Genomic DNA, 56798 nt, shown 5'->3' with positions numbered 1-56798 from the left:
GAAGCCGAACGGTCCCTCGTAGAAGCGCTGGGCGTCCGAGCGGATCCGCAGGCTGCCGTCGGGCTCGGCGCGGACCTCGAGGTCGACGGCGAGGTGCTGGTGGGTGCCGAGGTAGTCCACGACGTGGCCGTCGCGGGCGCGGATCATGGTGGCGTCGAAGCGGCGGGTGCGCCCGCGCAGCTCGTACTCGCGGACGAAGGTGACCGCCTCGCGGCCGAGCGGGTCGCGGTAGGGGTAGTTGTGGATGGTGAACGGCACCTCGGTGCCGGTGTCGGGCACCAGGATGTTGCGCATCCTGCCGATCTGGAGGAACGGCACCGTCCACCAGGGCCCGCGGCGGATCCGGTGCATGGTGCCGTGGCCCACGCAGGCGTAGCCCGCGTCCAGGCCGACGCCGAAGCGCCGCTGGAGCATGGGGTGCAGGCGCTCGAACTCCGCGCCCATGGCCTGGGCGAAGACGCTGCTGCTCCTCACGGCGCGGCCAGCCCGTCCAGGGTGGCGGGCGCCGCCTCCATCACCCGACCGTCGTGCGCTCGCCGCCGGCACCGCGCGGCTCGCGGCCGCTCGGGGCGCCACACCCACAGCACCGAGCGCAGCGGCCACCGCTCGGGCTCCTCGCCGCGCTCGGCCCAGATCCGCAGCCGGTCGAAGCTCCATGCGGTGAGCCAGCCGACGGCGCGACGAAGGACGATCCGGTCGGCCAGGCCGCCCCAGCCGGGCCGGTAGTCGTAGCCGGTGGTGAACCGCACCCCGCTCGCGGTGGGCTCGTAGCGCCAGTAGCCCCGGCCGTCGCCGAGCGGCGAGAGCCGGTCGGGTGTGGTGAAGCGCAGGGCCGAGGTGCGCGTGCCGTCCGGGCGCCACTTCTCGCCGAGCGTCGTCCCGGTGCCCGCGAGCACACGGCCCGGGAGCCGCAGCTCGTAGCGGAACCGCTGGCCGCCGCCCGGGAGGTCGGCGACCGGCTCGATGGCGCTGAAGCGCGCGTCCCAGCGCGGGTGCAGGTCGGTGTCCTGGGTCAGTCGCCACACCTCGTCGACGGGCGCGGCGATGTCGACCGAGACGTAGATCGGCGGGCCGCCGCGGTGAGCCACGGGGTCAGTGTGCCGTGCTCGCGTGCCCTTCGAGGTACGCCGCGACCAGGCCGCCGAGCGTGGGCAGGTGGTAGCCGCCCTCCTGGACCGCGACCGCCGGGAGCCCGGTGGCGCCGAGCAGCCGGCCGGCTTCGCGGTAGCCGGCCTCGGTGACCTGGAGCGGGCTCTCCGGGTCGTCGGCGGCGGCGTCCACGCCGAGGGAGACGACCAGCGCGTCGCAGTCGCCGACCCAGGAGGCCAGGTCGGCCACGGCGCTGAGCCACGCGTCGTCGCCGGTGCCCTCGGGCAGGGGGTGGTTGCGGGTGGCGCCGGCTCCGTCGCCGGCGCCGGTCTCGTCGGCGTACCCGCAGACGTGGGGGAACCAGCCCGCACCCGGGTCCACGTGGACCGAGCCGTAGCGGACGTCGGCGCGGGCCCAGAAGATCGCTGCCGTGCCGTTGCCCTGGTGGGCGTCGACGTCGACGATGCCGACGCGCTCGGCTCCGCGTGCGCGGAGGACCGTGGCGGCGACCGCGGCGTTGTTGAGGTAGCAGGAGCCGCCGTAGCCGGCCGGCGTCGCGTGGTGGCCGGGCGGTCGGCACAGCGCGTAGGCCAACCGCTCGCCGCCGCTGACCATGGTGGCCGCCTGGACCGCGCAGTCCACCGCGGTGCGGGCGGCCTCCCACGTGCCGGGGCCGACCAGCGTCATCGTGTCGTAGGCGAACCGGCCGGCGTCGGCGTGGATGGCCACCGCGGGCCTCGTGGGGAGCCCGGCGGTCATCGCGGGCGTGGGGAACAGGTAGGGCACCACCCTGCGCTGGCCGACCAGGGCCTCGTACGGTCCCGCGGCCCAGCGGTCGGCGGCGGTGCGCAGGAAGTCGACCAGCTCTGCGTCGTGCACCGCGAGGAGCGCGTCGTCGGGCTGCGGTGTCGCCTCGACCCGCGGGTGGTCGGCGAGGGCCGCGAGGATGGCGTCGACGCGGTCGGCGCGCTCGGTCCCGTCCGTGGGTACGCCGACCCAGACCTCGTGCTGCGGGTCGTGGTCGCGGGTCCGGGGCGACCAGACGACAGGTGCGGCGTACTGACTCATGGGTCAGTATGAGCACATGCCACGCGCTCGTGACCTGGGGATCGCGATCGGCACGCTGCCGACCGGCCCCACGAACTCCGTGCTGGACGTCGAGGGCGTGGGGCTCGGCCACGCGACGCTGACCGACGGCACGGCGCGGACCGGGGTGAGCTGCCTGCACCTCGCGGACGACGCCTACCCGCGTCCGCTGGTCGGCGGCGGCGCCGTGCTCAACGGGCTGGGGGACTGCACCGGGTTCCTGTCGCTGGAGGAGTCCGGCCTGCTCGAGTCGCCGGTCTGGCTGACCGCGACCAGCCAGGTCGGTGCGGTGTACGACGCGGCGTTCCGCCTCGAGCTCGAGCGGCATCCGGCGATCGTGGACGACGTGTTCGTGCCGGTCGTGGCCGAGTGCGACGACTCGCACCTGCACGACGTGCGGGGACCGGGCGTGACGCCGGCCGACGTGCGATCCGCGCGGGAGGCCGCGCTGGCCTCGCGCGGCTCCTCGTCGCCGCCCGGGGAGGGCTCGGTCGGGGGCGGTACCGGGATGTCGTGCCTGGGCTTCAAGGGCGGCATCGGCACGGCGTCACGGGTGGTGCCGTCGGGCCAGACGGTGGCGGTGGTGCTGATGACCAACTTCGGGCAGCGCTCCCGGCTCACCGTGGACGGCGTACCGGTGGGGCGGCTGGTGCCGCCGCCTCCCGCCGACCCGCCGCGGCCGGCGGGCTCGTGCATCGGGGTCGTCGTCACCGACGCCCCCGTCGACCCGCTGGGCTGCGAGCGGCTCGCGCGGCGGGTCGGGCTCGGGCTGGCCCGGACCGGCTCCACGGCGCACCACGGCAGCGGCGAGATCTTCCTGGCCGCCTCGACCACCGCGCGCACCGACCGCGACGGGGCCGACGTCGGCGCGACGCCGCGGCTGGCCATGCGGGCGCTGGACGACCTGTTCGAGGCCGTCGTGGACTGCGCGGAGGAGGCGGTGCTCAACTCGCTGCTGGCCTCGCCCACGATGACCGGGCGCCACGGCCACGTCTCGGAGGGGCTCGACCCCGACACCGTCGTCCGCCTGCTGGGGGAGCACGGCCGTGCCGGGCACTGAGCGCACCGTCCGCCTGCCCATGGCGGACGGCGTCGAGCTGGCCCTCTCCCTGTTCCTCCCCGAGGGCGGGCCGCAGCCGTGCCTGCTCGAGGCGCTGCCCTACCGCAAGGACGACCTCACCTCGTCCTACGCCGAGCACTACCGCAAGCTGCGCGACACCTACGCCTACGCCGTGTGCCGGGTCGACCTGCGTGGGACCGGGTCGTCGGGCGGGGACGCGACCGACGAGTACCCCGCCACCGAGCTGACCGACCTCGGTGCGGTCATCGCGTGGCTGGCCCAGCAGGAGTGGTGCGACGGGAACGTCGGGATGTTCGGCACGTCGTACAGCGGCTTCAACTCGCTGCAGGTCGCGGCCGAGCGGCCGCCGGCGCTCAAGGCGATCGTGGCCATCTACAGCAGCGACGACCGGTGGGCCGACGACGTGCACTGGCGCGGCGGCGCGCTCAAGCTGACCGACCTCGTGGACTACTGCCACTACATGACGCCGATGTGCCTGCTCCCGCCCGTGCCGTCCGAGTGGCCCGGGGACTGGCGCGCGGAGTGGCGGCGTCGGTGGGAGACCAACGAGCCGTGGCTGCTGACCTGGCTGCGCGAGAACCGGGACGGGCCGTACTGGCAGGCCGGGTCGCTGCGCCACCTCGGCTACGACCGGATCGAGTGCCCCACGATGATCGTGGCGGGGTGGGCCGACGGCTACCGCAACAACACCTTCCGGACCGTCGAGGGGCTCGGTGCGGCCGGTACGCCGTGGCGGCTGCTGGCCGGGCCGTGGGCGCACGCCGCGCCGGAGACGGCCATGCCGGGCCCGCGGCTCGACCTCGACGCCGAGATGGCCGCGTGGTGGGACCGGTGGCTGCGCTCGTCCGGTGAGGGGGAGTGGACCAACCGGGCCGACGTCTTCGTGCGGACCTCGACCGTGCCCGAGCCGGACCTCGACCTCCACGCGGGCTACTGGGTGTCCGGGCCGTGGCCGCCGCAGCCCTCGACCCAGACCCTCGAGCTCTGGGGCGAGCGGTCGCTGGTCGTGGAGCCGGACGTCGGCACCGCGGCGTGGATCGACTGCGCCGGCCACCTGCCCTGGGGCCAGTCCGGCGACCAGCGCGAGGACGACGCCCGCTCGCTGACGTGGGACTTCCCGCTCCAGCCGGTGATCGTCGGCCAGCCGCGCTTGGTCCTGCACGTCACCGCCTCCGAGCCGCTGGCCTCGCTGTCGGTCAAGCTCTGCGACGTCTTCCCCGACGGCACCTCCGCGCTCATCACCCGCGGGACCGTGGACCTGGCCAACACCTCGTCGCCGGTCGACCTGCTGCTGGACGCGTGCGCCTACGAGCTCGACCCCGGTCACGTGCTCCGGCTCTCGGTGGCCGGCGCCGACTGGCCCAACACCATCGCCCCGCCCGCGCCGCTCACCCTCACCGTCAGCGGCGGCAGCCTCGACCTCCCGCTGTGGACCGACTCCGGCGTCGCACCGCCCGACTTCGTGCCCGGCGCCGAGCACTCCGGCGAGGACGGCTCCGACGTCACCTGGGCCATCACCCGCGACGTGCTGCGCCGCACCACGACCGCCACCACGCACGTCGTGTCGTCGTACGAGACCCCGGGCGGCGGCACCGCCCTCGAGGACTACCGCGGCGAGGTCGGCGTCGACCGGCGCACCTTCGCGCAGTGGGCCGACGCGAACACGACGTACGCCCTCACCTGGCCCGGCGCCGACGTCCGCGTCGTGTCCACGCTGCGCGTCGACATCGGCGCCGACGGCTACGACGTGGTCATCGTCGCCGACGCGTGGGACGGCGGCGAGCCGTTCGGGCACCGGGAGTGGCGCGAGCACGTGCCGCGCTGACGGTTGGCCCGGCCCCGTCCGGGTAGGGCTCGGTCGTGCCGACGACCTGTCGCGCTTCGCCCGCACGTCGGTGTTCCTGCAGATGCTCGGACCCGGCTTCCCGGTCGGCGTGCTCCTGGGGGCGCTGCTCGTCCCGCCCGACGGCGACGTCGGCGCCAGCGCGGTGCTGAGCCGGTCGTGCGCGGCCGGCGCAAGCGGCGGCTCCCGGCGTACCTCATGACGCAGGGGCGGCGGCCCGGACCGGCCCAGGCCGTGGCCGCGACGGTGGTCGGGGACGGGCCGGCGCGGCGCGTAGGGCTGCTGGCGCCCGAGTCGGCCGTGCTGCCTGCCGGGGCGCCGCTGCTGGCGGCCATGGCCGCGGGGCTGGTGGTCGGTGTGGTCCTGGGCTTCTGGGCGGGGCACCTGCTCCCCTGACCTGCTGAAACGCCGTGAAAGCGGTGCGAAACCGGGGTGAAAGCGGCGGCGCCCACGCTGAGGTCATGAGCACCACCGCCGCGGCCCCGACCGCCTCCCACACCTACCCGTCGCTGCGCGCAGCGTGGATCCCGCTGGCCGCGCTGTGCCTGGCCTTCTTCGTCGAGATGGTCGACAACACGTTGCTGTCCATCGCGCTGCCGACCATCGGCCGCGACCTGGGCAGCGGGACGACGGCGCTGCAGTGGGTGACGGGCGCGTACTCGCTCACCTTCGGCGGCCTGCTCCTCACCGCCGGCTCGGTGGCCGACCGGCTCGGGCGGCGGCGGGTGCTGCTCGTCGGGCTCTCGGTCTTCGGGCTGCTCAGCCTGGCCGTCGTGGCGGTGAGCAACGCGGGCGAGCTGATCGCGCTCCGGGCCGGGCTGGGCGTCGCCGCGGCGATGATGGCGCCGATCACCAACTCGCTGGTCTTCCGGCTCTTCGACGACCAGGCCCTGCGGATGCGGGCCATGACGGTGATGATCGTGGTCGGCATGTCCGGCTTCGTGCTGGGCCCGGTCCTCGGCGGTACGGCGCTCACCCACGTCTCGTGGCAGTGGCTGCTGCTGGTCAACGCGCCGGTCGCACTGATCGCCTGCATCGGCGTGCGCTTCGGCGTGCCGGCCGACCGCCGCGAGGACCTCACCGACGACGTCCTCGACCTGCCCGGCGCCGTGCTGAGCGTGGCCACCATCGGCCTGGCCTGCTGGTCGCTGACCAGCGGCGTGGAGTACGGCTGGCTCTCCCTGGCCACCCTCGCCTCGGTGATCGGCGCCCTGCTCGCGCTGGCGGCGTTCGTCGGCCACGAGCGGCGCAGCGCCGCCCCGATGCTGGACCTGCGGCTGTTCGGCAACGGCACGGTCCGCGGCGCCGCCCTGGCCCAGGTCGGCACGTCGATCGCGATGGCCAGCGTGCTGTTCGGGCTGATCCTGCACTTCCAGTTCGCCTACGGCTGGAGCCCCGTCCGCGCCGGCCTGGCCAACCTGCCGGTCATCGTCACGATGATCCTGGCCACGCCGCTCTCGGAGTGGCTGGCCGCGACCTTCGGCCACCGCATCGCCTGCCTGGTCGGCGCGGCCTTCCTCGGCGGCTCGCTGGCCGGGCTGGCCTGGGGCGTCGAGCACGGCTACCTCGCCATCGCCGTCGCCATGGTCGCGATGACCATCGGCCTGCGCACGGTGATGACGATCTGCGCCATCGCCCTGGTCGACGCCCTGCCCGCCAACCGCACCTCGGTGGCCGCCGCGCTCAACGACACCGCCCAGGAGGTCGGCACCAGCGTCGGCACCGCCGTGGTCGGCACGCTCATCGCCGCGCTGGTCACCACCTCGCTCCCAGCCGGCGTGTGGAGCAGCGACCTGGTCGCGTCGTTCTTCCACGGCGAGCGGATCACCTACGGCGTGCTCGCGGTCGTGGTCGGCCTGGTCGCCGGGATCGGTGCGCTCAGCCTCACCGACTCGCGCTCGACCGACGAGCACCCGGTCGAGGCCTGAGCGGCCGGCTCAGCCGGCTCAGCCGGTCAGTGCGCCGGTGCGGTACGCCGCGCCGATCATCGAGACCAGCTGGGCCACTGCGTCCTCCTTGGGCGCGAACGGCCCCGGCCGGAAGTGCGGCGACTCCAGCCCGCGCTGCACCGACTCGCAGGCCGCCCAGTCCTGGCGGTTGGTGATGTCCCAGAACTCCACGGCACCGGGGGCACCCGCGGCGGCCGCCTCGGGCAGGGTCAGCCAGGAGCACTCGACCCAGGTGCGACCGGGCGTGAGCGGCACCATGCGGTGCGTCATCACGTAGTCGGGGTGGGCGGAGACGAGCAGGTTGGGCAGCAGGTGGAGGTACTCCACCGCCGTCGGGCTCGCCCCCGGGAGCGGGGTCGCCGCCAGGCTGCCGTCCAGCGACATCGACGCCATCCCGTCGCGCAGCACCATGCTGCCGCCGATCCACGCACCGGGCCGGTCGTAGTTGTCCCCGGAGTCCGGCGGCGTCACCGTGCACAGCTCGGGGTGGATCATCGGGCAGTGGTAGCACTCGTGGTAGTTCTCCGCGATGACCTTCCAGTTGGCCGCCACCTCGTAGGTGTGCCGGTCGGCCACCTCGAGCGAGCCGATGCCGTACGGCGCGAGCAGCGGCTCGATCTCGCCGAGGTGGCGCTCGAACGGCGGGACCTCACGGCGGCCGGCCGGGTGCAGCGCGTGGGCGAAGACCCAGCCGTTCCACACCTCCAGCGGCAGCTCGACCAGGCCGTGCTCCTCAGGCACGAACGACGCGACGTCGCGGAAGCCGGGGGCGCCCTTGAGCGTGCCGGTCAGGTCGTAGGTCCAGGCGTGGTAGGGACAGGTGACCATCCGCTTGGTCGACGTGCCCCCGTCGGGCAGCAGCTCGTGGCCCCGGTGCCGACAGGTGTTGGCGAAGGACCGCAGCCCCGCGCCGTCGCGCACCACCAGCGCGGCGATGTCGCCGACCACGACCGCCCGCTGGGTCAGCCCCTCGGGCAGCACGTCGTCGACGCGGCCCAGGCAGGTCCACGCGCCGGCGAACAGGTGCCGGCGCTCCCAGTCGAGCACCGCCGGCGAGGTGTAGGCCTCGGCCGGCAGCATCTGCACGAGCTCGCGGCCCTCCGGCGGGGCGAGGTGGGTCATGTCCATCGCGTCGGTCACGACGTCTCCCGTCTAGTGTCAGCGCCATGGCGGGCAGGGCGCGGCGGTCGGTGGAGGTGCGCCGGGAGGAGATCCTCTCGACGACCGTCGAGCTGCTCGACGAGCTCGGCCTGGCCGCCACGCGCGTGGCGGACGTGGCGGTGGCGCTGGACGTGAGCCCGGCGCTGGTCTTCTACCACTTCGGCACCAAGGACGAGCTCGTCGCCGAGGCCTTCGCCCACGCCGTCGAGCGCGACCTGGAGCGGATGGAGAAGGCGGCCAGCGGCCAGGACCCGGTGGCGGCGCTGCGGCGGGTTCTGAAGCTCTACGGCCCCACCGGCCGCGCCACCGGCTGGCGGATCTGGATCGACGCCTGGGCGGTCGCCCTGCGCGACGCCGACATCCGCCAGCAGCTCAAGCGGCTCGACCACCGCTGGCAGGACGTCCTGCGCGGCATCGTGCGCGACGGCGTGGCCGCCGGCGTCTTCACCTGCCCGGACCCCGAATCCAGCATCGCCCGGCTCTCGGCCCTCGTCGACGGGCTCTCGGTGGCGGTCGTCGTGCACAAGAGCGTCACCCGCACGCAGCTGCGGGCCTGGGTCGGCGCCCAGCTCGCGGTCGAGCTCGGCGTCGAGCCCTCGGTCATGGCCTGACATCAGACCAGCCAGTGCGGCGCGTAGTCGGGCTGGGTGAGGGCAGGCCGGTCGAGGCCGAAGGCGGAGACGTCGGAGGTCGTCTCGCCGGTGGTGACCAGGTCGGCCAGCACGCGCCCGAAGGTCGGCACGAACTTGAACGCGTGCGCGGCGCCGAGGCCGACGACGACACGCTCGTGGCCGGGCACGGGGGCGAGGACGAAGTCGCGGTCGGGGGTGAGCGTGTACTGGCAGCGGACCGAGCTCAGCGGCCTGCCCACGGCCGGCAGCATCCGGCGCAGGTGGTCGGTCAGCAGCGCCTCCATGGCCGGGTCGGGCTCGGAGGTGCGGTCGTCGGGCGCGACGGTGGGTCCGCCGCAGTCCTGGGCCGCCTTGATGGTCCCTGCGGGTCCGCCGAACGGGTCGTAGGGCGGGAAGCCGTAGTACGACGGGTCGTCCATCCAGATCCACAGCGGCAGGTCGGCCAGCGCCGCGGGATCGGCCACGGCGTAGTAGGTGACCTGCTCGAGGGTGACCTCGACCGGCACGTGCAGCCCGAGGTGGCCGACCACGTCGTTGACCCACGCGTCGGCGGTGACCACGACGCCCGAGACCTCGAGGGCACCGGTGGCGGTGGTCAACCGGATCCGGTCGCCGAGGTCCTCGAGGCCGAGCACCGGGGAGTCCGCGCGCAGGTCGGCGCCGAGCCGGCGGGCCTGGTCGTGCAGGACGCCCACGGTGCGGCCGGCGGGGACGATGGAGCCGGCCTCCTGGTGGAGCCCGAGCGTGCCGGGTGGCACGCGCAGGGCCGGCCAGCGGGCCGTGACCTGGTCGGCGTCGAGGGCGTCGTAGCCGATGCCGACCTCGTCCATGGCCGCGGTGTAGTCGATGGACGGGATGGCGGGATCGGCCGGGAACAGGTCGAGGCCGCCGGTGCGGGTGACCAGCGCCTGGCCGGACTCGGCCTCGAGGCGCGCCCAGTCGGCGTACGCCTCCTGGGTCAGTCGGACGTACGCCGGCGTGTGGTAGCTGTGCCGCAGGATCCGGCTGGTGTCGTGGCTGGCGCCGCGGCTGTGGCCGAGGCCGAACCGCTCGAGCCCGACGACCGAGTGCCCGCGGCGCGCGAGCTCCCAGGCGGCGGCGCTGCCGAGCCCGCCGAGGCCGACGACGGCGACGTCGAAGCGCTCAACCACGGCCGCGCTCCAGCAGGGGCAGCAGCCAGCGGCGGATGTCGAGGCTGTCGTCCTCCATCGGCGCGAACCAGCCGTGGGTGTAGGCGCGCGACGACATCCCGCGCTGCACCGACTCGCAGATGGCCCAGTCCTGGCGGTTGACCAGGTCCCACAGCTCGGCCGCGTCGCTGGGGTCGAAGGCCGGGTCGGCCACCGCTTCGCGGGCGAAGAGCAGCGAGCAGACCACCTCGGTGCGGTCGGCGGCCCGCGGGTGCAGGACGAACGCCGCGACGTGGTCGGCCGAGGCGCTCAGCATCAGGTTGGGGTAGGCCAGGTCGCCCTTGTGGCGGGTCCGCTCGTGCTCGTCGAGCCCGGGCAGCGGCGCGCGGGTGGTGGTCCCCGACGTGGTGAACGTCCACGCGCCCTCGCGGTGCGGGATGCCGTTCTCCCAGTCCAGGTCCGAGCCGCCGCCGGCGAAGCTCGGGACCAGCCGTGACAGCTCGGGGTGCACCGGCCCGCAGTGGTAGCACTCGTTGTAGTTCTCGAGCAGCACCTTGTAGTTGGCCGCGACGTCGTAGCGCAGCACCCGACCGGTGACGAGCTCGCCGATGCCGTAGTTGGCCAGGGCCTCAGCAGGGTGGGCGACCTGCTCGGTCAGCGCTCGCGCGGACGACGGCGCGAGGTGGAGGAACACGAACCCCGCCCACACCTCCACCCCGACCGCGTGCAGCGCGAAGGCCGCGGGGTCGGGCACGTCGGCGTGCGGCGACTTGAGCAGCGAGCCGTCGAGGGCGTAGGTCCACGAGTGGTAGGGGCAGCGGATCGCGCCGGCGTCGCGCGCGGGCGAGCCCGGCGCACAGAGCTGGGCGCCGCGGTGGCGGCAGACGTTGTACGCCGCGTGCAGGGCGCCGGCCTCGTCGCTGGTGACGACCAGCGACTCGCCGGCCACGTCCACCGCGACCATCCGCTTCGGGGTCGCGAGGCCGAGGTCGTCGAGGCGGCCGGCGCAGTACCACTCGGCGTACAGCACCGCGTCGCGCTCGGCGGCGAAGTGCGCCTCGTCGACGTACATCTCCCGGGGGAGGGCCGCCTGCAGGTCCTCGGTCACCGCCGCCTCCTTACTGATTCGTGAGTCAGTAAGGACAGCGTGTCACCCGACCGGCTCGGTTGTCGAGAGGACGTGGTCGAGGTGGCACGCCGCGCGGTGGTCGCCGGTGGCCGGGAGCACCTCGAGCGGCTGGGTCCGGCAGGCCTCGGCCACGCCCGCGGCCTCGGCGCGGCCGTCGGCCAGGGCCGGGCACCGAGGGTGGAAGCGGCAGCCGGACGGGATCCGCGACGGGTCCGGCACCTCGCCGGTGAGGACGACGGGTCGCAGGTGCTCGATCTCCGGTACGACGGACAGCAGCGCCTGCGTGTAGGGGTGGCGCGGTGCGGTGAGCACCTCCTCGGTGGTGCCGTTCTCGACGACCCGCCCGAGGTACATCACCGCGATCCGGTCGGCGATGTTCCAGGCCAGCCCGAGGTCGTGGGTCACCACGACCACGCCCATGCCGAGGTCCTGGCGCAGCTTGAGCAGCAGCGCCAGGATCTCCCCGCGGATGGAGGCGTCGAGGGACGAGACCGGCTCGTCGGCCAGCACCAGCTCGGGCCGGAGCGCGAGCGCGCCGGCGATGAGCACGCGCTGCTGCTGGCCGCCGGAGAGCTCGTGCGGGTAGCGCAGGAACAGCCGCTCGGGTGGCCGGAGCCCGGCCTCGGCCAGGGCCGCGGCGACCAGGTCGGCCTCGGTGCGACCGTCGGGGTCGGCCTGCGCCCGCTTGTGCAGCCGGATGCCCTCGGCCACCGACTCGTAGACGGTCTGGCGCGGGTTGAGCGATCCGGCGGCGTCCTGGAGGACCATCTGGACGCGGCTGCGGTAGGCGCGCAGGCCCCGGAAGGAGTGGTCCAGCGGCCGGCCCTCGAACAGGATCTCGCCCCGGGTCGGCTTCTCCAGGCCCATGAGGGTGCGGGCCAGCGTCGTCTTGCCGGAGCCCGACTCGCCGACGATGGCCAGCACCTCGCCGGCGTTCACCGACAGGTCCACGCCGTCGAGGGCGTGGGCCGCGTGGCCGGTGCGGGTCACGAAGTCGACGCCGACCCCGCGGGCCTCGAGCAGCGGAGCGCTCACGAGGAGCCCGCCCGGAGGCAGGCCACCGGTCGGCCGCCGACCTGGAGCAGCGGTGGCTCACCGTGCGTGCACTCCTCGACGGCCCGTGGACAGCGCGGCGCGAAGGCGCACCCCGGAGGCAGGTCGCGCGGGTCGGGCGGGTCGCCGGCCAGGCCGGCGGGGGCGTAGCGCGCCGCCGGGTCGCCGATGCGCGGGAAGGCGCCCGAGAGGGCGGCGGTGTAGGGGTGCAGCGGGTCGGCGAAGACCTCGGCGGCGGGGCCGGACTCGACCACGCGCCCGGCGTACATCACCAGGACGCGGTCGCACACGTCGGCCAGCACCGACAGGTCGTGGCTGATGATGAGCAGCCCGACGCCGAGCTCGTGGACCAGGTCCTTGAGCAGGTCCAGGATCTGGGCCTGCACCATCACGTCCAGCGCGGTCGTCGGCTCGTCGGCCACCACCAGCTGGGGCCGGCACGCCAGGGCCATGGCGATCATCACGCGCTGCCGCTGGCCGCCGGAGAGCTGGTGGGGGTACGCGCGGGCGCGGGACGCGCTCAGCCCGACCTGGTCGAGCAGCTCCTCGACCCGCCGGTCCACCGCGTCGCGGGAGAGCCCGGGCTCGTGGGTGCGGATGGGCTCGGCGACCTGGCGGCCGATCCGGTGCACGGGGTTGAGCGAGTGCAGCGCGCCCTGGAACACGATGGACGCGCCGGCCCACCTCAGCGCGCGCAGGTCGCCCCACCGCATCGCGCGGACGTCGTGGCCGAGCACCTCGACCTCACCCTCGACGCGGGCGTTCTTGGGCTGCAGGCGCAGCACGGTCGAGGCCAGCGTGGACTTCCCGCAGCCGGACTCGCCGGCCACGCCGACCACCTCGCCCTCGTGCACGACCAGGTCGACGCCGCGGACCGCGGGGAGCCGGCCCTCGCTGGTCCGGTAGGCCACGTGCAGGTCGCGCAGCGACAGCAGCTCCGGGGCGGGTGTGGTCATCAGCGCTCCCGCAGGCGGGGGTTGAAGACGTCCTCGAGGGCCTGCCCGACGAGCGTGAACGCGAGCACGACGAGGACCACGCAGACGCCGGGCGGGACGATGTACCACCACGCGCCGGTGGTGATCGCGCCGACCGAGAACGCCCCCTCGAGCATCGAGCCCCACGAGATCCGGGTGGGGTCGCCGAGGCCGAGGAAGCTCAGCGTGGTCTCGGTGAGGATCGCGGCGGCCACGGTGAGCGTGGTGTTGGCGAAGACCATCGGCATCACGTTGGGCAGCGCGTGCCGGGTGATCTGGTGCCACCGGCCGGCGCCGAGGACGCGGGCGCGCTCGAGGTAGGGCCGCTCGCGGATCGACAGCGCCTGGCTGCGGATCAGCAGCGCGGTGGCCGGCCAACTGGTCACGCCGATGACCAGCGCGATGTTGAACAGCCCGCGCCCGAGGATGGTGGCCAGGATCAGGGCCAGCGGCAGGAACGGCAGGACCAGGAACCACTCGGTCAGCCGGAACAGGATCCGCGCGCCCCAGCCCTCGAGGAAGCCGGACAGCAGCCCGACCACGGTGCCGATGAGCATCGAGATGAGGGTCGCGAACAGCCCGACGAACAGCGAGACCCGCGAGCCGAAGACCAGCTGGGTCAGGATCGGCCGGCCGCTGTCGTCGGTGCCGAGCCAGTACGTCGAGCTGGGGTGCTCGAGCACCCCGCCGGTGGCCTTGGTCAGGTCCAGGCCGTCGCGGTCGACCAGGAGCGGGGCGAAAACGGCCAGCGCGATGAAGAACAGCAGCAGCGCCAGCCCGACCAGGCCCGACGAGTGCCCGCGGAACAGCCGCCAGTTGCGGCGCAGCGACTGGACCCGCCGGCGCCGGGTGAGGGCGGCCGCGGAGAGCGGCGCGCCGGTGGTGGCGTTCATGTCCGCACCCGCGGGTCGAGCAGGCCGTAGACCAGGTTGACCACGAGGTTGGCCAGGATCACGCCGCCCGCGGCGACCAGGAAGGTGCCCTGGAGCACCCAGTAGTCCGGTCCGGTGAGGGCCTCGGAGGAGAGCAGCCCGAGGCCGGGGATGGAGAAGACGGTCTCGATGGTGATCGCGCCGGAGACCACGAAGCCGAAGCTCAGTGCGCTCACCGTGGTGGTGGGCAGCAGGGCGTTGCGCACGGCGTGCCGGCGGCGCACGACGACGTCGCGCAGCCCCTTGGCCCGCGCGGTGGTGAGGTAGTCCTCCCCGATCTCGTCGAGCAGCGAGGAGCGCATGACCAGGGAGTACTCCGCCAGGTAGGCCAGCGTCAGCGTGAGCACCGGCAGGACCAGGTGCCAGGCCGTGTCCAGCACGCCCTCGAGGCTGGTCGGGTCGACGTCGTTGGAGTGCAGCTGCCCGGTCGGGAAGATGCCGTCCAGCGGGCCGAGCCCCACCGCGAGCACCGCGATGAGCAGCAGGCCGAGCCACCACTCCGGCATCGAGTAGAGCGTGAGCGTCACCCCCGTCGAGGCCCGGTCGAAGGTGCGCCCGCGGTTCCAGGCGCCGACGATGCCGATCCAGACCCCGATGAGCATGGCCAGCAGGGTCGAGGTGCCGACCAGCAGCAGGGTCGGCCAGAGCCGGTCGAGGATGAGCTCGCTGACCGGCACGCGGTAGCGGATCGAGTCGCCGAGGTGGCCGGTGAAGGTGTTCTGCAGGTAGGTCAGGAACTGGTGCGGCAGCGACTGGTCCAGGCCGTACTCCGAGCGGAACGCCGCCTGGTCCGCCGGGCTCTTGAGCCGGTCGCGGCCCAGCACCCGGGCGGGGTCGCCGGGCAGGACGCGGAAGAGGAAGAAGTTCACGACCACGACGAAGGCCAGGCTGCCCAGCGCCCCGAGGACCTTGGCCAGGACGTAGCGGCCGTAGCTCCGGCGCCGCGCGACCGGGGCCGCGGGCTGGCTGGCGACGACGGCGCTCACCGCTCCCTCACCGCGCTCACTCGCGGTCGTCCACGGTCCGGCGCCGGTTGAGCGCCCAGAAGCCGGCCACCACCACGAGGGTGGACAGCACCCCGGCCAGGAAGCCGCCCATGGTGTTGCCGTCGCCGGCGGCCGCGGAGACCGAGGCGGCGGTGGGCGTGCCGTCGTCGCCGACCTCGACGGCCCCGGCCGCGGAGGGGGTCCCGTCGCAGTCGCCCGCCTCGGCGGCCGCTCGCAGGAGCGGGTAGTTGTGCCCGCCGTACTGGATCAGCCAGACGCCCCCGGGGTCCGGCTGCGGCTGGAAGCAGGCGAACGCGTCGCTGCGGAAGGCCTCGCCCACCTTGGTGTAGGCGGTGACGATGTACGGCGCGTCCTCGTAGAGCTGCTGCTGCATCTTCTTGACGATCTCGGCCCGCGCGTCCCGGTCGGTCTCGGCGCCCTGGGCGGCGTACATCGCGTCGTAGTCGTCGTCGCAGTACCACGAGTCGTTGAGGTTGCCGAGCTGGTCGCAGGTGAAGTCGCCGAGGATGCCGTCGGGGTCGGGCTCGACGTACCAGTCCCACTGGAAGATGTCGTAGGTCCCCTCGATGATCCGGTCGCCGAGGGAGGAGCTGTCCATGGCGGTGACCTCGGAGTCGATGCCGAGCTGGCCGAGCCAGCTCTTCAGCAGGTCCATCGTGTCGACCGACGGCTTCTCCGAGGAGCGGGCGAAGAGGCGCAGCTTGCCGATCGGCTTGCCGTCGGGCAGCGTCCGCTTGCCGTCGTCGCCCTTGACGTAGCCCGCGGCGTCGAGCTCGGCCGCGGCCTGGTCGAGGTCGAAGGTGAACTTCTCGTCGTCGGGCGGCTCCCAGTGCCAGGTCGTGTAGAACGGCGGCACGATCGTGGTGCCCGGCTCGGCCGCGCCCTGGTACGCCGTCCGCACGATCTGCTCGGTGTCCACGGCGTAGCCGAGGGCGTGGCGGAACTTCGGGTCGAGCACGGCCGGGTTGGGGTCGCCCAGCGGCTTGCCGGTCTCGGTGTCGACCGAGCCGGTGTTGAACCCGATCTCCTCGAAGATCGGCGAGATCCCGTTGTGCGCGGTGACGCCGGGCTGGTCCTGCAGGGCCTTGACCTGCAGCGGCGTGAGCCCCTCGGCGAAGTCGATCTCGCCCTTGATGAGGGCCTGGGCCATCGGGTCCTGAGACTTGTAGACCTGGATCACGACCTGGTCCACGTGCGGCCCGTCGCCCCACCAGTAGGGGTTCTCGACGAACTTGTACGACGAGCCGCCGGCGGTGCCCTCGACGAGCATGAACGGCCCGGACCCGACGACCGGCTTGCCGTCGCTCGGCTCGTCGGCGTACTGCTTCATCGCGTCCTTGGAGACGTCCTTCCAGATGTGCTCCGGGATGATCGGGATCGGCAGCAGTGGCAGGGTCGCGCTCGGGCTGTCGAGCTGGAGGACGACGGTCTGGTCGTCCGGCGCGGTCACGCTCGACGTGGTCTTGAGGTAGCTGCGCCAGGTGCCGCCGGCGATCCGCTCGGTGAGCACGCGGTTGTAGGTGTAGGCCACGTCGGCCGCGGTGAGGGGCACGCCGTCGTTCCACTTCAGCCCGTCACGCAGGTGGAAGGTCCAGGTCAGCCCGTCGTCGGAGGTCTCCCAGGACTCGGCCAGCGCCGGCTCCGGCGACATGTCGGTCATCTTGTAGCCGACGAGGAAGTCGTACTCCAGCGCCCAGGCCTCGTAGGAGACCGCCTCGTAGCCGAGGAACGGGTTGAGCGAGTCGGCGTCGCCGGTCACACCGACGGTGAAGGTGGTGGGGTCGGCGGCCCTCGCGGGTCCGGCGGGGGTGGTGACCGCGCCGGTCAGGGCGGCCGTCGCGACCAGTGCCCCGGCGACGAGCCCGGGAGTACGGTGCCTGCCGTGCCGAACCCTGTTGGCCCCCCGACTGCTCCTCCGGTGGCGGCTCGTGAGCCGCACGAGCACGTCGCGCACGGCGTGCGCCGCTCGGACGCGTACCACTGGATGCGCAGGCTCGACGCCCCCGTCCTCGACCACCTCGCCCGCGAGCGGGAGTGGTACGACGTCGCCACCGGGCATCTGGGCCCCCTCGTCCAGGAGCTGCGCGCCGAGATGACCGGGCGGGTACCGGCTACTGACTCTTCAGTCAGTTGGCCGCAGCACGGGTATTCGTACTACACGACTCTCCCGGAGGGAAGGGAGTACGTGCAGTTGTCACGTCGCCGTGACACGGCCGACCCCGCACCGGAGCCCGAGCTGCTCCTCGACGCGAACGTGCTGGCGGCCGGTTCGGACTACCTCGAGCTGGGTCAGCTCAAGGTCTCGCCGTCGGGTTCGGTGCTGGCCTACTCGGTCGACCTGACCGGCGACGAGGAGTACGTCCTGCGCTTCCGCTCGCTCGACTCCGGGCTCGACCTGGCCGACGAGGTGCCCGGGACGGGGTACGGCGGCGCGTGGGCCGCGGACTCCTCGGCGTTCTTCTACACCACCCACGACGAGCTGTGGCGCCAGGACCAGGTGTGGCTGCACGTCCTGGGCACCCCGTCGTCGTCCGACGTCCTGGTGCTCGAGGAGCCGGACGAGCGGTTCGAGGTGATGGTCCGGCTGACCCGCTCCGGCGAGCTCGTCGTGCTGTGGGCGGAGTCGCGCGACACCTCCGAGGTCTGGGTCGTGCCCGCCACCGCGCCGCTCACGGCGCCGGTCTCGGTCGGGGGACGGCGGCCGGGCGTGGAGTACCACGCCGAGCACGCGGGCGACGAGCTGCTGATCGTGACCAACGCCGAGGAGGCGGAGTTCTCGCTGATGGCGTGTGCGGTCCCGACGTCGTCGGCCACGCCCTGGCGGGCGGTGCGCGAGCCCGACGCAGGGGAGCGGCTGGAGTCGGTCGAGGCGTTCGCCTCCCACGTCGTGCTCACCGCGCGCTTCGCGGGGCACCCGCGGCTGCGGCTCGTGCCCGCCTCGTCCCTGGCTGCCCCGGGCACGGTGGTCGACCCGGTCTCGCCGATCGCCTCGGTCGCGGTCTCGCGCAACGAGGAGTACTCCGCCACCTCCGTGCTCGTGGTCGACGAGTCCTACCTGATGCCGCCCGTGTGGTCGGCGGTGCCGTTCGCCACCGGGACCCGCACGCAGGTGCACCGCACGGAGGCGCCCGGCTTCACGCCCTCGGCGTACGTCGGGACCGTGGAGACCTTCCCCGCGCCCGACGGCACCACCGTGCCGGCCACCGTGCTCCGCCACGCCGCGACGCCGCTGGACGGGACCGCGCCCTGCGTCATCTACGGCTACGGCGCCTACGAGTCGGTCTTCCCCGACGCCGAGTGGGACCCCGCCATCCCCTCGCTGCTCGACCGCGGCCTGGTCTACGTGCACGCCCACGTCCGCGGCGGCGGCGAGCTCGGCCGGCACTGGTGGCTCTCGGGCCGGCTCTCGCAGAAGCAGCACACCTTCGACGACCACCTGGCCGTCGCCCGCGGCCTCGCCGACGGTCTCGTCGACCCGGCCCGCATCGCCACCCGGGGTCTCTCGGCGGGTGGCCTGCTGCAGGGCGCGGTCCTCTCCCAGGAGCCTTCGCGCTGGCGCGCCGTGGTGGCCGAGGTGCCGTTCGTCGACGTCCTCACCACCATGCTCGACCGCACCATCCCGCTCACCGTCAACGAGTGGGACGAGTGGGGCGACCCCTCCCGTCCCGAGGACTACGCCTGGATGGCCGCCTACTCGCCGTACGACAACCTCCCCGCCCCCGGCGCCCGCCCCGACCTGCTGGTCACCGGCGCCGTCCACGACGCCCGCGTCATGGTCTGGGAGCCGGCCAAGTGGGTCGCCGCGCTCCGCGAGACCGACCCCGAGTGGGCGCCGCGCTGCCTGTTCCGCGTCGAGACCGGCGCCGGGGCTCACGTCGGCCCTGCGGGTCGGTTCGCCCACCTGGCCTACGAGGCGGAGGTCTACGCCTGGCTCCTCGACCGCTTGTCGGTCACCCCCCACGGTGGCTGAGGTGTGAGGCCGTCCACGGCCGAGCCTCGAAGCCCTACGGTGGCTGAGGTGTGAGGCCGTCCACGGCCGAGCCTCGAAGCCAGGCGAGCCGGGGCTCCGACCCGACCGGGTGCCTTCGCTGCGGAGGCTTCGAGGCTCGGGCCGTGGACGGCCTCGCACCTCAGCCACCGTTCTCGCGGACGGATCTGCGGCGGGACAGCTCGGGCAGGGCGTCGAAGTCGCCACGCATGAGCGCTTCCTTCTTCTCGCGGCGCCAGCCGGCGATGCGCTTCTCGAAGGCGAAGGCCTGCTCGATGGAGTCGAACTCGGCGTTCCAGATCAGGGTGACCGGGCGTCGTCGGCGGGTGTACGTCGCGCCGTCTTCGCTGTGGTTGTGCTGCCAGAGACGAGCGTCGAGGTCGCGGGTGCTGCCGACGTAGTAGGTGTCGTCGCGGCAGCGGAGGATGTAGGCGTGGGGCATGCGTTGAGCCTGCCCTCGCGTTCCCCCGCTTCCCCTGGTCCTGTGGAGAACTTGCTCGGTTGCGTCCGGTGTGGACGTCTGGTGGCTTCGAGGCTCGGCCGTGGACGGCCTCGCACCTCAGCCACCGTGCCTACTGACTCGGGAGTCAGTAAGGGGTAGCGTGCCTCCCGTGCGCACCACACCGTTCCACGCGCGGCTGAGCGAGCTGAACGACCAGGGGCTCTACACACACTGGCAGGGCACGCTGTCGCCGCTGCGCTACACACACGCGCCCAAGCACGAGTACTTCGCGGTCCGCAACGGCGTGGGGGTCTTCGACACCAGCCCGCTCTTCAAGTACGCCGTGCGCGGGCGCGACGCGGAGCGGCTGCTGGCGGGGGCGCTGACCCGGGACGTGCGGGCGTGCCGGCCGGGGCAGGCGCAGTACACCGCATGGTGCGACGACGACGGGCACGTCATGCACGACGGGGTGGTGTTCCGGCACGGGCAGGACGAGTTCCTGCTGACGGCGGCGCGGCCGGCGCTGAGCTGGTTCGAGGAGCTGGGGGCGGGGCTGCAGGTCGAGCTGGAGGACGTGACCGACGACTTCGGGATGCTCGCGGTGCAGGGCCCGCGCAGTCGCGCGGTGCTCGGCGCGCTGGCGCCGGAGGTCCAGGGCCTGACGTACTTCGACCACGTCAACACCAAGATCGCCGACACCGAGGTGACGCTGAGCCGGACGGGCTACACCGGCGACCTGGGCTACGAGCTGACCGTGCCCGCCGACAGCGCCACGGACGTCCTGGACGCGGTCCTCGAGGCGGGGAGGGACCACAGCATCAGGCCGTTCGGCGAGGAGGCGCTGATGACCCTGCGCATCGAGGCGGGGCTGGCGCTGATCGACGTGGAGTGGCACGACGCGCGGCTGGCCTTCAGCGACGCGGACAGGGTCACGCCCAAGGAGCTCGGCTGGGGCTGGATGCTCGGCGGGGTCCGGAACGGCGAGCGCCGGTTCGTCGGGAGCGAGGCCATCCGGCGCGAGCTCGAGCAGGGCACGAGCCGCTGGGCGACGACCGGCATCGTCGTGGACTGGGCCGACTGGGACCGGCTGCACCGCGAGGCGGGGCTGTTCCCGCCCAAGAGCGAGCACCCGCTGCCCTACGAGTCGCTGGTCCTCGACGACGAGCGGCGCGAGGTCGGCTACTGCACGAGCTTCGTCTACAGCCCGGTCCTGCAGCAGCACATCGGCATCGCGCGCGTGCGGCCGGACCTCAGCACGCCGGGCACGGACCTGCGCCTGGAGCTCGCGATCAACCACCACAACACGACGGTGCGGGTCCGCACGACGCGGATGCCGTTCTTCGACCCGCCCCGGAAGAAGGAGCAGTGACGAAGCCATGAGCAGCCACGAGTACGACGCGATCGTCGTCGGCGGCGGCCACAACGGGCTGACCCACGCGGCGTACCTGGCCAAGGCCGGGCTGCGCACGCTGGTGCTGGAGAAGAACCAGCTGGTCGGCGGCGCGGCGATCACCGAGGAGCTGCAGCCGGGCTTCCACTTCACGACGTTCTCCTACGCCCTGAGCCTGCTGCGCCCGGAGATCGTCCAGGAGCTCGAGCTGGTCAAGCACGGGTTCCTGCCGCTGATGATGCCGTCGTCGTTCCACCCGACCGGGGACGGCGACCACCTGCTGTTCGGCGACGACCACGCCCAGAACATCCAGGAGATCCGGCGCCACTCCAAGCGCGACGCGGACGCCTACGAGCGCTACCACCGCGACCTCGACCGGGTCTGCCAGGTGGTCCAGCCGCTGTTCGACAACCCGCCGCCGGACGTGTGGAGCAAGGACCCCGAGGACGCCGTCGACACCAAGTGGCTGCTCGACCACCTCGGCGGCGTGGACCGCAAGACCATGCACGACCTGGTGCGACTGCTGACCGGCAGCGCGGCGGACTGGCTCGAGGACTACTTCGAGCACCCTGCGGTCGCGGGCTACCACGCGTCGAGCTCGATCATCGGCTCCAAGGTCGGCCCGATGTCGCCGGGCTCGGCGCTGGTCCTGCTCTTCCACAAGATGGGCGAGCACGACGGCCACCTCGGCTCGTGGGCCTTCCACAAGGGTGGCAACGGCGGCTTCACCCAGGTGCTCGGCCGGGCGGCGACGGCGTACGGCGCGGAGATCCGCCTCGGCGCGCAGGTCGCCGACGTCATCACCCAGGACGGCAAGGCCGTCGGCGTCGCGCTCGAGGACGGCACCGAGTTCCGCGCGCCGGTGGTGGTCAGTGCCCTCGACCCGCGCCGGACCTTCCTCGAGCTGTGCGACCCGCGCGAGCTGCCGCTGGACCTGGTCGACAACATCCGCCGGATGAAGTTCCGCGGCGTGAGCGCGAAGGTCAACTTCGCTCTCGACGGGCTGCCGACGTTCCCGGCGCTGCCCGACACCGTCGACCACTTCGGCGGCTTCCTCAACATCGGTCCGACCATCGAGTACGTCGAGCGGGCCTTCGACGCCGCGAAGTACGGCTGGTACTCCGACGAGCCCTTCATCGACGGCGCGATGCAGTCGGTGGTCGACCCCGACATGGCGCCGCCCGGCAAGCACGTGCTCTCGTGCTTCGTGCAGTACGCGCCGTACGAGCTCAAGGGCAGCGACTGGGAGACCGAGCGCGAGCCGTTCGGGGACAAGGCGCAGGCCGTGCTCGAGAAGCACTTCCCCGGCTTCGGCGACCTGGTCCTGCACCGCGAGGTCGTGACGCCGGTCGACATCGAGGCGCGCACCGGGCTCACCGAGGGCAACATCTTCGCGGGCGAGTTCCTGGCCCCGCAGATGTACTTCTTCCGCCCGGCGCCGGGCTGGAGCCAGTACGCCACCCCTCTGGACGGCTACTACCAGTGCGGCTCGGGCACGCACCCGGGCGGGTGCGTCATCGGCTCACCCGGCCGGCTCGCCAGCCAGCGGGTCCTCCGCGACCTGGGCCGCTAGCAGCGCGTCGCGGTGGGCGGCGAGCTCGCGCACCGCGTCGATGAAGCGGGCGGTGCTCTCGCCGACCTTGAGGTCGCCGAAGTAGTGCCGCCGCATCATGCTGCGGGCCAGGCGCAGCTCGTCGTGCTCGAGGCGCTGGGCCACCAGGCGGCCGAGGTCGGCCAGCGCCTCGGAGCCGACGACGTCGGCGCAGCGGCTGACCGGGGCGTCGAGCCGGAGCCGCTCCGGGTCGTCGTACCGGTCGGCGATGAACAGGGGCGCCTCGGTGCGCAGGTAGAGCCAGTCCAGCCCGACCGAGGAGACGTCGGTGACCATCGCGTCGCAGTCGGGCATGACCGCGAGGATGTCGGCGGCGGCCAGCGCGACGTGCTCGCCGGTGAGCAGCCGCTGGATCTCCTCGTGCGCGGCGCGGACGCCGGGGTGGGTGCTGCTCAGCACGCGCGGGTGCGGCTTGTAGACGACACGCACGTCCGGGACCGACAGCAGCTGGCGCACGATCGCGACGCCGAGCCGGTCGAGGGAGGAGTAGTTGTTGTACTCCGCGTCGCCCTCGAACGTCGGCGCGTAGAGCACGGTGCGCCTCGAGGACGGCGGCAGCACCGGCGCGCGCCGCAGGTCGAGCTGGGGCCGGCCGATGCGGACCAGCTTGCCGGTGTCGAACTCCAGCAGCGCCGAGGTCAGCCGCTGCACCGCGGCCTCGCCGGCGACGTACACGCGGTCGTAGGCCTTGGCGTTGTTGCTGGCCATGCTCTGCTTGTCGCTCTCGCCGTGGTTGACGTGCGCGTGGAGCATCCGGGGCTCGAGCAGCGAGTGGAAGTTGTGTGGGGAGTTGTTGACGTAGAGCGCGACCTTGGCGTCGAGGTCGGCGTACAGCTCGCGCAGCGCGCCGAACTCCTCGGCCACCAGCACCGGCAGCTCGGTCGTCGAGCGGACCAGCGCGGCGGTGTCCTCGCGGCGCAGCACGATGCCGACCGGCTGGACGCCGTCGAGCAGCTCGAGGACCGGCAGCCACTGCGCGAGCTGGTACACCCGGGAGGGGTCGTCGCCGAAGTAGGCGAGGACGGTCGAGTCGCGCACCTCGCGATGCTACCGGCGGCCGGGCTCAGAGGTTCGGCAGGATGATGAGGGCGAGCACCACGAGGAGCACCACGCCCAGCAGCAGCCAGAAGCCGAGCACCCCGGGCCGCTTCTGGCGCTGGAAGCCGATGGCGCCCTTGCTGAACTGGTGCATGGGCGCGGCGTAGAACACCTGCACCTGGCCACCTGGCGGGACTTGGGTCTCGAGCGAGGCCTGGCCGTAGGTCATCAGCCACTGGCAGCTCACGTCGACGCGGTTGGGGCCGGCGTGCACCGGGATCACGTTGTCGCCGTACTGCGCCGGCACGCGGTAGCCGTTGATGCTCACCGCAGGAGTGATCATGTTGCTGGTCAGCACGCTGCCCTGCAGCGTCACCCGCAGCCAGCCCAGGTCGTCCGGGGCCGGCTGGGGTGGTGGCGGCGAGGCGGGCGGCGGGCCCGGCGGCGGCATGCTCATGGCGGCAACCTACGTCGGCGCGGGCCGCTAGCGTGGGCGTGTGGCGAAGGCGGCGGCGGTCGAGGTCCAGGCCGGGGAGCGGACGGTGCGCGTCTCGAGCCCGGACCGGGTGATCTACGAGGCGACCGGCCGCACGCCCGAGGTGACCAAGGTGATGGTGGCGCAGTACTTCGCCTCCGTCGAGGACGGGCTGATGCGCGCGCTGCGCGACCGGCCGACCGCGCTGGAGCGGTGGACGTCGGGGGTGCGGCCCGGCATGAAGCTGGCCACCTCGCGCACGGACCGCGACGCCGACGCGTTCTACCAGAAGCGCGTGCCCAAGGGCGCGCCCGACTACCTCGAGGCCGTCGAGATCACCTTCCCGTCCGGGCGCACCGCCGAGGAGATCTGCCCGACCGAGATCGCGGTCCCGGTCTGGTGTGCCCACATGGGGACGCTGACCTTCCACCCGTGGCCGGTGCGCCGCGCCGACGTGGACCGGCCCGACGAGCTGCGTCTCGACCTCGACCCGCAGCCGGGCACGAGTTTCCGCGACGCCGTCGACGTGGCCGCCGGCGTGCGCGAGCTGCTGGCCGAGCTCGGCATCGTCGGCTACCCCAAGACCTCGGGCAACCGCGGCGTGCACGTGTTCATCCGCATCGAGCCGCGCTGGGACTTCGTCGACGTCCGCCACGCCGCGATCGGCTTCGGCCGCGAGCTCGCCCGCCGCGCGCCCGACGACGTCACCGTCAACTGGTGGAAGGAGGAGCGCGGTCAGCGCATCTTCATCGACTTCAACCAGAACTGCCGCGACCGGACCATCGCCTCGGCGTACTCCCTGCGGCCGATCCCCGGCGCCCCGGTCTCCACGCCCCTCACCTGGGAGCAGCTCGCCACCGTCACCGACCCCGGCGAGCTGAACGTCTTCACCGTGCCGGCGCGGCTGGCCGAGGACGGCGACGCGTGGGCCGGGATCGACGACACGGCGTACTCCCTCGAGCCGCTGCTCCAGCTCTACGACGAGCTGCCCGGCGGGGAGATGAACTACCCGCCCGACTACCCGAAGATGCCCGGCGAGCCGCCGCGGGTGCAGCCGAGCAAGAAGGTCGAGGAGCACTGGGACGCCGACGGCAACTGGATCGGCCCGGCCTAGAAACAGGAAGTCCCGCCCCCGGCGCATCCCCACGATCGCCTGGGCGGGAACCTCTTGCGAGCAGTGCTGCTCGTCCCCCAACGAGCCTCACCCGCGATGTCCCCCGACACCTGGGCGTGGTCTGCTCACCCGGTCCGAGGCCGGCTCGCGCTCCCCCAGAGATGCGCGTGCCGTTCTCGATCCGGTCCGGTCGCCCGAAGGCTTCCTTCACGTGAAACGGTAGGCGGACGGCGGCACTCCGCGGGCACGCTGGGTTCACAAATTTTCAAGCATTCGGTAACAGGACGTACACAGCCACCCGGTCGGGTGGGTTGACTGGTCCAGAACACCGCCTGGTCAGCCGCGTCGCTCCCACGGAGCGGCCACAGGGAAGTACGTCTCCAGGAAGTCGCCGAGCACCCGGTCGAGCCGGTCCTGGTCGAGGGCGTGGTCGTGGTGGTCGGCGAGGCAGAGGAAGTCCTGCTCGCGTTCGAGCGCCTTCTTGAGCTGCCACTCGAGGTCGCTGTTGGAGATGTTGACGTAGGCGCGCTCGGACTGCGCGGCGTACGCCGTGCCGATCAGCAGTCCGTAGTGCTGGGCGAAGGAGCTGAGCAGCGACAGGTCAGTCTCGGAGCGGAACGGCGCGCGCGCCGTGGCGGCGACCTCGGCCGGGAAGCGGCGCTCGATCTCCTCGAGGACCGAGCGGCGGTGGGCGTACGGCGCGTGGGCCAGGTTGTCGGTGAGCACGGCGCCGAACGCGTCCTGGAGGAGACGTCGGTTGTTGAAGGCGGCCTTGAGGTACGGCGGCGCGTCGGGCGCGTGGTCCAGGCCGATGGTGTTGGGCGAGAACCACACGGCGGTGTGGCCGGCGGGGGAGAAGAACGCCTCCGGGCCCAGCGGTCGGCCGAGCAGGAAGTCGTCGTTGAGGTAGACGAAGTGCTCGGCCAGGTCGGGCACGCGGTGCAGCGCGGACTCGATGGCGTGGGAGTTGAAGGTCGGGAGCGCGTCGGGCGGGAGGATCGCGCGGTGGTCCACCACCGTGATCGCCGGATGTGAGGTGTCGAGCCAGGACGGCACCTGGCCGGCGGTGACCAGGTGGATCCTGCGCACCCACGGCGCGAAGAGGTGCAGCGAGCGGAAGGCGTAGCGCAGCTCGTCGCGCGAGAGGTAGCGCGCCTGTCCGCTGGACTCCCGGGTCGTCGCCGTGCCGGTGAGGCCGGCCAGGCGCTCGGCGCGGGCGGCGTTCCACTCCGGGTCGGCGCCGTCGACCCAGGTGACGACCACGTCGACCGGGAACGTGCACTCGTGGACGGTCGGCGCGGCCATGAGCGGCAGCGTGGGGACGTCGACGCCGTGCACCGTCGTCGTCGTGGTGGCCCTCTCGCGGGGCAGGCGCTGGGTGTAGCGGTTGCGCCGCGGCGCCACCAGCTGCCCCTCGACGTCCTCCTCCCAGAACTCCACCTCGACCGTGCAGCCCTGGCTCAGCGCCGGCGCGGCCGGCTCGAGCGCGAGGACCGACGTACGGCCGCGCAGCAGGTCGGTGGCCATCGCCGCGAGCGGACCGCGGCGCTCGGGCCAGCCGTTGAGGGCGGGGTCGCGCAGGGTGAGGTACGCCGGCGCGTCGGCCCGGGCGAGCTCCTGGAGGTACGCCGTGCGCGCGGCCATCGGCAGCACCACGACCGGCCGCCGGGTCTCGTGGGGCGGGACGACCAGCCACTCGTCGGTGACCGCGGCGGCGGTGCGGGCGGCCAGGTCCAGCGCGGCGTGACGGGCGTCCTCGGGCGTGACGCCGTCGGCCCCGACCGTCGTCGGCGAGGGGGTGGGGGAGCCGGGCGGGCGGCGAGCGCGGCGTACCGCGGGCGGCCCGCGCGGCGCTCGAGCGCGCGCTCGAAGACCTCGACCCACCGCCCGGCGATCCGCGAGGCCTCCCACTCCGCGGCGGTCTCGAGCGCACCGGCGCCGAGCCGGCGGCGCAGCTCGTCGTCGCGCCCGACCCGCAGCAGGGCGGCGGACATGCCGGCGATGGACTCGGGCGCGACCAGCAGGCCGTTGACCTCGTGGCGCACGATCTCGCGCGGCCCGGAGGCGCAGTCGAAGCTGACGCACGGCACGCCGGCGGCCATCGCCTCCTGCATGGTCAGCGGGAAGCCCTCGGCGCGCGAGGTCAGCGCCATGACCGACGCCTTGGCCCACTCGCTGGCCATGTCGGTGGCGGTGCCGGGGAGCTCGACGCGGTCGTAGAGCCCGCGCTTGCGGGTCTCGCGGACCAGGTGCGGGCGCTGGTGGCCCTGGCCGAGGATGCGCAGCCGCCAGCCGGGCAGCTCGTCGGCCACGTCGGCGAAGGCCTGGACCAGCTTGAGGAACTGCTTCTCCATGACCAGCCGGCCCGCGGCCACGATGGTCCGGGAGTCGAGCAGCGAGCGCGGGGCGTGGCCCTGCGGCAGCGCGTTGGGCACCACCACGACCTCGGGCGCGACCGGGCCGAGCTCGGCGCGCAGCCAGTCGCCCATGGCCGTGGTCAGCAGGGCGACGACGTCGGCGCGCGGGGCGTTGACCAGCAGCGGCTCGAGCCCGGACGTGCGCTGGGAGGAGGAGCGGTGCTCCTGGTGGACGACGACGACCTCGTCCGGCACCAGGGCGAGCGCGGTGGCCAGCAGCGCCGGGGTCACGGTGACCAGGACGTCGGTCTGCAGCCCGCGCAGGCCGGCCTCGAGGCCGACGTCGGTGAGCGCGGAGAACTGCTTGTCCCACCGCTCGGGCACCAGGACCGAAGGACGGGCGTGGAGCGCCTCGTCGTGCGACTGGGTCAGGTCGACCAGGAACTCGACCGCCACGCGCTCGTCGATCCAGAACGCAGGCTGCTCGGCCGCCTTGACCACGCTGAGCAGGCGGACCTCGTGGCCCAGGTCGACCAGCGCGTTGGCCTGGGTGAGGGCCGCGCGCTCGGTGCCGCCCAGCTTGTGTGCGGACTGGACGAGGAAGGTGATCCTCACTCGAGCACCCGCAGGGCGAGCAGGCCGTCGGGGTTCCAGCGCAGGCGCACGCCGGGCGGCCCGGTCAGCTCCGGCAGCAGCACCGCGCGGTGCGGGTCGGCGAGGTCGTTGGCCCGGCGGCGCACCCGCACCCAGGACTGCTCGGTGCCGACCGCGAGGCGCAGGACGCCGACGTACCCGGCCGGCAGGTCGTCGACCCCGAGCGTGGTGTCCGGGAGCGTCGCCCGGACCCGGTCGTCGGTGTCGAGCAGGAGCAGGTGGCCGCCCGCACCGACCGGCGCGGCGACGCGCAGGTGCAGCCGCACGTCGCGCAGGTCCACGCCCTCGAGCGTCGCGGAGGCCACGACCTCCTGGCGGTGCAGGCGCAGCGGGCCGTCGCCGGCCAGCTCCCACTGGGTCCGGCCGTCGGGGGAGAGCGGGGTGCGGACCAGCGGGTCGCCGGGCAGCGCGCCGATCTCGACGAGCGCGCCGCCGGCCAGCACGTCGTACGACGCGGCGGTGAGCCCGGACAGGTCGCACGGCGCCGGGCCGAGCTCGGTGGTCCGGCCGGCATCGTCGCGAACCGCGACCGGGCCGTCGACGTCGAGCCAGAGGTGGACGCCGTCGAGGACCGCGGCGTACGTCGCCGTCGTGGCCTCGCCGCGGCGCCTGAGCAGCCTCATCCAGACCCGCCTAGATCAGCGAGGCGCCCTCGCCGCCGCCGGCCTGCTCGTCGAAGTTCTCCTGCTCCATCAGGTGCAGGACGGGCACGTCGAGGTGGCGGCGGGCCTTGGAGGTCCAGTCGAGGCGGAGCAGCTCGGCCACGAAGTGCTCCTCGGTGAGGATGATGGCCTCGCGGCCGTCGACCTCCTTGATCTTGGCGCCGAGCGCGTCGACCGGGTCGCCCGCGACCAGCTCGCCGGTGGTCGTGCGGCCCGTGGCCTGGAGCACCGCGATCGCGTTGGCCAGCTCCCTCTCGGTCTCCTCGCGCGCCTCCTCGACGATCTCCTGCGGGTCGATGTCGGTCAGCGGCATCGGCCGCCCCGGCACCAGGTCCGGCGACAGGTCGCCGCTCGCCCCGAGCGCCGCCTGGACGCGCGCCGCGCCGTCGCTCGTCGGCATGAGCACGTGGTAGGCCACCGGCTCCTCGATGCCCTCGTGCAGGGAGTGGATGCGTGCCGCATCGTCGGGGGTGAGGTTCTCCTCGACGAGCAGGACCACGTTGTAGGAGTCAGCCACGCGGGAAGCCTAGTGCCCGCCGCTGAGGACCTCGCCGAGGTCGTAGGAGACGACCTCCTCCAGCTGGGCGTAGCCGCACGACTCCGGGTCGCGGTCCGGGCGCCAGCGCTTGAACTGCGCGGTGTGCCGGAACCGCCGGCCCTCCATGTGCTCGTAGCCGACCTCGACCACCCGCTCCGGGCGCAGCGGCACGAAGGACAGGTCCTTGCCCTGGCTCCACCGGCTCTGCGTGCCCGGCACCCGGTCGGGGTTGGCGGTGAGGAACTCGTTCCACCGGCCCCACGGGTGGTCCTGGATGTCGCAGACCAGCGGCTGGAGCTCGTCGTGGAGCTCCGCGCGGCGCTTCTCGGTGAAGCTCGCGCTCACCCCGATGTGCTGGAGCTGGCCCTCGTCGTCGTACAGCCCGAGCAGCAGGCTGCCCAGCAACCGCCGCTCCGGCGTGGAGTTCTTGTGCTCGCGGTAGCCCGCCACCACCACGTCCGCCGTCCGCGCGTGCTTGATCTTGAGCATGACGCGGGCGTTCTGCTGGTACGGCGCGTCCAGCGGCTTGGCCACCACCCCGTCCAGCCCGGCGCCCTCGAACTGCTCGAACCACCGGTCGGCCTCCGCCGGGTCGTCGGTCGTCCGCGTCAGGTAGCACGGACCCTCCGCCCCCAGCCCGCCCAGCGCCTCCTCCAGCGCCGCCCGGCGCTCGTGGAGCGGGCGGTCGGCGTACGACTCGTCGCCGAGGGCCAGCAGGTCGAAGGCCACGAACCCCGCCGGCGTCTTCTCGCTCAGCATGTCCACCCTGCTCTTCGCGGGGTGGATCCGCTCCTGGAGGACCTCGAACTCCAGCCGGTCGCCCACCGCCACGAAGACCTCCCCGTCCAGCACGATGCGCTCCGGCAGCTGGCGCTTGATCGCCTCGACCAGGTCAGGGAAGTAGCGCGTCAGCGGCTTGGTGTTGCGCGACGTCAGCTCCACCTCGTCGCCGTCGCGGAACACGATGCACCGGAACCCGTCCCACTTCGGCTCGAACAGCAGTCCCTCCTGGGTCGGCACGCCCTTCACCGACTTGGCGAGCATCGGCTGCACCGGCGGCATCACGGGTAGGTCCACAGCAGAAACCTAGCGTCGGGCGCCGACCCCCTACCCTGAGAGCAGACGATCCCCGGTTGGTCTGGCGGGCTTGTGGGTGCTGCCCCGCCTGGCGGGCCTTGGCCTGGGCACACGATCCCCGGTTGGTCTGGGCTGGGCACACGATCCCGGTTGGTCTGCCGGGCTTGTGGGTGCTGCCCCGCCTGGCGGGCCTTAGCCTGGGCACACGATCCCCGGTTGGTCTGCCGGCAGGGCCCGCCTGACTTTGAATCAGGACAAGCGACGTAGGTTCGACTCCTACCCGGGGAGCCACAGCGGCACGGTCCGCTAGCGTCGCCGGGTGCCTGTCGAGCTGGTCCGAGCCGCCGCCCTGACCGACGAGGTCCCGTACGCCTACGGCGCGATCGCGCGCGGGCTGCTCTTCACGGCGGGTGCGTGCCCGCTGGACGCCGGTGGCGAGGTCGCCCACGTCGGCGACGTGGCGGCGCAGGCCGCCCTGGTCATGGACAACCTGGTCGAGGCGCTGACCGCGGCCGGGTGCGGGTTGAGCGACGTCGTGAAGTCGACGGTGTACGTCGCCAGCGCGGACCGCGAGGACCTGGTGTCGGCCTGGCACGTGGTGCGCGAGCGGTTCGGGGAGCACGACGCCCCGAGCACGCTGCTCGGGGTCGCGGCACTGGGCTTCGAGGGCCAGCTCGTCGAGGTCGAGGCCGTCGCGGTCCTGCCCTGACCCGGGACGGGACCGCCGCGCAGCCTCACCCGCCGGCCGTGCCCAGAGGCAGCGTCGGCGCGGGCAGCGCGCGGGGGTAGGACGTCGCGGCCACTGCGGCACCGACCGATCCGCAGACCACGACGCACCAGTACGCCGCGTGGAAGCGGTCGACGGCCGGGCCCGCCGCTGAGGCCAACACCGACGACACCGCGGCGACGCCGAGGACGCCACCGATCTCGCGCACCGTCTCGAGCACGCCCGAGGCCACCCCCGTCGACGCCTCGGCCACCTGCGAGAGCGCGCCGATCTGCGCTGCCGGCGCGGCGAGGCCGCCCCCGACGCCCGCCAGCAGGAGGGCGGGGAGCAGGTCGGACGCGTACGCCCCGTCGGACGGCACCCGGGTGAGGAGGTACGCCGCGGCGGCGAGGAGGAGCTGGCCGGCCACCAGCAGCCGGGCGACTCCGAGGACCTGCACCAGGCGCGCGCCGGTGAGCGCGGCGGCGACGAACGAGACGAGCGTGGTGGCCAGCCACCCGAGGCCGGTGCGAGTGGGGGTGTAGGCGAACACCTCCTGCATGAGCAGCGAGCCCAGGAAGATGAAGGCGAACAGCGCGGCGAACGCGAAGAGCGCGGCGGTGCTGGCGGTGACCAGCGAGCGGTTGCGCCTGAGCGCGGCCGGCACCAGGGGTGCCTGCGACCGGGCCTCGACGACGACGAAGCAGCCCAGGAGCACCACCGCGGCCGACAGGGAGGCGAGGGACGGTCCGGAGGACCAGCCGACCTCGGCGCCCCGCGACAGCCCCAGCACCAGGAGCAGCAGCGCACCGGTCACGGTCGCGGCCCCGAGCAGGTCGAGGTCCGCGCTGCTCCGACGGCGCCCCTGGCGGGCCAGCAGCCGGCTCGTCATGGCGATGAGGACGAGCCCGACCGGCACGTTGATGAGGAACACCGCCCGCCAGCCCAGCCCGTCGGACAGCAGCCCGCTCGCCAGCACGCCGACCGACGCCGAGATGCCGGTGACGGCGCCGAACAGTCCGAACGCCCGGTTGCGGGCCGGTCCCGCCTCGAAGGTGACCGCGATCGTGGCCAGCGCCGCCGGCGGGATGAGCGCGGCGCCGAGACCCTGCAGCGCCCGGGCCGCGATGAGGAGCCCGACGGTGTCGACCGCGCCGGCCAGGGCCGAGGCGCCGGTGAAGGCGAGCAGTCCGGTGAGCAGGACGGCCCGCCGGCCGAGCAGGTCCGCGAGCCGGCCGCCGAGCAGCAGGCAGCCGCCGAGCGGTAGGCCGTAGGCGATCACGACCCAGGCGAGGGTGCCCTGGTCGACGGCCAGGTCGGCCTGGATCGAGGGCAGCGCGACGTTCACGATGGCCACGTCGAGGATGACCATGAACTGCGCGAGACAGGCCAGGGCCAGGACCCCGCCACGGCCGCCCCCGGCCGCGGGGCTCGGCCCGCTCACGCCGGCACCGCCGCGACCCGGTAGCGCAGCCGCACGAGCTCCTGGCCGATCCGTTCGGAGCCCAGCAGGCGCAGGTCCGACCCCGCGGCCAGGTCGGTGACGAGCCGCCCACCGCCCCCGGCCAGCGCCGGGAACACGATGAGCCGGACCTCGTCGACGAGGCCGGCCGCGAGGAGGGCCGTCACCAGCCGGTAGCTCGCGTAGAGCGCGATGTCGCCGTCCACCGACGCCTTCAGCTCGGCCACCCGGGCGAGCACGTCGCCGGACAGCTCGGTGGTCGGCCCCCAGTCGGTGCGCCCGGGCGTGGTCCGCACGACGTACTTGGGCGTGGCGTTGAACCTGGCGGCCTGCTCGCCGTCGCGTCCGACCCAGCGCCGGGCGAACCACTCGTAGGTGCGGCCCCCGATGAGGTAGGCCGCCATCTCGGTGGCCTCGGCGTGGACGGTGGCGGCCCAGGCCGCGCGGTCCTCCTCGGTGACCCGGAGGAACCAGCCTCCGCCCGGTCGGCCCTCGTCCCCGGCCGGGTCGTCGGTCACTCCGTCCAGGGTCATGTTGGTGCTGACGACGATGCGTCCCATGTCTCGTGCTCCTCGCTCGTGGTCCCGATATCGGGCCCGGTGGTGGTCTCGGAGGGGTAGACACCGAGCACCGGGTCGAACTGGGCGGGCGCGGACCGCCCAGTTCGCCGACCCGGCGGGGTCTGTAGAGGTGATGGACACCTCTGACCTGCCCCCAGCAGCCGACCCTGAGCAGCTCCTCGCCCGTGCGCGGGCCGGCGACGGCGCGGCGTTCGACGCGCTCGTGGCGCCGTACCGCACCGAGCTCCTGGCGCACTGCTACCGGATGCTCGGCTCGTTCCAGGACGCCGAGGACGCCCTGCAGGAGTCGCTGCTGTCGGCGTGGAGCGGGCTGGGCGGCTTCCAGCAGCGGGCGTCGCTGCGCACCTGGCTCTACCAGGTGACGACCAACCGGTGCCTGAACGTGCGCCGGGCGACCCAGCGTCGCCGCGCGAAGGAGTGGGACGTGCCCGGACTGCAGCCGCCCTCGCCGTCCCGGTCCGACGAGGTGGTGTGGCTCGAGCCCCTGCCGCCGTGGGTCACCGACAGCCTGACCGCCGCCGCTCCCGACGTGCTGCACGAGGCCCGCGAGTCGGTTTCGCTGGCCTTCGTCACCGCCCTCCAGCGGCTCCCTCCGCGCCAGGTGGCCGTGCTCGTGCTGCGCGACGTGCTGGGATTCCCGGCGGCGGAGGTGGCGGCCATGCTCGCGACCAGCGTCGAGTCGGTCACCAGCGCGCTCAAGCGCGCTCGTGCCGGGATGCGGTCGGCCTCGCGCGACGTCGCCCCAGAGCCCGGCTCCGCCGCCGAGGAGGCGGTCACCGCGAGGTTCGCGCGGGCCTATGAGGCCGGTGACGTCGACGCCCTCGTGGCCATGCTGACCGACGACGTGTTCGTGACGATGCCGCCGATGCCGCTGGAGTACGAGGGGCGCGACCTGTGCGGGGAGTTCCTCGCGCTCTTCTTCGCGGCGGGCCGCCGCTACCGGATGGTGCCGACCCGCGCCAACGGGCAGCCGGCGTTCGGGATGTACCTCCGCGGTGCGGACGGCTCGGCCCACGCCAGCGGCTTCCTCGTCCTCGGCTTGGAGGGCGCAGCGGTCAGCCGCCTGACGCGCTTCGAGACGGGCGTGCTCTCGTGGTTCGGCCTGCCGCGCACGCTCGCACCGCCCCCGTGAGGCGGCTCAGCGCTGACCGGCGGCCGCGCAGAGGATGAGCAGGCAGACCGCGGACGTGACCCACGCGGACGCGACCAGGATGCGCATCAACACGCGCTGCCCCCCTCGACCCGATGACGAGCGGCACTCTAGCCAGGAGATGAAGAACTCTTCAACTGTTCAGGCGAACAGGTCTGCGCCAGCGCAGCAGCACCGGCCCGGCCACGAGGCACTCGTGGGCGGCCGGAGGTCGCCGTAGAGTGCCGGGGTGCCCGCTGGTGACCTGACCGTGATCGTCCTGGCCGCCGGCGGTGGCACTCGCATGAAGTCCAAGACGATGAAGGTCCTGCACCCGGTGGCCGGGCGGAGCATGGTCGGGCACGTGCTGGCGGCGGTGCAGGGGGTCGGCCCGCGGCGGATCGTGGCGGTGGTGGGCCACCAGCGCGAGCAGGTGGGCCCGCACATCCAGGCGCTGGTGCCGGACGCGGTGCTGGCGGTCCAGGAGGAGCAGCGCGGGACGGGGCACGCGGTGCGGGTCGCGGTCGAGGCGGTGGCGCAGGAGGCGCTGAGCGGCACCGTCCTGGTGGCGTACGGCGACACCCCGCTGCTGGAGAGCGAGAGCCTGCGCCGGTTCGCCGAGGAGCACGAGGCGGCGCAGCGGGCGGTGAGCATCCTGAGCGGGCTGGTGGAGCGGCCGACCGGCTACGGGCGCGTGCTGCGGGGCGACGACGGCGAGGTCGAGGGCATCGTCGAGGAGAAGGACGCGACCGAGGAGCAGCGGGCGATCCGCGAGATCAACTCGGGGATCCTGGCCTTCGACGCGGCGTTCCTGCTCGACGCCCTGCCGCGGCTGTCCAACGACAACGCCAAGGGCGAGTACTACCTCACCGACACCGTCCAGCTCGCGCGGGCGGCGGGTCTGCACGTCGGGGCGCACACCATCGATGACGTCGAGCAGACCGAGGGCGTCAACGACCGCGAGCAGCTGGCGCGGACCGGCCGGGTGATGAACGACCGGATCGTGAGCCGCTGGATGCGCGAGGGCGTGACGGTGATGGACCCGGCGACCACGTGGATCGACGCCGACGTGGTGCTCGAGCCGGACGTGACGCTGCTGCCCGGCGTCCAGTTGCTCGGCGCGACGGTCGTGGCCGAGGACGCGGTGGTGGGGCCGGACAGCACGCTCAAGGACTGCGAGATCGGCCGCGGCGCCCGGGTCGTGCGCGCCCACGGCGAGCTCGCCGTGATCGGGGCGGAGGCGACGGTCGGCCCGTTCTCCTACCTGCGCCCCGGGACCCAGCTCGGCGTGCGCGGCAAGATCGGCGCATTCGTGGAGACCAAGAACGCCCAGATCGGCGAGGGCGCCAAGGTCCCGCACCTGTCCTACGTCGGCGACGCCGAGATCGGCGAGGGCACCAACATCGGGGCGGGCACGATCTTCGCCAACTACGACGGGGTCGCCAAGCACCGCACCAAGGTCGGCCGGCACGCCCGCACCGGCTCCAACAACACCTTCGTGGCGCCGGTGGAGATCGGCGACGGCGCGGGTACGGCGGGCGGCTCGGTGATCCGCCGCGACGTGCCGCCGGGCGCGCTGGCCGTCAGCAGCGGCCCCCAGCGCAACCTCGAGGAGTGGGCCCTGCAGAAGCGGGCCGGGACCGAGCAGGCGGACGCCGCGGCGGCCGCGCTCGGGGCCGTGGAAGAATCGGACTAGCCGCCCCCTCCGAGCCCCGGGAGACACGTTCGTGACAGGGATGAAGAGGACCACCGAGAAGAACCTCATGGTCTTCAGCGGCCGGGCGCACCCCCAGCTCGCCGACGAGGTCGCCGCGCTGCTCGGCACCGACCTGGTCCCGCAGTCGGCCTACGAGTTCGCCAACTCCGAGATCTACGTGCGCTACGAGGAGTCGGTGCGCGGCTGCGACGCCTTCGTGATCCAGAGCCACACCGCGCCGATCAACGAGTGGATCATGGAGCACCTGATCATGGTCGACGCGCTCAAGCGCGCCTCGGCCAAGCGGATCACGGTGGTCATGCCGTTCTACGGCTACGCGCGCCAGGACAAGAAGCACCGCGGCCGCGAGCCCATCTCGGCCCGGCTCATGGCCGACCTGTTCAAGACCGCGGGCGCGGACCGGCTGATCACCGTCGACCTGCACGCCGACCAGATCCAGGGCTTCTTCGACGGCCCCGTGGACCACCTCATGGCGCTGCCGATCCTGGCCGACCACGTCAAGGAGAAGTACGGCGACCAGTCGCTCGCCGTCGTCTCGCCCGACGCCGGCCGGATCAAGGTGGCCGAGCGCTGGTCGAGCCGGCTGGGCGGCGTACCCCTGGCCTTCATCCACAAGACCCGCAACATCGACCGGCCCAACGAGACCGTGGCGAACCGCGTCGTCGGCGCGGTCAGCGGCCGGCTCTGCGTGCTGGTCGACGACATGATCGACACCGGCGGCACCATCACCAAGGCCGCCGAGGCACTCATGGCCGAGGGCGCCGCGGGCGTGGTCATCGCCGCGACCCACGCGATCCTGTCCGACCCCGCCGTCGACCGGCTCAAGAACTGCCCGGTCGAGGAGGTCGTGGTCACCAACACGCTGCCGCTGACGCCCGAGCGCGAGTTCGACAAGCTGACCCAGCTCTCCATCGCCCCGCTCGTCGCGCGCGCCATCCGCGAGGTCTTCGAGGACGGCTCGGTCACCAGCATGTTCGACGGGCACGCCTGAGCCCTCGTAGGCTGGGCCCGGCGCACCAGGGCGCCTCCGGTCCGCGGGCAGGGCAGAGCCCACCTGAGCACCATCGCTGATCCTCACACCCACCTCCTTCGCCTGGCGCCGCGGACCGCCGGGCCGCGAAGGAGGTCCTCGTGACCACACCCCTCCCCGAGCGGCCGGACGCCCGCTGGCTGCGCAAGCGGGCCAAGGACGTGCGCCGCGCGAACCCGGGCTGGTCGCTCATGACCGCCCAGCTGCACCTCGCCCGTGAGCACGGCTTCCCCAGCTGGCCCAAACTCGTCGCCCACGTCGAGCGGCTGCGCGGGACGAGCCGCCCCGACGAGGTGCCCGAGCAGGCCGACCCGGCCGCGGAGTTCCTGCGGCTCGCCTGCCTGACCTACGGCGCCGACGACCCCGCCCGCTGGGCCCGCGCCGCGGCGCTGGCGGTCGCGACCGAGGACGTCTGGGGCGCCGCGGCCCGCTGCAACGCCGCCGCGCTGCGTCGGCTCCTCGCGGGGAACCGGAAGCTCGCCTCCCGCGAGGGCGGGCCCTTCGGCTGGCCGCCGCTGCTCTACCTGGCCTTCGCCCGGCACGACCCGCACGTGAGCGCCGACGCGGTCCGCGACGCGGTCCTGGCGCTGCGGGAGGCCGGGGCCGACGTCGACGCCCGCTACTGGTGGCACGGGCTCGAGCCGCCGTTCACCGCGCTCACCGGCGCCTTCGGCGGCGGCGAGCAGAGCCAGCCGCCCCACCCGCAGGCCGACGCCCTGGCGCGGGTGCTCCTCGACGAAGGTGCGGACCCGAACGACGGGCAGGCCCTGTACAACCGGATGTTCACCCCCGACGACAGCCACCTCGAGCTGCTGCTGGAGTACGGACTCGACGACCCCGAGCTGCTCCGCGACCAGCTCGGCTGGGCGGTGCTGCACGGCTTCGACGACCGCGTGCGGCTGCTCGTGGCGCACGGCGTCGACCCGGACACCGAGGTGGGCGGCGGCTACGGCGTACCCCGCCAGCCGGCCGTGACCGCCGCCGCCGAGGCCGGCCACGCCGGGACCGCGGCGCTGCTGCGCGAGCTCGGGGCGCGGCCCGCGCCGACGTCTGTGGTCGCCGCGGTGCTGGCCGGCGACCCCGTCGACCCGGCCCAGGTGCCCGCCGCCATCGCCGCCCGCCCCGGCCTGGTCGCGTGGGCCGCGGCCGCCGGCAACCCCGACGCGGTCCGCCGCGCGGTGGCCCTCGGCTGGGACGTCGACCGGCGCGCGCGCACCGACGTGCCGTCGGACGAGGAGTGGGAGACCGGGCTGCACGCCGCGGCCATGAACGGCGACCGGGCCATGGTCGAGCTGCTGCTGTCCCTGGGCGCGGACCCGACCGTCGTCGACCACCGCTTCGGCGGCACCCCGGCGCAGTGGGCCGCCCACGGCGGGCACCCGGAGCTCGAGGCGCTGCTCAGCGACCGTTCTGGCTGAAGTGCTGGTAGTCCTTGAGCGACTGCCAGTCCCCACCCCACTCCCAGCCGATCCGGGCGAACGCCGCGACGACCGCGTCGGTGAGCATGCCCGGGCGCTGCCGGTCGCGCTCGAGGTACGCCGACGCCAGCTCGGGCAGCACCAGGTCCCCCTTGAGGTAGGGGTTCTGGAACGGGTTGACGTCGATCGCCAGGCCGTAGGCGTGCTGGCTGAACGTCGTGGTCGAGCCGGTGCTCGGCCGGCACACGAACGCACCCGTGTCGTTGCCGTCGCCGGTCGGCTCGGCGTCCAGCTCGGCGCGGGGGGTGATGCGCAGCTCCTCGAGCGGGAAGCGGTCGCGGTAGAGCGTGCGGAACACCCCGACCAGGTCGTCAGCCACGGACGCGTGGACCAGCAGCTCGCCGGTGTGGCGCTGGTCGTCGAAGCCCCAGAAGCTCAGGCGCACCCAGCTCAGGTCCGCCGCCGCTACCGGACAGCCCGGCTCCCACGTCGACCGGGCCAGCACGTCGGCCGGGGCCCGCTCGACGCGCGCGGCGAAGCCGTCGCCGGGCAGAGGTGCGAGGGTGTCGGGCACGGTGAAGCGCCGGGGGTCCAGGGCCCGCGGCGTGGGCCGGACCTCGCCGTACCCGTCGGGGCGGCGTGGCAGGGGGCGGGTGCCGAGCCAGGGCGGGGGTGTGGTGCCGGGCGCCGGCGGGGGTTGTGGAGAGCTGGTGGCCGTCTGGTCGGGATACCCGGGTACCCGGGTATCCCTGGCGCCGAGCGAGGCGGGGGAGGCCGAAGGGGCCGGAGTGGTGGACGGCTGCTGGCTGGTGCAGGCGCACAGGGCCACGGCGAGGACCGGCCTAGCGACGGTCATCCACAGCGTCCTCCCACTCCCGCCGCAGCACCGCCGGCACGTCGCCCGCGAGCGCCGCACGGACCAGGCCGAGCTGGTCGTCGGTGAGGTGCAGGGCAGGGAAGGCCCGGCCCACCTCCTGGGCGAAGGCGGTCCCGCGCCGGGCCAGCCGGGGCCCGGCGTCGACGTACGCCGCCACGTGCGGCGCGACCAGGTCGGGGTGCTCGGGCGACCACAGCCCGTGGGCCAGCGCCGTGAAGCGGCGGTTGGAGACGTCGCGGTCCTCGCTCATGGCGGCCCAGGCCTCGGCCTTGGCCTCGGCGGTGGGCCGGGCGGCCAGAGCCGTCGCGGCGCCGAGATCGCCCTCGTCGGTGCCGTCGCGCCGGCGCTCGGCCTCGATCTCGTCGGCGGTGAGCTCGCCCAGCGCGGCCAACCGGGCCACCGCGGCCCAGTGCAGCCGCGGGTCGTCGTCGGTGGGCAGCGCGCGCAGCTCGGCGGCGTCGCGCGAGGTGGCGGCCAGGGCGTGCCGCAGGGCGCGGGACCGCTGCTCGTCTCGACTGTCGGCCAGCCCGGCCCGGCACGCCTCGGCGACCCGGGCGAAGGCCGCGGGCACGTCGGCGGCGGGGACGCGCTCCGGCAGGACGCGGGTCAGCACCCGGCGGGTCACGGCCTCGACCAGGGTCGGGTGCGCCTCGTGCGGCAGGTGCCGGGCGAGGAGCTCCAGGACGTCGGGCCGGTCGTAGGTCAGCGTCCAGAGCAGCCCGCGCTGCAGATCGTCGGGGACGTCGCTCAGCCGCTCGGCCACCGCGGCCCAGGACAGGTCGTCGAGCACGACCCGCGCGAAGGTCTCGCCGGTGGCGTTGGGCACCACCACGAGCCCGGCGAGGTCGGGGAGCGGCACCGGCTCGGCGCCGAGGTCGACCCAGACGTCGCCGACCGGCGTCATGGCCGCGGAGTACGCCGCGACCCGCAGCCGGTGCGGCCGGCTCCCGTCGCGGACGAGCACGGGCACGTCGCCGGACCGCTCCACGGTGACGGTGTCGAAGCCCGCGGTGCGCAGCCACACCTGCGACCACGACCGCACGTCGAGCGGCGAGGCCGCGTCGAGCGCGCCGATGAGGTCGTCGAGCGTGGCGTTGCCGAAGCGGTGCGCACTCAGGTGGGCGTTGACCCCGGCGAGGAAGGCGTCGGGGCCGAGCCAGGTCACCAGCTGCCGGAGGGCCGCGTTGCCCTTGGCGTAGGAGATCGCGTCGAAGTTGTTGGTGCCGGCGTCGACGTCGGGCACGTCCTCCGCCCGCGGCGCGACGGGGTGGGAGGAGCGGCGCCGGTCGGCGTCGTACCCGCCGGGCTTCTGTCGGGTCTCGAAGCTGATCCGCGCGCCCGGGAAGCCGGCCACCGTCTCGGCCACCTCGAAGCCCATGTAGTCGGCGAACGACTCGTTGAGCCAGATGTCCTCCCACCAGGTCTGGCTGACCAGGTCGCCGAACCACATGTGCGACATCTCGTGCGCGATGACCATCGCGCGCAGCCGCCGGTCCTCGTCGGTCGGCCGGCCGCGGCCGAGCATCTCGTCGCGGAAGGTGACGCAGCCGGGGTTCTCCATCGCGCCCCAGTTGAGGCCGGGCACGAAGACCTGGTGGTACGACGCGAACGGGAACGGCTCGTCGAAGAGCTCGGCGTAGTGGTCGAAGCAGAGCCCGGTCACCCGCCGCAGCTCCTCGGCGTCGCGCTCGAGCGGGCCGGCCAGCGACGCCCGGGCGTGCCAGCCCATCGGCACGCCGCCGTGCTCCCAGGTCACCGAGTGCCACGGCCCCGCGCACACCGTGAACAGGTCGACGGGGACCGGCGGCGTGGGGTCGAAGCGCCACGTGCCGGCACCGGACTCGGCGAGCGGCCCGTTGGCCAGCACCGTCCAGGCCGCCGGCGCGGTGACGCTCAGCGCGATCGGCGCCTTGAGGTCGACCTGGTCGAAGCAGGCGAAGACCTTCTGGGTGACGTCCACGCCGACGTACGCCGCGACGTACCGCTCGCCGTCGGCCGGGTCGGTGAAGGCCTGCATCCCCTGGCCGTCGGTGACGTAGGCCAGTCGCGCGTCGACCACGACCTCGTGCCGGCCGGCGCTCAGGCCGGTGAGGCCGATCCGGTGGCCGTCGTACGCCGGGTCGGCGGGTGCGCCGTCGACAGTGACGCTGAGCGAGCGGGCGTCGTGGAGCTCGAGGAAGGTGTCGCCCCCGGTGCTCGCGAACCGCACCGAGACCCGGCTCCGGAACGTCGCTGCGTAGTCCGGGGCCTCGGTCAGGTCGAGCTCGAGGCCGTAGGAGACGTCGGACAGCTGCGCGGCCCGGAGGCGGGCCTCGGTGAGGGTGAGCGAGGGCACGCGCCCACGCTACGGGCGAGTGGCGTCAGGCCCAGGCGAGCGCGTCGTCCTCGTGGATGCGGGGGAGCCGGTCGAACCACGGGTCGACGCCCGGGTGGCCGATGTTCACGACGAGGTGGCTGCGCCACGACGTGCCGGCGAAGAACTCCTCGTCCACGCCCGCGCTGTCGAAGCCGCCCATCGGCCCGGCGGCCAGGCCGTGGGCGCGGACGGCGAGGAAGAAGACGCCGGAGGCGAGCGCGGCGGAGTACTTCGCGACCTGCTCGCGCGACTCGCCGGGCATGCCGCCGAAGTTCTCGCGCATGGCCTCGCCGCGGGCCGGGAAGGTGGTCGGGAAGTGCTCGTGGAAGTCGGCGTCGTAGGCCAGCACGGCCACGACCGGCGCGCTGAGCGCCTTGGCCCGGTTGCCCTCGCTGAGGTGCGGGACCAGCCGCTCCTTGGCCTCCTGGGTGCGCACGAACAGCACCCGCAGCGGCTGGCTGTTGGCCATGGTCGGGGCGAACCGGGCCAGCTCCCAGATGCCGCGCAGCTCCTCGTCGGTGACGGGCTCGTCGGAGAACGAGTTGGCGGTGCGGGCGTCGGTGAACAGCAGCCCACGCGCGGTGTCGTCGAGCTGCTCGGTGAAGGTGGTGGTCATGCGTAGTACTACGAAAACAGGAGCAACATTCTTCCCAGAAGTGCGGGTAGTCTTGATCACGTGACCACCACCCGCCCCGCCGCGCCCGCGGGCGACGCCGTCGAGCACCGGCAGTGCGACGGCGCGCTGGTGCGCGCCTTCGGGTTCCTGGGCAAGCGGTGGAACGGCATGCTGCTGGCGGTGCTGGGACAGGGACCCGCGGGGTTCGCCGAGCTCAAGCGTGCCCTCGGGATCAGCGACTCGGTCCTCTCCGACCGGTTGGCCGAGCTCGCGGGCGCCGACCTGGTGGCCCGCACCGTCGTAGCCGGCCCGCCGCTGTCGGTGACCTACGCGCTGACCGACGCCGGCGAGGCGCTGCTGCCGGCCCTGCGGGCCCTCGGCGACTGGGCCCGGGTCAACCTCACCGACGAGCGGTGCGCCGGGCTGCGCTGATTGGCCGCGCGCGGCCGGCCGCGGCTAGACTCCTTCGGTTGCCTCGGCGAGGGAGACGACTGGTCTCCGTGATCGACAGGGCGGTGCACCTCCGGGCGCGCCTCCGCGGTCCGCGTCGAGGCCCCTGACCACACACCGGACGAGGAGCACCACCAGCATGGCCACCGAGAAGATCACCGCCGAGACCCGCACCGAGTTCGGCAAGGGCGCGGCCCGCCGCATCCGTCGCGCCGACAAGATCCCCGCCGTCATCTACGGCCACGGCAACGACCCCATCCACGTGACCCTGCCGGGCCACAGCACGATGATGGCGCTCAAGCACGGCGGCGCCAACGCGCTGCTCGAGCTCGAGGTCGACGGCACCGAGCAGCTCGCGCTGACCAAGGCCGTGCAGATCGACCCCATCCGCCGCCACATCGAGCACATCGACTTCGTGGCCGTGCGCCGCGGCGAGAAGGTCACCGTCGACGTGCCCGTCCAGGTCAACGGCGACGCCGCTCCCGAGACCCTGGTCGTGCTCGAGAACGCCACGGTCTCGCTCGAGGCCGAGGCGACCCACATCCCGGAGTACATCGAGATCTCCGTCGAGGGCCTGCCCGCCGGCACCCAGATCCTGGCCGGCCAGCTCGACCTGCCGTCCGGCTCCACCCTGCTCGTGGACCCCGAGACCCTGGTCGTCAACATCACCGAGCAGGTCAGCGCCGAGGCCCTCGAGGCCGAGCTGGAGGAGGCCGAGGCCGAGGCCGGCATCGAGCGCGACGAGTCCGAGGACACCGAGGGCGGCGACGCCGAGGGTGGCGAGGGCTCGGGCGACGAGGCTGCGGCCGAGGGCGACGCCTCGGAGGAGTGAGCTCCGCAGACGACCCGGGCGCCACGGGGACCGAGCCCTGGGTCGTCGTCGGGCTCGGCAACCCCGGTCCGGCGTACGCCGGGCACCGGCACAACGTGGGCTACCTGGTGGCCGACGAGCTGGTGCGCCGCATCGGCGCGCCGTTCAAGGCCCACAAGGCCAGCCGCACCGAGGTCGCCGAGGGGCGCCTCGGCGTGCCCGGTACGCCCGGGCCGCGGCTGGTCGTGGTGCGCCCGCGCGCGTACATGAACGAGCTTGGCGGGCCGACCAAGGCGGTGCTGTCCTTCTTCGGCGTGCGCCCCGACCGGCTGGTCGCGGTGCACGACGAGCTCGACATCGCCTTCGACACGCTGCGGGTCAAGTTCGGCGGCGGCGACAACGGCCACAACGGGCTGCGCTCGATCCGCGGCTCGCTCGGCACCGGCGACTTCTACCGGGTGCGGGTCGGCGTCGGCCGGCCGCCGGGTCGCCAGGACCCGGCCGACTTCCTGCTGTCGAACTACACCAGCGCCGAGCGCAAGGAGCTGCCGTTCCAGGTGGACAAGGCGGCCGACGCGGTGGAGACGCTGCTGACGCTCGGCCTGGCCGAGACCCAGCAGCGCTTCAACAGCTGACGGGTGCTAGGCCGGCGCCTGCCAGCCCGCCTCGTGCGCGACGCCGACGGCGGCGAGCTGGGAGCTGACCTGGAGCTTGGCCAGGATCGCCTTCACCTGGGTCCGCACGGTGGCCTCCGAGACCACCGACAGCCCGGCGATCTCGCGCACCGCGCGGCCCTTCATGAGGTGGGCCAGGATCTGGCTCTCGCGGGCGCTGAGCGACTCCAGGCGCAGGCGGGCACCGGCCAGCTCGTCGCGGTGACGGTGCCACTCCGCGACCAGCTCGGCGCGCTCGTCCGGCAGCAGCACGGGCAGGCCGAGGTGGATGCGGCGCACGGTCGCGGTGATGTCGTGCAGCGGGCCGCGCTTGGACAGCACGGTGCGTGCGCCGTGGAGCACCGCCCGGCCCCAGCGGGCGCGGTCGGTGGAGCCGGTGACCACGACGACGTGGGTGCCGGCGCGAGCCAAGGGCTCCACGATCCGCGAGGCGTCGCCGAAGCCGCCGAGGTCGAGGTCGAGCAGGACCACGAGCGGCTCGCCGGCCAGGACGTCGTGCACCAGCGTGGTGGGCGCCGACGGCTGGTCCGGGGCGGCGACCCGGCGCACGGCGTATCCCTCCTGGCCGAGGGCGAGCTCGAGGGCCTCGGCGAAGAGCAGGTGGTCCTCGACGATGGTGACCAGGCGGTCAGCTCGCCTGGGCGACGTGCTCACGACGGCTCACCTCCACCGGGGCGGCCGGCAGGTGCAGGGCGAACGTCGCGCCGCGGACGCCCGGTCGCAGCTCGAGGCGCCCGCCCATCTGGTGCGCCAGCTCGGCCGCGGCGTGCAGGCCGATGCCCTGGCCGGGCGAGCCCGGCCGGCTCACGCCCCAGTCGAAGAGGCGCTCGCGCAGCTCCGGCGGCACCCCGGGGCCCTGGTCGCTCACCGTCACGCTCACGCCGGCGCCGGTCGCGTCGGGTGCGACCCGGACGCGGACCCGGCCCGGACCGCCGTGCACCGCGGCGTTCTCCAGCAGCACGTTGACGACCTCGGCCACGTCGTCGCCGCGGGCGAGCGCCCGCAGGCCGGACGGCTCCCAGGTCACCCGGCGCCCGCGCGCCACGTGGGCGAGCACGATCTGGCCGACCACGTCGTCGAGGTCGACCGCGCGGCGGCGCTCGGGGGCGCGCTCGGCCAGCAGCCGCTGCAGTCGCTGGACCTCGGCCTGCACCATCGCCGCGAGGGCGTCGTACCGCTCGGCGGCGATGCCCGCGCTCAGCAGCTGCTGGGCGGAGGCGATGCCGGCCACCGTCGCGTCGATCTCGTGCAGGCGGGCGCGGTCGGCGCGCTGGCCGAGCTCGAGGCGGTCCAGCTCCTCCTGCACGGCGCCGAGCGCGCGGTCGCGGGCCGCGACGGCCCGGCGCAGCAGGACGGCGCTCAGGCCGGTCACGAGCAGGGCGGCGGCCAGCACGGCCGAGGCTACGGACCCGCCCCGGGCGCGCACGACCAGGGCCAGGGCGGCGCCGGCGGGCGCACTGAGGACGACGAGGGTCGTCCCTCGCCAGGTCCAGGCGCCGAGCAGGATGCGCAGCGACTTCATCGGATCCCCCCACAGGCTCCCATGACTCACTCACAGCGGGTGTCGGGCGGAGACCCCCGGAATCCTCGCGACGACGCGCGTCAGACTAGTACCTCAATTGGGGTATGGCCACTAGTCATCTCCTGGCCCGGTGACCAGTCCGTTCGGCCCATCCTCGTGGGGTGTGGCGGACCGCCTAGGGTGAGTGGGTGAGCGCTGCCCCCTTCGACGCCGGCCAGCCCCCGCGGGGGCCGACGACCACGCGCTGGCCGCGTGGCTGGCCGAGACCGCCGGCCACAGGCTCCTCCAGGTGCGCGAGGAGGGGCTCGAGGGTCGCGAGCTGAAGGACGCCGGCGACCGGGCCGCGCACGAGCTGCTCATGGAGCTGCTGGCCGAGCACCGGCCCGGCGACGCGGTGCTGTCGGAGGAGGGCAAGGACGACAAGGTCCGCCTCGAGCGCGACCGGGTCTGGATCGTCGACCCGCTCGACGGCACCCGCGAGTTCTCCGAGCCGCCCCGCGAGGACTGGGCCGTCCACGTCGCGCTCTGGCAGGACGGCGACCTGACCGCCGGCGCCGTCGCCCTCCCCGCCGTCGGCCGCACGTACTCGACCGCGGACGCGCCCGTCGTACCTCCGGCCAGCGCGGAGCGCCCGCGCATCGCCGTGTCCCGCAGCCGCCCGCCGGCCTTCACCGACGGCCTGGTCGCCGCGCTCGGCGGCGAGACCGTGGCCATGGGCTCGGCCGGCTTCAAGGTGATCTCGGTGGTCCGCGACGTCACCGACGCCTACGTCCACGCCGGCGGCCAGTACGAGTGGGACTCCGCCGCCCCCGTCGCCGTCGCCCGCGCCGCCGGGCTGTTCACCTCGCGCATCGACGGCTCGCCGCTGCGCTACAACCAGGACGACGTCTACCTGCCCGACCTCATCGTCTGCCGCCCCGAGCTCTCCGAGCAGATCCTGGCCCACCTGGCCGAGCACGGCTGGGAGTGATCGAGCACGTCCTGCTCGACGCCGACGGCGTCCTGCAGTTCCTCCCGGGCTCCTGGCTCGACTCGCTGCGCCCCTACCTCGGCGAGCGCACCGACGTCTTCACCGACGGCACCTGGCACGACGACCTGGCCGCCCTGCGCGGTGAGACCGACTTCTTCGCGACCCTGGCCGCCGGCCTCACCGCGGGCGGCCTGCCGACGAGCGTCGCCGACCTGCGCCCCGCCGTCTGGCACAGCATCGGGCTCGTCCCGCAGACGATCGCGCTGGTCCGCGAGCTCCGGGCGGCCGGGTACGGCGTGCACCTGGGCAGCAACCAGGAGCAGCACCGCGCCGCCTTCATGCGCACCGTGCTCGGCTACGACCAGGTCTTCGACGTCTCCTGCTACTCCTGCGACCTCGGGGTGACCAAGCCCGACCCGGCCTTCTTCACCGAGGCCGCCGCCCGCATCGGCGCCGCGCCCGAGACGATCCTGTTCGTCGACGACACCGAGGCCAACGTCCACGGCGCCCGCGCGGCCGGCCTGGCCGCCGAGCACTGGTGGCTGCGCCTCGGGCGGCCCGACCGGGACCTGCCCCGGCTCGTGGACCTGCTCGCCCGGCATGGGGTCCGGGCCGCAGGTCGTTGAGCCGGGGCAGGAGTCAGTAGGCGCCGCGGTGCAGCAGCACCGCGCCGACCGTGCGCCACGCGATCATGAGGTCGAGCCGCCAGGACCAGTTGTCGACGTACTGCAGGTCGAGTCGCACGGTCTGCTCCCACGGCAGGTCCGATCGGCCGGACACCTGCCACAGGCCGGTGAGGCCCGGCTTCACGACGAGTCTCCGCCTGAGGTCCTCCGGGTAGGCAGCGACCTCGTTGGGCAGGGCGGGACGAGGCCCGATCAGGGACATCTCGCCGCGCAGCACGTTGATCAGCTGGGGCAGCTCGTCGACGGAGTACTTGCGCAGGAGGGCGCCGAGCCGGGTGATGCGAGGATCGCGGCGCATCTTGAAGAGCACACCCTCGCGGTCGGCTTCGTTGTCCGCGCACAGCTCGGCCACGATGCGGTCAGCGTCCTCCCGCATGGTCCGCAGCTTGTAGACGGTGAAGAGCCGTCCGTGGTGCCCGACCCGCACCTGCTTGAAGAGCGCCGGTCCGGGGGAGTCGCGGCGGATCATCACGGCGAGCGAGAGCAGCAGCGGTCCGAGCAGCAGCAGCAGCGCCGCCGCGGTCACCCGGTCCACGAGGGCCTTGACGGTCTGCCCAGGACCCGTGATGGACGCGGGACGCACGCGGACCAGGTGGAGGCCACCGACCTCTTCGGCGGTGAGGCGTCGGGGGGCTACGTCGCGGAGCCCGGAGTGCACGAGCAGCTCGGTCCGGGTGTCCTGGAGCCAGGCACCCCACCTCCGGAGCTCGGCGTGCCCGATCTCCGGGCCGGGCGCCACCACGACAGCGTCGGCCCGGTGTGCGCGGACGACCTCGACCAGGTCCTGGGTCCCCACCCAGACGTCCAGGTCCGCGTGGGTCAGGAGCGCGTCGTCGAGGTCGCTCGACCTCCGACCGTGCAGGCACAGGGCGACCGGGTCCAGGCCCCGCCCGCGCCGGCCGCTGCGCAGCTCGCTGAACACCCGGGCGGCGCCCGAGGGGTCTCCCACGACGACGACGCGCAGCGGCGCGCTGACTGTCAGCCGGCGGACGAGGAGCCGGAGCACCGTCGAGCTGGCGGGTGTCAGGGCCGCAACGAGGAGACCGTCGCCGGGCGAGGCGTCGAGGAGGTGGGTGGGGATGGCCGGCGACAGGGCGACCGCGATCCAGGCGCCGATACCGATGCCGAGGGAGGCGCGGAGCAGGGCGCCGGACCGGAGCCCGACGCCGCCGTCAGCGGCGTAACCGCCACACAGAGCGACGATCAGGGGCCAACCGATCAGCAGGACGGCGGATGCCGGTGCGGACCAGGACGACCCGGCCGCGGTGCTGACGGCCACGGTGATGGACACGGCGACCAGGTCCGCGACGAGGAGGAAGCCGCCGATCATGGTCCGGTGCCCGTGAGGGCGGCCGGTGAGGGCACGGCGGCCCGTCGACACCACCGGTGCGCTGTGCGGTATGTCGGTCGCCGTCATGACTGTGCCTCCCCCCGGAGAACTGGAATCTGCTCAACCTAGGAACCTGGGCGGCCAGGTTCATCACTCTTTTCGGGCATGTCCGGACCCACCTCTCGCCGCGGCCTCGGTCGCCCGGCGCAGCGAGCGCGGCTCAGGGGACCGGTTCCGACATCGCCTCGAGCACCTCGACCTGGGTGGCCCTCGAGTTGATCGACTGGACCTCCTGGTATGCCGCCACTGCGGCGATCTGGGAGCTGACGTCCAGCTTGCGCAAGATGGCCTTCACCTGGCTGCGCACCGTGGCCTCGGCGACCTCCGAGCGCTCTGCGATGCTCCGCACGGGCACCCCCTGGTGCAGCTGGTGCAGCACCTGCTCCTCACGCCCGGTCAGTGTCTGCAACCGGTGCGTCAGCTCACGGCGACGCTGTGCGTAGCTCTGCCAGGCACGCAGGAGCTCACGGGGTGGACCCGGCGTCGACGCGGACCCGGAGCCGAGCCGCACCACGGCGTCGCACACGGTGTCCAGGTCGGTGTCGGTGTGCAGGACGAGCGTTGCCCCGCTCTCGTACAGGGCCCCCCAGACCGGTCCGCGAGGAGCGCCGGCCAGGACGAGCCACGGCACCGGCAGCCCGGCCACCAGCGTCCGCGCGGCCATGACCCGACCCCACCGGTCCAGGTCGCTCAGGAGGACGGCCACCTGGGGGGTGTGGGCCGACCCCTCCCGGCTGCGTGGTCGCAGGCGCGGTCGCAGGTCGGTCGAGTCGTCGACGGCCGCAGGCCAGCTGAGCGTGACGCAGCCGTGACCACGCTCGTGCAGTGCCCGGCGCACCGACTCGGCGACCAGGCTCTGGTCCGACGCGACCCCCACCTGCGGAAGTCGACCCGGACGCCGTGGGTCGACGCTGTGACGTCCCGGAGACATACCGGTGCCGTCCTTCCTGGTGGGGTCGCAAGAGGGTGCTTCAACCCGATCGTGGACGGCGGGCGGGACCGGTACCTGCGGCCGCTGCGGACTCCCCTGAAATTGGTGATCGCGCGGCTGACATTTCTCCCGGGACCAAATGGCCCGAACGGGTCATACGTGCCCCCAACCTTTGGTATACGGTCCACCTCGATCCCCCAACGAAACGCACCAAGAAGCCTCTGCAGCACGACGTGCTGGCCCTCGCGGACCAGCGCCCGGCCGCGGCGGATCCTGTCTCACCGCAGACCCGCAGATGCGGGTGTCGAGAGCAGGTCTCGCCACGACGCAGAGGTTCTGACGAACAGATTCGTGGGGGGTCTGGAGCATGTGGGGTCAACGCACGCACCGCGGGTGGCGATGGGCAGCGGGCACCGCAGCCGTCGCACTCGCGCCGGTCGTGCCGGTGCTCATGGTCACCCTGACCTCGACACGGCCGGCCGAGGTGCTCCGCTCCTCGCAGCTCCTGACCTCTGCCGTCGTGCTCGGTGCCGCCGTCTTCGTGTACTTCCACTGGCGGGTCATCGGCCGCGGCGCACGCGGAGGGAGGACGCGCCGGCACGCGGGCTGGCTCACCGCTGGTCTCTTCTGCGCCGCCGTCCAGGGCCTCGTCGTGGCGGCCGTCGTCGGGCAGGTGCCGACGCGCGTGAACGCTCTGCCGGTCCTCGCCGAGCTGGCGACACTGACGGTGCTCGCCGGACTGATCGGCGTGGCCCGGCGCGCCGCTCCCCCGGAGACCCCGCGGTCCTCGGCGCCGGCGTCGGGATGCTGCTCGCCCTGGGGACGTGCATCGTGAGCACGACGGTCGAGCCGCTCCCGGTCGGTCCGCTGATGGCCGCGGCGCTCAACACCTCGGTCGTCGTCGCGGCGCTGGTGGCGGCCTGGGTGCTCATCCACAGCCGCGGCGTGACGTGGTGGGCGCGAGGTCGGCTGGTCGTCGCTCTGCTGCTCATGGCTGTGGCCAACTGGATCGCGGACGTGGCCGGTGGCGGCATGGCCACCGCGGCGCTCGCGGGTGTGCTCAGCATGGAGAGCGCGCTGGTCCTCTGCGTGATGGCTCAGTCCCTCCTCCGGCGTTCGATGCTCGCTCACGAACGTGAGGTCCAGGAGCTCCACGAGACCCTGGCCGAAGCCCGCGTCGCCATCAGGCACGAGCGGGAGCTCCTGCACGAGGTCGGGTCGACGGTCGCGGGCATCACCAGCGCGACCAACCTGATGGGCGCTGACCAGAGCCTCCCGCTCGACCGTCGTCAGCGGCTGCAGCACCTGGTCGACCTCGAGCTCGCGCGACTCGAGCGCCTGATGATGTGCCGAGCGGAGGCGGTCGTCACGACCACCGGTCCTGTGCGGGCCGAGGCGGCCGGCGTCGACCTCGACGAGATCGTCGAGCGCCTCGTGACGAGTCACCGGCTCCGTGGGCTCACGGTGCACTGGACGCCCCGGGGCCTGAGGTGCGCAGCGGACCCGGATGACTTCGCCCAGGTGATCAACATCCTCCTCGAGAACGCACGCCGGCACGGTGGTGGACAGGTGGAGCTGGACTCCCTGGACGACGACGACTGGGTCGTCGTGACCTGCTCCGACCACGGTCCTGGCGTGGACGAGGCGGTCCGGGCCCGCATCTTCGAGTCCGGCGTGCGGGCCAGCGCGTCACCCGGACAAGGTCTGGGGCTCGGCATCGCCCGGCGCCTCGTCGAGCAGTGCGGCGGGGACCTGGTCCTCGCCGACGCAGTGTCACCCGGTGCGACGTTCGTCGCCCGTCTACCCAAGAAGGAGATGTCCCGTGTCGCAGCCCACGGCGCGTAGCGACCTGCGCATCGTCATCCTCGAGGACCACGTCCTCTTCGCCGAGTCGTTGGAACTGGCGCTGACCATCGAGGGCTACGACGTGCGGCGAGCCGAGGTGCCGACCCTCGAGCACCGGCCCGGGGCTCTGCTGTCCTGGACCGTTCGTCAGCGACCACGTGTCGCCCTGCTCGACCTCGACCTGGGTGGCTTCGGGGCGGGCGAACGGCTGGTCGCTCCTCTGGCCCGTGAGGGGATCAACGTCGTGGTCGTCACGGGCTCGGTCGACCGCGCGCGCTGGGGGGAGGCGGTCCGGCTGGGAGCCCGCAAGGTGCTGGCGAAGTCGCGGCCCCTCAACGACATCCTGGGCACGGTGCGCAGGATCAACCAGGGCCTCCAGGTCATGGCCCCGGACGAGCGTGAGCAGCTCCTCGACGCGTGGGCCACAGAGCGCTCCCACCTCGTCGACCTGCGTCGCAAGCTGGACCTCCTGACGGGCCGGGAACGTGAGGTGCTGGCTCACCTGATGAAGGGCCGCACGGTCCGGGAGATCGCCACGCTCGGCGTCGTCTCCGAGGCGACGGTGCGGACCCAGGTCAAGGCGATCCTCGCCAAGCTCGACGTCACCTCGCAGATCGCCGCCGTCGGCCTCGCGCACCAGGTCGGGTGGCGGCCACCGGTCATCGCCGCCTGAGCCGACCAGCCGCACACTGCGCCACCTGCCCGGGCCGGTAGCGCAGTGTGCGTGGCTCGTCCGCCGGTCGAGCTCACCCGTCCTGTCGGAGCAGGACCGTCCACATGGTCGCCGACCCGGAGGCGGCGTCGGAGGTGGCGGTGAGCCCTCCGTAGGGGCCAGCGCCGACAGGCCCGCCGGAGTCGGCCAGAACGCTGCACACTCGTCCGGAGTTGGTGCCGCACGCAGCCTGACGGAGGGTCACACCGGCTGGCAAGGTGAACCCCGTCGTGGCGGACGACTTGTCGGCCCAGTAGGACAGGGCCACGTCGCCGGCTCCGGCGGTCAGCGTCGGGGTGGTGTGCCCAACGCGGGTCACGGTCTCGGCCTGGTCCGCGACCTGGGGGTCAAGCATGTCGCCGCGGTAGGCCGCGAGGGTGAGGGTGTACTTCGCCGCGGCGTCCATCGCGAACCGAACGGTGCGGCCGGCGTCGTCGCTGGTGGCCACCTTGGTGAGGAGAACCGTCTGCATGCTGCCGGACGTGGCGCGGTCCAGGAGCGTCCAGCCGGTGACGCCCGACGGCGTACCGGTGGCGACCGTCGCCGAGTTCAGGCTGAGCGCGAGGACCAGTCGGTCGCCGCTCCGCACGCTGGCCGGGACCGTCGTGTTCGGTGTGGCCACGTTGCCTTGGTTGACGGTCGAGTCCACATGGGTGATCGCGACTGGGGCCGCGGGCCGGGCCGAGCGCGTCGAGTCCGCCCTGCCCCCGTCGTTGTCCTCGACGCGGAGTGCGACGTCGTAGGCCCCGCCGGTGTCGAAGGTGTGCGTCACGACCGCGCCCGATGTCGTGTCGGTCGCGCCGTCCCCGAAGTCCCAGCGGTAGGAGACCAAGGAGCCGTCGGGATCGCTCGAGGCCGACCCGTCGAAGGTGCACGCGAGGTAGTCGCAGCTCACCGTGAAGGTGGCAGTCGGCAACGCGTTGGTGCGGACCACGTTCACGGCCGTCACGAGCGAGCCGGTCGTGCCCTCGTCGTCGGTGACGGTGAGGGTCACGTCACGGGTGCCGGAGGAGACGAAGTCGTGGCGGACCGTGCGGCCCGAGGCGGTCTGCCCGTCCCCGAAGTCCCAGCTGTACGCCGTCACCGACCCGTCGGCGTCGCCGGAGGCGCTCGCGTCGAAGTCGCAGACCGCGCCATCGCAGGCTGTCGTGAAGGAGGCGGTCGGTGCCTGGTTCTGCTCGACAGTCCGGAGCACGATCGAGCTCATGGTCGCCGTGGCGTTCGCGGAGTCGGCGGTCGCCGTCTCTCCGCCGTGGTCACCCGTCGGGACGGCTGACCCCGAGTCGGCCAGCACACTGCAGATGTGACCGCTGCCGGTGCCGCACAACGCCTGCCGCCCGGTGCTGCTGTTCGGCAGGGTGAATCCGGTCGTCGCCGAGGACTTGTCGGCCCAGTACGAGACGATCCACGAACCGGCCGGCGCCGAGACGCCGGGCGTGGTGTGCGCGGAGCGGGTGACCGTCTCGGCGAGCGTGGTCGCCGCCAGGGGCTGGTTCCGGACGCCGGAGTACGCCGCCACCGTCATCGTGTACTTCGTCGCTGCATCGAGGGTGACGCCGATCCGTCGCCCCCCGTCTCCCGCGGCCGCGACCTTGGTGTAGAGACGGGTCTGCATGCTGCCGCTGGCTGTCGTGGACAGCGGGGTCCAACCGGTGACGCCGGTCGGGTCGGACACGACCCGGTTGGCCACGTTCAGGGTCAGTGCCATCAGCAACCGGTCGCCGGCCGAGACCGTCGTCGGCGTGGTGACGCTGAGGGTGCTGGCGTTGCCCTGGCTCGCGGCTCCGCCCACGTAGGAGACCGTGCTGGCCGACGGCGCCGCCACGACGACCTGGGTGGACGTGGCGGTGTCCGTCGCCTGGGCGTCGTCGGTGACGGTGAGCGTCACCGCGTAGGAGCCAGGGCCGGCGAAGGCGTGTTGGGCGGTCGTCCCCGAGTCCGTCGTCCCGTCGCCGAAGTCCCAGGCGTAGGTCTCGACGGTGCCGTCCTCGTCGTCCGAGCCCGAGGCGTCGAAGGTGCACACCAGGTAGTCGCAGCCGACGGTGAAGGACGCGGTCGGGGCGACGTTCGGCTTGGTGACGACGACCTGTTGCGTCACCGAGGACGAGAGCCCGCCGTCATCGGTGACGGTGAGGGTCGCGGTGTAGGTCCCCGAGGCGAGGAAGTCGTGGCGCGGCGCAACCCCTCCGGCCCCCTCGCCGTCGCTGAAGCTCCACTCGAAGGACTGGACCGTGCCGTCGGCATCTCCCGAGCTCGACGCGTCGAAGTCGCAGACCGTCCCGTCGCAGTCCACGCTGAAGGCCGCGGTGGGCGCCGTGTTGGGCAGCACCGACGCGAGGAAGACGGCTCGGCCTCGCCAGTCCGTGGTGGCGTCCGCGACCGACGAGGCCCCGCTGGGAGCACCGGCGACGAAGGGGATCTTGAGCAGCTGACCGTTGCTCGCGTTGACGACGTACAGCGTGCTGCCGTCGAGGAACATCCCACGGGTCGAGCTCCACGCGATGTTGCCACCGCTGGCGGTGTACTCGACGCCGCCGACCACGCCGCTGTCGGGCGCGAACCACCGCCAGTAGAGCGTGTTCTGACCGCTGCGCGTGTAGTAGATGCGGCCACCGGAGTAGAACATCCCGGTGATCGAGCTCAACTGGGTGTACCAGGTGGGCAGGACCCCGGCATAGGTCTGGCCGACCGGGCCACTTCCGGTCAGGACGCTGCTCCAGAGCGGGTCGAGGTAGGGGTTCACGGCGCTGGCCGGGCCGAAGGCGGTGCCGTCGAAGCTGCGGCGGTACAGCATCCCGTCGCTCTGGCCGTAGAAGAGGGTCCGGCCGATCATCACCGCGTTGCGGACGTTCGCCCAGTCGAACCCGGGGGTGCTCGCAAGCGCCTGGCCCGTGACCGTCGTCGCGTCGAACCGCACGACGTTGGCGACGTCGGTCGCGCCGGAGACGGCGGTGTTGACGATCTCGACCGCATTGATCTCGGGGTCACCGATCGACCGGGTGAAGTCGATGTTGACGGTGCCGTCGCTGGTGAGGTCGAACGACTTCACGGTTCCCTTGTTGACGCCGGGATCGACGTTGGGGTCGTAGAGGGCCAGCTTGCTGACTCCGTCGACGAGCACGTTGAAGCGGCGCGTCGAGGTGGAGCGGCTCGCGAAGTAGAGCCGCACCTGGACGCTCGACCCGGCCGCCACAGGGAACGCCCACTGCATGTCGGTGCCGCCGGAGGGGTCGTACCGCTCCGAGGACCAGACCCCCAGCGGCGTGCTGGCCGGCACGTTGACCAGGCTCGTGGACGTGAGAGCGCTCCGGCTCGCCGTCGCGCTACCCGTGTTGTGCCACGCGCTGGTCGTGGTGTTGTCCGCGGACCAGTCCGGTCCACTGTCCACCGACGCGACGGCAGGTCCGCCGGCGTTGACGCGGTACAGGACGTTGGAGGCGGAGAGCGGGGCGCCGACGTAGACGTTGCCCGGGAGCGCACCGGTGGTGGTCGGCGCGGTGTCGTAGCCCTCGGAGTAGGGGAAGAAGGCGATGCGTGGTCGCTGGTAGAGGTTGTCGCCGATGAACTCGGTGTCGCTCAGCACCCACACGCCGGTCTGGGTCTCGTAGATCTCGTAGGCGGCCTCACCGCGTGGGTTGCGGCCCGGGTTCCACCGCAGCGGGACACCGGACTGCGGGTCGAGCGCGGAGAGCCCGGGGCGCGGGACTGCTCCCTGGGCGGCGCGGTCCGATCCGCTGGGGTTGTTCATCCAGCGGTTGTGCCCGCCGACGTAGACCGCGGCCTGGGTCACCTCGACGCCCCACAGCGTGTCGCCTCCCGAGGTGTTGGTCCAGGTGGGAGTCAGGGAGGTCCCCGTCGCGTAGGTCTCGAAGCGTGCTGCGGTGTCGCACAGCGTGCCGGTGTGCGGGCCGCCGGTGGTGGCCACCACGAAGAAGGACCCGTCGGGCGACATCTCGACGTCGCGCATGTAGCTGTCGAAGGCGTTCGGCGAACAGATCGGCGTGTAGGCGGTCGTGTACCAGTCCGTCGACACCGTGGCCGTCGGTCCGGAGAGGTCGATCATCACGATCTGGTCGCGCGACAGGCCGTCCACCGTGCGGAAGTTGCCGACGACGACCATCCGGTCGCCGCTGGGGGTGAGCCCCGATTCACGTGGTCCGATCGGCGCCTTCGCGCCGGTCCCCGTGTTGTGGTTCTGGGCGACCGTGAGGTCCATGAAGGGGTCGAGCGCGCCCGTGGTGGCGTTGAGCGTGGCCAGTTGGCCGTGGTTGGCGCCGGCGATCTTGGTGAAGAAGCCACCGATGAACAGGCGGTTGCCGGGCAGGAGCTCCATCGTCTCGATGCCGCCGCTGGTCGAGGGGGCCTTGAACGACGTGACGGCTTGTCCGGTGTTGACGTTGAGCAGCTGGAGGTGGTTCGGGCCCTTGCCGTTGATCTTCGTGAAGTCGCCCGCGACGTAGACGGTGTCTGGCGTCGGTCCAGGCAGCAGTTGCTGGACCTGG

51 protein-coding genes and 1 tRNA gene (1 of these 52 only partly in view) are annotated in these 56798 nt (G+C 73.2%); 23 read left to right on the top strand and 29 right to left on the bottom strand.

Going from position 1 to position 56798, the window contains the following annotated elements; all coding sequences use genetic code 11:
• The 3 genes in view from G5V58_RS18160 to G5V58_RS18150 are tightly spaced (at most 4 nt apart) and all read right to left on the bottom strand, a layout consistent with a single transcriptional unit that may run on beyond the window.
• On the bottom strand, window positions 1–474 hold the 5' portion of the coding sequence (locus G5V58_RS18160; RefSeq protein WP_230486726.1) for a DUF4166 domain-containing protein. Its footprint begins 204 nt before the window's first position; the window shows 474 of its 678 coding nt (coding positions 1–474); its start codon is at window positions 472–474; the stop codon falls past the left edge of the window.
• Entirely contained in the window at window positions 471–1088 is a 618-nt protein-coding gene (locus tag G5V58_RS18155) for an SRPBCC family protein (protein WP_230486725.1), read from the bottom strand. The genes G5V58_RS18160 and G5V58_RS18155 overlap by 4 nt, the downstream gene beginning before the upstream one ends.
• Before the next feature lie 4 nt (window positions 1089–1092).
• Complete coding sequence (locus G5V58_RS18150; protein ID WP_165235883.1) at window positions 1093–2157, bottom strand: histone deacetylase family protein; 1065 nt, start codon at window positions 2155–2157, stop codon at window positions 1093–1095.
• 16 nt (window positions 2158–2173) lie between these two features.
• Between G5V58_RS18150 and G5V58_RS18145 the strand changes: the two genes are divergently transcribed.
• The 4 genes from G5V58_RS18145 (at window position 2174) to G5V58_RS18130 (ending at window position 7027) form a co-directional block, all read left to right on the top strand.
• A complete protein-coding gene (locus G5V58_RS18145) occupies window positions 2174–3235 on the top strand; it encodes a P1 family peptidase (protein WP_165235880.1) in 1062 nt (353 codons plus the stop codon).
• Entirely contained in the window at window positions 3222–5081 is a 1860-nt protein-coding gene (locus G5V58_RS18140; RefSeq protein WP_165235877.1) for a CocE/NonD family hydrolase, read from the top strand. Before G5V58_RS18145 ends, G5V58_RS18140 begins: the two co-directional genes overlap by 14 nt.
• A 177-nt stretch (window positions 5082–5258) precedes the next feature.
• Entirely contained in the window at window positions 5259–5495 is a 237-nt protein-coding gene (locus tag G5V58_RS18135; RefSeq protein ID WP_165235873.1) for a hypothetical protein, read from the top strand.
• Between the two features lie 65 nt (window positions 5496–5560).
• Window positions 5561–7027 carry an MFS transporter gene (locus G5V58_RS18130; RefSeq protein ID WP_165235870.1) on the top strand — a complete coding sequence of 489 codons (1467 nt, stop codon included), beginning with the start codon at window positions 5561–5563 and terminating at the stop codon, window positions 7025–7027.
• 18 nt (window positions 7028–7045) lie between these two features.
• Here G5V58_RS18130 and G5V58_RS18125 read toward each other — a convergent pair whose 3' ends face one another.
• Entirely contained in the window at window positions 7046–8188 is a 1143-nt protein-coding gene (locus tag G5V58_RS18125) for an aromatic ring-hydroxylating oxygenase subunit alpha (protein ID WP_165235865.1), read from the bottom strand.
• A gap of 26 nt (window positions 8189–8214) precedes the next feature.
• Between G5V58_RS18125 and G5V58_RS18120 the strand changes: the two genes are divergently transcribed.
• A complete protein-coding gene (locus tag G5V58_RS18120) occupies window positions 8215–8820 on the top strand; it encodes a TetR/AcrR family transcriptional regulator (protein ID WP_165235862.1) in 606 nt (201 codons plus the stop codon).
• Window positions 8821–8822: 2 nt separating this feature from the next.
• On the opposite strand, the gene solA is transcribed toward G5V58_RS18120, so the two are convergent.
• From solA to G5V58_RS18085, 7 genes are read right to left on the bottom strand one after another with little or no spacing between them, the layout of a single operon-like run.
• The gene (gene solA, locus G5V58_RS18115) at window positions 8823–9992 is read right to left on the bottom strand and encodes an N-methyl-L-tryptophan oxidase (RefSeq protein WP_165235858.1); all 1170 of its coding nucleotides are present in this window, start codon (window positions 9990–9992) and stop codon (window positions 8823–8825) included.
• On the bottom strand, window positions 9985–11079 hold the full coding sequence (locus tag G5V58_RS18110; RefSeq protein WP_230486724.1) for an aromatic ring-hydroxylating oxygenase subunit alpha: 1095 nt from the start codon (window positions 11077–11079) through the stop codon (window positions 9985–9987). The genes solA and G5V58_RS18110 overlap by 8 nt, the downstream gene beginning before the upstream one ends.
• Before the next feature lie 42 nt (window positions 11080–11121).
• Entirely contained in the window at window positions 11122–12135 is a 1014-nt protein-coding gene (locus tag G5V58_RS18105; RefSeq protein ID WP_230486723.1) for an ABC transporter ATP-binding protein, read from the bottom strand.
• Entirely contained in the window at window positions 12132–13109 is a 978-nt protein-coding gene (locus tag G5V58_RS18100; RefSeq protein ID WP_165235855.1) for an ABC transporter ATP-binding protein, read from the bottom strand. Before G5V58_RS18100 ends, G5V58_RS18105 begins: the two co-directional genes overlap by 4 nt.
• Window positions 13109–14020, bottom strand: coding sequence for an ABC transporter permease (locus G5V58_RS18095; RefSeq protein WP_165235852.1), 912 nt, complete (start codon window positions 14018–14020; stop codon window positions 13109–13111). Before G5V58_RS18095 ends, G5V58_RS18100 begins: the two co-directional genes overlap by 1 nt.
• On the bottom strand, window positions 14017–15045 hold the full coding sequence (locus G5V58_RS18090; protein WP_165235849.1) for an ABC transporter permease: 1029 nt from the start codon (window positions 15043–15045) through the stop codon (window positions 14017–14019). Before G5V58_RS18090 ends, G5V58_RS18095 begins: the two co-directional genes overlap by 4 nt.
• Before the next feature lie 16 nt (window positions 15046–15061).
• A complete protein-coding gene (locus tag G5V58_RS18085) occupies window positions 15062–16825 on the bottom strand; it encodes an ABC transporter substrate-binding protein (RefSeq protein WP_165235846.1) in 1764 nt (587 codons plus the stop codon).
• A 159-nt stretch (window positions 16826–16984) separates the two neighbouring features.
• Here G5V58_RS18085 and G5V58_RS18080 point away from each other — a divergent pair, with 159 nt between their 5' ends.
• Window positions 16985–19036 carry a S9 family peptidase gene (locus G5V58_RS18080; RefSeq protein ID WP_165235843.1) on the top strand — a complete coding sequence of 684 codons (2052 nt, stop codon included), beginning with the start codon at window positions 16985–16987 and terminating at the stop codon, window positions 19034–19036.
• Between the two features lie 160 nt (window positions 19037–19196).
• Here G5V58_RS18080 and G5V58_RS18075 read toward each other — a convergent pair whose 3' ends face one another.
• A complete protein-coding gene (locus tag G5V58_RS18075) occupies window positions 19197–19496 on the bottom strand; it encodes a GIY-YIG nuclease family protein (protein ID WP_165235840.1) in 300 nt (99 codons plus the stop codon).
• A gap of 169 nt (window positions 19497–19665) precedes the next feature.
• On the opposite strand from G5V58_RS18075, the gene G5V58_RS18070 reads away from it, so the two are divergent.
• Window positions 19666–20865 (top strand): aminomethyltransferase family protein, encoded by a 1200-nt coding sequence (locus G5V58_RS18070; protein WP_165235837.1) that lies wholly within the window; start codon window positions 19666–19668, stop codon window positions 20863–20865.
• Window positions 20866–20872: 7 nt separating this feature from the next.
• A complete protein-coding gene (locus G5V58_RS18065) occupies window positions 20873–22459 on the top strand; it encodes a phytoene desaturase family protein (RefSeq protein WP_165235834.1) in 1587 nt (528 codons plus the stop codon).
• On the opposite strand, the gene G5V58_RS18060 is transcribed toward G5V58_RS18065, so the two are convergent.
• Both G5V58_RS18060 and G5V58_RS18055 read right to left on the bottom strand, forming a co-directional pair.
• Window positions 22409–23536 (bottom strand): CDP-glycerol glycerophosphotransferase family protein, encoded by a 1128-nt coding sequence (locus G5V58_RS18060; RefSeq protein ID WP_165235831.1) that lies wholly within the window; start codon window positions 23534–23536, stop codon window positions 22409–22411. The two genes, G5V58_RS18065 and G5V58_RS18060, sit on opposite strands and share 51 nt — an antisense overlap.
• 25 nt (window positions 23537–23561) lie before the next feature.
• Window positions 23562–23993, bottom strand: coding sequence for a hypothetical protein (locus G5V58_RS18055; protein ID WP_165235828.1), 432 nt, complete (start codon window positions 23991–23993; stop codon window positions 23562–23564).
• Between the two features lie 40 nt (window positions 23994–24033).
• Between G5V58_RS18055 and G5V58_RS18050 the strand changes: the two genes are divergently transcribed.
• Window positions 24034–25125 carry a DNA polymerase domain-containing protein gene (locus G5V58_RS18050; protein ID WP_165235825.1) on the top strand — a complete coding sequence of 364 codons (1092 nt, stop codon included), beginning with the start codon at window positions 24034–24036 and terminating at the stop codon, window positions 25123–25125.
• 336 nt (window positions 25126–25461) lie between these two features.
• On the opposite strand, the gene G5V58_RS26100 is transcribed toward G5V58_RS18050, so the two are convergent.
• The 5 genes from G5V58_RS26100 to G5V58_RS18025 all read right to left on the bottom strand — a co-directional run bounded on the left by G5V58_RS26100 (window position 25462) and on the right by G5V58_RS18025 (window position 30413).
• Entirely contained in the window at window positions 25462–26430 is a 969-nt protein-coding gene (locus G5V58_RS26100; RefSeq protein ID WP_230487374.1) for a stealth family protein, read from the bottom strand.
• Window positions 26431–26585: 155 nt separating this feature from the next.
• On the bottom strand, window positions 26586–28097 hold the full coding sequence (locus G5V58_RS18040) for a glycosyltransferase (RefSeq protein ID WP_165235819.1): 1512 nt from the start codon (window positions 28095–28097) through the stop codon (window positions 26586–26588).
• On the bottom strand, window positions 28094–28759 hold the full coding sequence (locus G5V58_RS18035; protein ID WP_165235816.1) for a hypothetical protein: 666 nt from the start codon (window positions 28757–28759) through the stop codon (window positions 28094–28096). Before G5V58_RS18035 ends, G5V58_RS18040 begins: the two co-directional genes overlap by 4 nt.
• A gap of 10 nt (window positions 28760–28769) precedes the next feature.
• Entirely contained in the window at window positions 28770–29315 is a 546-nt protein-coding gene (locus tag G5V58_RS18030) for a hypothetical protein (protein WP_165235813.1), read from the bottom strand.
• A 9-nt stretch (window positions 29316–29324) separates the two neighbouring features.
• Window positions 29325–30413: an ATP-dependent DNA ligase gene (locus tag G5V58_RS18025; RefSeq protein WP_165235810.1), complete on the bottom strand. Its 1089-nt coding sequence runs from the start codon at window positions 30411–30413 to the stop codon at window positions 29325–29327.
• Window positions 30414–30622: 209 nt separating this feature from the next.
• On the opposite strand from G5V58_RS18025, the gene G5V58_RS18020 reads away from it, so the two are divergent.
• Both G5V58_RS18020 and G5V58_RS18015 read left to right on the top strand, forming a co-directional pair.
• Window positions 30623–30704: transfer RNA gene (locus G5V58_RS18020), tRNA-Gln, on the top strand.
• Between the two features lie 28 nt (window positions 30705–30732).
• The gene (locus G5V58_RS18015; protein WP_165235807.1) at window positions 30733–31122 is read left to right on the top strand and encodes a RidA family protein; all 390 of its coding nucleotides are present in this window, start codon (window positions 30733–30735) and stop codon (window positions 31120–31122) included.
• 25 nt (window positions 31123–31147) lie between these two features.
• Here the strand turns inward: G5V58_RS18015 and G5V58_RS18010 are convergent, their stop codons facing one another.
• Both G5V58_RS18010 and G5V58_RS18005 read right to left on the bottom strand, forming a co-directional pair.
• On the bottom strand, window positions 31148–32563 hold the full coding sequence (locus tag G5V58_RS18010) for an MFS transporter (RefSeq protein ID WP_165235804.1): 1416 nt from the start codon (window positions 32561–32563) through the stop codon (window positions 31148–31150).
• On the bottom strand, window positions 32560–33141 hold the full coding sequence (locus G5V58_RS18005) for a dihydrofolate reductase family protein (protein ID WP_165235801.1): 582 nt from the start codon (window positions 33139–33141) through the stop codon (window positions 32560–32562). Before G5V58_RS18005 ends, G5V58_RS18010 begins: the two co-directional genes overlap by 4 nt.
• A 133-nt stretch (window positions 33142–33274) precedes the next feature.
• On the opposite strand from G5V58_RS18005, the gene G5V58_RS18000 reads away from it, so the two are divergent.
• The 4 genes from G5V58_RS18000 to G5V58_RS17985 all read left to right on the top strand — a co-directional run bounded on the left by G5V58_RS18000 (window position 33275) and on the right by G5V58_RS17985 (window position 38456).
• Window positions 33275–34294 carry an RNA polymerase subunit sigma-70 gene (locus tag G5V58_RS18000; RefSeq protein WP_165235798.1) on the top strand — a complete coding sequence of 340 codons (1020 nt, stop codon included), beginning with the start codon at window positions 33275–33277 and terminating at the stop codon, window positions 34292–34294.
• Window positions 34295–34541: 247 nt separating this feature from the next.
• Window positions 34542–35987 carry a bifunctional UDP-N-acetylglucosamine diphosphorylase/glucosamine-1-phosphate N-acetyltransferase GlmU gene (glmU, locus tag G5V58_RS17995; RefSeq protein ID WP_329957532.1) on the top strand — a complete coding sequence of 482 codons (1446 nt, stop codon included), beginning with the start codon at window positions 34542–34544 and terminating at the stop codon, window positions 35985–35987.
• A gap of 31 nt (window positions 35988–36018) precedes the next feature.
• The gene (locus G5V58_RS17990; protein WP_456237792.1) at window positions 36019–36999 is read left to right on the top strand and encodes a ribose-phosphate diphosphokinase; all 981 of its coding nucleotides are present in this window, start codon (window positions 36019–36021) and stop codon (window positions 36997–36999) included.
• Window positions 37000–37139: 140 nt separating this feature from the next.
• Entirely contained in the window at window positions 37140–38456 is a 1317-nt protein-coding gene (locus G5V58_RS17985; protein WP_165235792.1) for an ankyrin repeat domain-containing protein, read from the top strand.
• Here G5V58_RS17985 and G5V58_RS17980 read toward each other — a convergent pair.
• The 3 genes from G5V58_RS17980 to G5V58_RS17970 form a co-directional block, all read right to left on the bottom strand.
• A complete protein-coding gene (locus G5V58_RS17980) occupies window positions 38437–39030 on the bottom strand; it encodes a M15 family metallopeptidase (RefSeq protein ID WP_230486722.1) in 594 nt (197 codons plus the stop codon). The genes G5V58_RS17985 and G5V58_RS17980 overlap by 20 nt on opposite strands.
• Window positions 39031–39298: 268 nt before the next feature.
• On the bottom strand, window positions 39299–41668 hold the full coding sequence (gene pepN / locus G5V58_RS17975; protein ID WP_165235786.1) for an aminopeptidase N: 2370 nt from the start codon (window positions 41666–41668) through the stop codon (window positions 39299–39301).
• A 25-nt stretch (window positions 41669–41693) separates the two neighbouring features.
• Complete coding sequence (locus G5V58_RS17970) at window positions 41694–42305, bottom strand: malonic semialdehyde reductase (protein ID WP_165235784.1); 612 nt, start codon at window positions 42303–42305, stop codon at window positions 41694–41696.
• 60 nt (window positions 42306–42365) lie between these two features.
• Between G5V58_RS17970 and G5V58_RS17965 the strand changes: the two genes are divergently transcribed.
• From G5V58_RS17965 to pth, 3 genes are all read left to right on the top strand, one after another.
• On the top strand, window positions 42366–42737 hold the full coding sequence (locus tag G5V58_RS17965; protein ID WP_230486721.1) for a winged helix-turn-helix transcriptional regulator: 372 nt from the start codon (window positions 42366–42368) through the stop codon (window positions 42735–42737).
• Between the two features lie 157 nt (window positions 42738–42894).
• Complete coding sequence (locus G5V58_RS17960) at window positions 42895–43587, top strand: 50S ribosomal protein L25/general stress protein Ctc (protein WP_165235781.1); 693 nt, start codon at window positions 42895–42897, stop codon at window positions 43585–43587.
• Window positions 43584–44201, top strand: a complete 618-nt coding sequence (gene pth, locus G5V58_RS17955) for an aminoacyl-tRNA hydrolase (RefSeq protein WP_165235778.1) — start codon at window positions 43584–43586, stop codon at window positions 44199–44201. Before G5V58_RS17960 ends, pth begins: the two co-directional genes overlap by 4 nt.
• Window positions 44202–44207: 6 nt before the next feature.
• On the opposite strand, the gene G5V58_RS17950 is transcribed toward pth, so the two are convergent.
• Entirely contained in the window at window positions 44208–44894 is a 687-nt protein-coding gene (locus G5V58_RS17950; RefSeq protein ID WP_165235775.1) for a LuxR C-terminal-related transcriptional regulator, read from the bottom strand.
• Window positions 44869–45762, bottom strand: coding sequence for a sensor histidine kinase (locus tag G5V58_RS17945; RefSeq protein WP_165235772.1), 894 nt, complete (start codon window positions 45760–45762; stop codon window positions 44869–44871). The genes G5V58_RS17950 and G5V58_RS17945 overlap by 26 nt, the downstream gene beginning before the upstream one ends.
• A gap of 184 nt (window positions 45763–45946) precedes the next feature.
• Between G5V58_RS17945 and G5V58_RS17940 the strand changes: the two genes are divergently transcribed.
• Both G5V58_RS17940 and G5V58_RS17935 read left to right on the top strand, forming a co-directional pair.
• Window positions 45947–46732 (top strand): 3'(2'),5'-bisphosphate nucleotidase CysQ, encoded by a 786-nt coding sequence (locus tag G5V58_RS17940; protein WP_165235769.1) that lies wholly within the window; start codon window positions 45947–45949, stop codon window positions 46730–46732.
• Window positions 46729–47358, top strand: a complete 630-nt coding sequence (locus tag G5V58_RS17935) for an HAD family hydrolase (RefSeq protein WP_165235766.1) — start codon at window positions 46729–46731, stop codon at window positions 47356–47358. Before G5V58_RS17940 ends, G5V58_RS17935 begins: the two co-directional genes overlap by 4 nt.
• A 13-nt stretch (window positions 47359–47371) precedes the next feature.
• On the opposite strand, the gene G5V58_RS17930 is transcribed toward G5V58_RS17935, so the two are convergent.
• Together G5V58_RS17930 and G5V58_RS17925 are read right to left on the bottom strand one after the other, a co-directional pair.
• Window positions 47372–48748, bottom strand: coding sequence for a sugar transferase (locus G5V58_RS17930; protein WP_165235763.1), 1377 nt, complete (start codon window positions 48746–48748; stop codon window positions 47372–47374).
• A gap of 220 nt (window positions 48749–48968) precedes the next feature.
• Window positions 48969–49685: a LuxR C-terminal-related transcriptional regulator gene (locus G5V58_RS17925; RefSeq protein WP_165235760.1), complete on the bottom strand. Its 717-nt coding sequence runs from the start codon at window positions 49683–49685 to the stop codon at window positions 48969–48971.
• Window positions 49686–50178: 493 nt separating this feature from the next.
• Between G5V58_RS17925 and G5V58_RS17920 the strand changes: the two genes are divergently transcribed.
• Genes G5V58_RS17920 through G5V58_RS17910 form a run of 3 tightly spaced genes read left to right on the top strand, consistent with a single transcriptional unit; the run spans window position 50179 to window position 52257 of the window.
• Window positions 50179–50574 carry a hypothetical protein gene (locus G5V58_RS17920; RefSeq protein ID WP_165235757.1) on the top strand — a complete coding sequence of 132 codons (396 nt, stop codon included), beginning with the start codon at window positions 50179–50181 and terminating at the stop codon, window positions 50572–50574.
• On the top strand, window positions 50571–51584 hold the full coding sequence (locus G5V58_RS17915; protein ID WP_165235754.1) for a sensor histidine kinase: 1014 nt from the start codon (window positions 50571–50573) through the stop codon (window positions 51582–51584). The genes G5V58_RS17920 and G5V58_RS17915 overlap by 4 nt, the downstream gene beginning before the upstream one ends.
• A complete protein-coding gene (locus tag G5V58_RS17910; protein WP_230486720.1) occupies window positions 51562–52257 on the top strand; it encodes a response regulator transcription factor in 696 nt (231 codons plus the stop codon). Before G5V58_RS17915 ends, G5V58_RS17910 begins: the two co-directional genes overlap by 23 nt.
• Before the next feature lie 73 nt (window positions 52258–52330).
• On the opposite strand, the gene G5V58_RS26095 is transcribed toward G5V58_RS17910, so the two are convergent.
• On the bottom strand, window positions 52331–54775 hold the full coding sequence (locus G5V58_RS26095; RefSeq protein WP_230487373.1) for a PKD domain-containing protein: 2445 nt from the start codon (window positions 54773–54775) through the stop codon (window positions 52331–52333).
• Between the last annotated feature and the right edge of the window lie 2023 nt (window positions 54776–56798).

Origin of the sequence: Nocardioides anomalus, assembly GCF_011046535.1 — a bacterium.
GTDB lineage: Bacteria > Actinomycetota > Actinomycetes > Propionibacteriales > Nocardioidaceae > Nocardioides > Nocardioides anomalus.
Note: the sequence above shows the minus strand (reverse complement) of the source record. Positions and strands in the feature narration are given on the sequence as shown.

What these genes read in the sequence shown, in the direction of transcription:
- G5V58_RS18000 (WP_165235798.1), top strand. Translation starts at nt 33,275, where the DNA reads ATGGACACCTCTGACCTGCCCCCAGCAGCCGACCCTGAGCAGCTCCTC.
- G5V58_RS18065 (WP_165235834.1), top strand. Translation starts at nt 20,873, where the DNA reads ATGAGCAGCCACGAGTACGACGCGATCGTCGTCGGCGGCGGCCACAAC.
- G5V58_RS26095 (WP_230487373.1), bottom strand. Translation starts at nt 54,775, where the DNA reads ATGTTCCTCGACGGCAGCACGCTGTACGTCGTCAACGCGAGCAACGGT.
- G5V58_RS18100 (WP_165235855.1), bottom strand. Translation starts at nt 13,109, where the DNA reads ATGACCACACCCGCCCCGGAGCTGCTGTCGCTGCGCGACCTGCACGTG.
- G5V58_RS18145 (WP_165235880.1), top strand. Translation starts at nt 2,174, where the DNA reads ATGCCACGCGCTCGTGACCTGGGGATCGCGATCGGCACGCTGCCGACC.
- G5V58_RS18120 (WP_165235862.1), top strand. Translation starts at nt 8,215, where the DNA reads ATGGCGGGCAGGGCGCGGCGGTCGGTGGAGGTGCGCCGGGAGGAGATC.
- G5V58_RS18095 (WP_165235852.1), bottom strand. Translation starts at nt 14,020, where the DNA reads ATGAACGCCACCACCGGCGCGCCGCTCTCCGCGGCCGCCCTCACCCGG.
- G5V58_RS18055 (WP_165235828.1), bottom strand. Translation starts at nt 23,993, where the DNA reads ATGAGCATGCCGCCGCCGGGCCCGCCGCCCGCCTCGCCGCCACCACCC.
- G5V58_RS18130 (WP_165235870.1), top strand. Translation starts at nt 5,561, where the DNA reads ATGAGCACCACCGCCGCGGCCCCGACCGCCTCCCACACCTACCCGTCG.
- G5V58_RS26100 (WP_230487374.1), bottom strand. Translation starts at nt 26,430, where the DNA reads ATGGCCGCGCCGACCGTCCACGAGTGCACGTTCCCGGTCGACGTGGTC.
- G5V58_RS17970 (WP_165235784.1), bottom strand. Translation starts at nt 42,305, where the DNA reads ATGACCACCACCTTCACCGAGCAGCTCGACGACACCGCGCGTGGGCTG.
- G5V58_RS18005 (WP_165235801.1), bottom strand. Translation starts at nt 33,141, where the DNA reads ATGGGACGCATCGTCGTCAGCACCAACATGACCCTGGACGGAGTGACC.
- G5V58_RS18150 (WP_165235883.1), bottom strand. Translation starts at nt 2,157, where the DNA reads ATGAGTCAGTACGCCGCACCTGTCGTCTGGTCGCCCCGGACCCGCGAC.
- G5V58_RS17960 (WP_165235781.1), top strand. Translation starts at nt 42,895, where the DNA reads ATGGCCACCGAGAAGATCACCGCCGAGACCCGCACCGAGTTCGGCAAG.
- G5V58_RS18035 (WP_165235816.1), bottom strand. Translation starts at nt 28,759, where the DNA reads ATGAGGCTGCTCAGGCGCCGCGGCGAGGCCACGACGGCGACGTACGCC.
- G5V58_RS17930 (WP_165235763.1), bottom strand. Translation starts at nt 48,748, where the DNA reads ATGATCGGCGGCTTCCTCCTCGTCGCGGACCTGGTCGCCGTGTCCATC.
- G5V58_RS18075 (WP_165235840.1), bottom strand. Translation starts at nt 19,496, where the DNA reads ATGCCCCACGCCTACATCCTCCGCTGCCGCGACGACACCTACTACGTC.
- G5V58_RS17945 (WP_165235772.1), bottom strand. Translation starts at nt 45,762, where the DNA reads ATGAAGTCGCTGCGCATCCTGCTCGGCGCCTGGACCTGGCGAGGGACG.